The sequence below is a fragment of the Clostridium tunisiense TJ genome (genome assembly GCF_000300195.1).
Taxonomy (GTDB): domain Bacteria; phylum Bacillota; class Clostridia; order Clostridiales; family Clostridiaceae; genus Clostridium_J; species Clostridium_J tunisiense.
Window position 1 is genome coordinate 57,672 of record NZ_AMQH01000006.1, and the last position, 57,671, is coordinate 115,342.

At 30.2% G+C, this 57,671-nt stretch carries 55 protein-coding genes, 1 other RNA gene and 1 riboswitch (1 of these 57 only partly in view); of the genes, 16 read left to right on the plus strand and 40 right to left on the minus strand.

Annotated elements, in window-relative coordinates:
* Positions 1-237 precede the first annotated feature (237 nt).
* The 3 genes from C661_RS0105705 to C661_RS0105715 all read right to left on the minus strand — a co-directional run bounded on the left by C661_RS0105705 (position 238) and on the right by C661_RS0105715 (position 2,547).
* Positions 238-1,434, minus strand: coding sequence for a DUF4179 domain-containing protein (locus C661_RS0105705; RefSeq protein WP_017414351.1), 1,197 nt, complete (start codon positions 1,432-1,434; stop codon positions 238-240).
* A gap of 1 nt (position 1,435) precedes the next feature.
* Entirely contained in the window at positions 1,436-1,981 is a 546-nt protein-coding gene (locus C661_RS0105710) for an RNA polymerase sigma factor (protein WP_017414352.1), read from the minus strand.
* 290 nt (positions 1,982-2,271) lie between these two features.
* Positions 2,272-2,547: a hypothetical protein gene (locus tag C661_RS0105715; protein ID WP_017414353.1), complete on the minus strand. Its 276-nt coding sequence runs from the start codon at positions 2,545-2,547 to the stop codon at positions 2,272-2,274.
* Positions 2,548-2,840: 293 nt separating this feature from the next.
* Between C661_RS0105715 and C661_RS0105720 the strand changes: the two genes are divergently transcribed.
* Positions 2,841-3,272: a MarR family transcriptional regulator gene (locus C661_RS0105720; RefSeq protein ID WP_017414354.1), complete on the plus strand. Its 432-nt coding sequence runs from the start codon at positions 2,841-2,843 to the stop codon at positions 3,270-3,272.
* Positions 3,273-3,274: 2 nt separating this feature from the next.
* Positions 3,275-4,138 carry an NmrA family NAD(P)-binding protein gene (locus C661_RS0105725; RefSeq protein ID WP_017414355.1) on the plus strand — a complete coding sequence of 288 codons (864 nt, stop codon included), beginning with the start codon at positions 3,275-3,277 and terminating at the stop codon, positions 4,136-4,138.
* Positions 4,139-4,300: 162 nt separating this feature from the next.
* On the opposite strand, the gene catA is transcribed toward C661_RS0105725, so the two are convergent.
* Positions 4,301-4,960 (minus strand): type A chloramphenicol O-acetyltransferase, encoded by a 660-nt coding sequence (gene catA, locus C661_RS0105730; protein ID WP_017414356.1) that lies wholly within the window; start codon positions 4,958-4,960, stop codon positions 4,301-4,303.
* Positions 4,961-5,284: 324 nt separating this feature from the next.
* On the opposite strand from catA, the gene C661_RS0105735 reads away from it, so the two are divergent.
* Both C661_RS0105735 and C661_RS0105740 read left to right on the plus strand, forming a co-directional pair.
* The gene (locus tag C661_RS0105735; protein ID WP_017414357.1) at positions 5,285-6,040 is read left to right on the plus strand and encodes a DUF438 domain-containing protein; all 756 of its coding nucleotides are present in this window, start codon (positions 5,285-5,287) and stop codon (positions 6,038-6,040) included.
* A 201-nt stretch (positions 6,041-6,241) separates the two neighbouring features.
* Positions 6,242-6,475 carry a DUF2249 domain-containing protein gene (locus tag C661_RS0105740; protein ID WP_017414358.1) on the plus strand — a complete coding sequence of 78 codons (234 nt, stop codon included), beginning with the start codon at positions 6,242-6,244 and terminating at the stop codon, positions 6,473-6,475.
* A gap of 157 nt (positions 6,476-6,632) precedes the next feature.
* Here C661_RS0105740 and C661_RS0105745 read toward each other — a convergent pair whose 3' ends face one another.
* From C661_RS0105745 to C661_RS0105755, 3 genes are all read right to left on the minus strand, one after another.
* A complete protein-coding gene (locus C661_RS0105745; protein ID WP_202803535.1) occupies positions 6,633-7,505 on the minus strand; it encodes a YitT family protein in 873 nt (290 codons plus the stop codon).
* 250 nt (positions 7,506-7,755) lie between these two features.
* Entirely contained in the window at positions 7,756-7,998 is a 243-nt protein-coding gene (locus tag C661_RS0105750; protein ID WP_017414360.1) for a hypothetical protein, read from the minus strand.
* Positions 7,999-8,097: 99 nt separating this feature from the next.
* Entirely contained in the window at positions 8,098-8,463 is a 366-nt protein-coding gene (locus C661_RS0105755) for a DUF4180 domain-containing protein (RefSeq protein WP_017414361.1), read from the minus strand.
* Positions 8,464-8,976: 513 nt separating this feature from the next.
* Here C661_RS0105755 and C661_RS0105760 point away from each other — a divergent pair.
* Positions 8,977-9,411, plus strand: a complete 435-nt coding sequence (locus C661_RS0105760; protein ID WP_017414362.1) for an OsmC family protein — start codon at positions 8,977-8,979, stop codon at positions 9,409-9,411.
* Positions 9,412-9,901: 490 nt separating this feature from the next.
* Here C661_RS0105760 and C661_RS0105765 read toward each other — a convergent pair whose 3' ends face one another.
* On the minus strand, positions 9,902-11,077 hold the full coding sequence (locus tag C661_RS0105765; protein WP_017414363.1) for a phosphoribosylaminoimidazolecarboxamide formyltransferase: 1,176 nt from the start codon (positions 11,075-11,077) through the stop codon (positions 9,902-9,904).
* Between the two features lie 49 nt (positions 11,078-11,126).
* Positions 11,127-11,207: riboswitch (ZMP/ZTP riboswitch) on the minus strand.
* Positions 11,208-11,392: 185 nt separating this feature from the next.
* On the opposite strand from C661_RS0105765, the gene C661_RS0105770 reads away from it, so the two are divergent.
* Together C661_RS0105770 and C661_RS0105775 are read left to right on the plus strand one after the other, a co-directional pair.
* Positions 11,393-11,869: an RNA polymerase sigma factor gene (locus C661_RS0105770; protein ID WP_017414364.1), complete on the plus strand. Its 477-nt coding sequence runs from the start codon at positions 11,393-11,395 to the stop codon at positions 11,867-11,869.
* Positions 11,866-12,303, plus strand: coding sequence for a DUF3955 domain-containing protein (locus tag C661_RS0105775; RefSeq protein WP_017414365.1), 438 nt, complete (start codon positions 11,866-11,868; stop codon positions 12,301-12,303). Before C661_RS0105770 ends, C661_RS0105775 begins: the two co-directional genes overlap by 4 nt.
* Before the next feature lie 295 nt (positions 12,304-12,598).
* Here the strand turns inward: C661_RS0105775 and C661_RS0105780 are convergent, their stop codons facing one another.
* The 3 genes from C661_RS0105780 to C661_RS0105790 all read right to left on the minus strand — a co-directional run bounded on the left by C661_RS0105780 (position 12,599) and on the right by C661_RS0105790 (position 17,005).
* Positions 12,599-14,608: a methyl-accepting chemotaxis protein gene (locus C661_RS0105780; protein ID WP_017414366.1), complete on the minus strand. Its 2,010-nt coding sequence runs from the start codon at positions 14,606-14,608 to the stop codon at positions 12,599-12,601.
* 637 nt (positions 14,609-15,245) lie between these two features.
* A complete protein-coding gene (locus tag C661_RS0105785; RefSeq protein ID WP_017414367.1) occupies positions 15,246-16,451 on the minus strand; it encodes a DUF401 family protein in 1,206 nt (401 codons plus the stop codon).
* 173 nt (positions 16,452-16,624) lie between these two features.
* Complete coding sequence (locus C661_RS0105790; RefSeq protein WP_017414368.1) at positions 16,625-17,005, minus strand: winged helix-turn-helix transcriptional regulator; 381 nt, start codon at positions 17,003-17,005, stop codon at positions 16,625-16,627.
* 295 nt (positions 17,006-17,300) lie between these two features.
* Between C661_RS0105790 and C661_RS0105795 the strand changes: the two genes are divergently transcribed.
* The gene (locus tag C661_RS0105795; protein ID WP_050551819.1) at positions 17,301-19,070 is read left to right on the plus strand and encodes a stage V sporulation protein D; all 1,770 of its coding nucleotides are present in this window, start codon (positions 17,301-17,303) and stop codon (positions 19,068-19,070) included.
* Positions 19,071-19,164: 94 nt separating this feature from the next.
* Here the strand turns inward: C661_RS0105795 and C661_RS0105800 are convergent, their stop codons facing one another.
* Positions 19,165-19,449 (minus strand): hypothetical protein, encoded by a 285-nt coding sequence (locus C661_RS0105800; RefSeq protein ID WP_017414370.1) that lies wholly within the window; start codon positions 19,447-19,449, stop codon positions 19,165-19,167.
* Positions 19,450-19,827: 378 nt separating this feature from the next.
* Here C661_RS0105800 and C661_RS0105805 point away from each other — a divergent pair, with 378 nt between their 5' ends.
* A complete protein-coding gene (locus C661_RS0105805; protein WP_017414371.1) occupies positions 19,828-21,537 on the plus strand; it encodes a methyl-accepting chemotaxis protein in 1,710 nt (569 codons plus the stop codon).
* A gap of 248 nt (positions 21,538-21,785) precedes the next feature.
* Here C661_RS0105805 and C661_RS0105810 read toward each other — a convergent pair whose 3' ends face one another.
* Positions 21,786-22,229: a DUF134 domain-containing protein gene (locus tag C661_RS0105810; protein WP_017414372.1), complete on the minus strand. Its 444-nt coding sequence runs from the start codon at positions 22,227-22,229 to the stop codon at positions 21,786-21,788.
* A gap of 399 nt (positions 22,230-22,628) precedes the next feature.
* Between C661_RS0105810 and C661_RS0105815 the strand changes: the two genes are divergently transcribed.
* Both C661_RS0105815 and C661_RS0105820 read left to right on the plus strand, forming a co-directional pair.
* A complete protein-coding gene (locus C661_RS0105815) occupies positions 22,629-22,994 on the plus strand; it encodes a NifB/NifX family molybdenum-iron cluster-binding protein (protein WP_017414373.1) in 366 nt (121 codons plus the stop codon).
* A 124-nt stretch (positions 22,995-23,118) separates the two neighbouring features.
* The gene (locus C661_RS0105820) at positions 23,119-24,084 is read left to right on the plus strand and encodes a tRNA dihydrouridine synthase (protein ID WP_017414374.1); all 966 of its coding nucleotides are present in this window, start codon (positions 23,119-23,121) and stop codon (positions 24,082-24,084) included.
* Between the two features lie 274 nt (positions 24,085-24,358).
* Here the strand turns inward: C661_RS0105820 and C661_RS0105825 are convergent, their stop codons facing one another.
* Positions 24,359-24,646 (minus strand): putative quinol monooxygenase, encoded by a 288-nt coding sequence (locus C661_RS0105825; protein WP_017414375.1) that lies wholly within the window; start codon positions 24,644-24,646, stop codon positions 24,359-24,361.
* Between the two features lie 434 nt (positions 24,647-25,080).
* Between C661_RS0105825 and C661_RS0105830 the strand changes: the two genes are divergently transcribed.
* Complete coding sequence (locus C661_RS0105830; RefSeq protein WP_017414376.1) at positions 25,081-26,103, plus strand: cache domain-containing protein; 1,023 nt, start codon at positions 25,081-25,083, stop codon at positions 26,101-26,103.
* A gap of 16 nt (positions 26,104-26,119) precedes the next feature.
* Positions 26,120-27,064 (plus strand): cache domain-containing protein, encoded by a 945-nt coding sequence (locus C661_RS0105835; protein WP_017414377.1) that lies wholly within the window; start codon positions 26,120-26,122, stop codon positions 27,062-27,064.
* 309 nt (positions 27,065-27,373) lie between these two features.
* On the opposite strand, the gene C661_RS23585 is transcribed toward C661_RS0105835, so the two are convergent.
* The 5 genes from C661_RS23585 to C661_RS0105865 form a co-directional block, all read right to left on the minus strand.
* The gene (locus C661_RS23585; protein WP_017414378.1) at positions 27,374-27,529 is read right to left on the minus strand and encodes a hypothetical protein; all 156 of its coding nucleotides are present in this window, start codon (positions 27,527-27,529) and stop codon (positions 27,374-27,376) included.
* 506 nt (positions 27,530-28,035) lie between these two features.
* On the minus strand, positions 28,036-29,973 hold the full coding sequence (locus C661_RS21430; protein WP_017414380.1) for a S8 family peptidase: 1,938 nt from the start codon (positions 29,971-29,973) through the stop codon (positions 28,036-28,038).
* A gap of 234 nt (positions 29,974-30,207) precedes the next feature.
* Complete coding sequence (locus C661_RS0105855; protein WP_017414381.1) at positions 30,208-30,933, minus strand: permease; 726 nt, start codon at positions 30,931-30,933, stop codon at positions 30,208-30,210.
* Positions 30,930-31,412 (minus strand): permease, encoded by a 483-nt coding sequence (locus tag C661_RS0105860; RefSeq protein ID WP_017414382.1) that lies wholly within the window; start codon positions 31,410-31,412, stop codon positions 30,930-30,932. Before C661_RS0105860 ends, C661_RS0105855 begins: the two co-directional genes overlap by 4 nt.
* Positions 31,413-31,414: 2 nt before the next feature.
* On the minus strand, positions 31,415-31,741 hold the full coding sequence (locus tag C661_RS0105865) for a cupin domain-containing protein (RefSeq protein ID WP_017414383.1): 327 nt from the start codon (positions 31,739-31,741) through the stop codon (positions 31,415-31,417).
* A 99-nt stretch (positions 31,742-31,840) separates the two neighbouring features.
* Here C661_RS0105865 and C661_RS0105870 point away from each other — a divergent pair, with 99 nt between their 5' ends.
* Positions 31,841-32,512, plus strand: coding sequence for a Crp/Fnr family transcriptional regulator (locus C661_RS0105870; RefSeq protein ID WP_017414384.1), 672 nt, complete (start codon positions 31,841-31,843; stop codon positions 32,510-32,512).
* A 401-nt stretch (positions 32,513-32,913) separates the two neighbouring features.
* On the opposite strand, the gene hcp is transcribed toward C661_RS0105870, so the two are convergent.
* Together hcp and C661_RS24515 are read right to left on the minus strand one after the other, a co-directional pair.
* A complete protein-coding gene (gene hcp / locus C661_RS0105875; RefSeq protein WP_017414385.1) occupies positions 32,914-34,566 on the minus strand; it encodes a hydroxylamine reductase in 1,653 nt (550 codons plus the stop codon).
* A 908-nt stretch (positions 34,567-35,474) separates the two neighbouring features.
* Positions 35,475-35,834 (minus strand): DUF5658 family protein, encoded by a 360-nt coding sequence (locus tag C661_RS24515; protein ID WP_017414386.1) that lies wholly within the window; start codon positions 35,832-35,834, stop codon positions 35,475-35,477.
* 402 nt (positions 35,835-36,236) lie between these two features.
* Between C661_RS24515 and C661_RS21435 the strand changes: the two genes are divergently transcribed.
* The gene (locus tag C661_RS21435; RefSeq protein WP_017414387.1) at positions 36,237-37,064 is read left to right on the plus strand and encodes a putative ABC transporter permease; all 828 of its coding nucleotides are present in this window, start codon (positions 36,237-36,239) and stop codon (positions 37,062-37,064) included.
* A gap of 179 nt (positions 37,065-37,243) precedes the next feature.
* Here the strand turns inward: C661_RS21435 and C661_RS0105890 are convergent, their stop codons facing one another.
* From C661_RS0105890 to C661_RS0105920, 6 genes are all read right to left on the minus strand, one after another.
* Positions 37,244-37,777 (minus strand): rubrerythrin family protein, encoded by a 534-nt coding sequence (locus C661_RS0105890; protein ID WP_017414388.1) that lies wholly within the window; start codon positions 37,775-37,777, stop codon positions 37,244-37,246.
* A gap of 831 nt (positions 37,778-38,608) precedes the next feature.
* Positions 38,609-39,829: an MFS transporter gene (locus C661_RS0105900; protein WP_017414390.1), complete on the minus strand. Its 1,221-nt coding sequence runs from the start codon at positions 39,827-39,829 to the stop codon at positions 38,609-38,611.
* Position 39,830: 1 nt separating this feature from the next.
* Positions 39,831-40,619 (minus strand): ABC transporter ATP-binding protein, encoded by a 789-nt coding sequence (locus tag C661_RS0105905; protein ID WP_017414391.1) that lies wholly within the window; start codon positions 40,617-40,619, stop codon positions 39,831-39,833.
* Positions 40,620-41,627 (minus strand): FecCD family ABC transporter permease, encoded by a 1,008-nt coding sequence (locus tag C661_RS0105910; RefSeq protein ID WP_017414392.1) that lies wholly within the window; start codon positions 41,625-41,627, stop codon positions 40,620-40,622.
* Position 41,628: 1 nt separating this feature from the next.
* On the minus strand, positions 41,629-42,621 hold the full coding sequence (locus C661_RS0105915; protein WP_017414393.1) for a FecCD family ABC transporter permease: 993 nt from the start codon (positions 42,619-42,621) through the stop codon (positions 41,629-41,631).
* The gene (locus C661_RS0105920; protein WP_017414394.1) at positions 42,608-43,552 is read right to left on the minus strand and encodes an ABC transporter substrate-binding protein; all 945 of its coding nucleotides are present in this window, start codon (positions 43,550-43,552) and stop codon (positions 42,608-42,610) included. The genes C661_RS0105915 and C661_RS0105920 overlap by 14 nt, the downstream gene beginning before the upstream one ends.
* Before the next feature lie 476 nt (positions 43,553-44,028).
* On the opposite strand from C661_RS0105920, the gene C661_RS0105925 reads away from it, so the two are divergent.
* A complete protein-coding gene (locus C661_RS0105925; protein ID WP_017414395.1) occupies positions 44,029-45,030 on the plus strand; it encodes a helix-turn-helix transcriptional regulator in 1,002 nt (333 codons plus the stop codon).
* Positions 45,031-45,070: 40 nt separating this feature from the next.
* Here C661_RS0105925 and C661_RS0105930 read toward each other — a convergent pair whose 3' ends face one another.
* From C661_RS0105930 to rpoD, 13 genes are all read right to left on the minus strand, one after another.
* Positions 45,071-47,506, minus strand: a complete 2,436-nt coding sequence (locus C661_RS0105930) for a heavy metal translocating P-type ATPase (protein WP_439328871.1) — start codon at positions 47,504-47,506, stop codon at positions 45,071-45,073.
* Positions 47,507-47,603: 97 nt separating this feature from the next.
* Complete coding sequence (locus tag C661_RS0105935) at positions 47,604-47,972, minus strand: ArsR/SmtB family transcription factor (protein ID WP_017414397.1); 369 nt, start codon at positions 47,970-47,972, stop codon at positions 47,604-47,606.
* A gap of 578 nt (positions 47,973-48,550) precedes the next feature.
* Positions 48,551-48,727, minus strand: a complete 177-nt coding sequence (locus C661_RS23915) for a hypothetical protein (protein ID WP_017414398.1) — start codon at positions 48,725-48,727, stop codon at positions 48,551-48,553.
* Positions 48,728-48,824: 97 nt separating this feature from the next.
* Positions 48,825-48,947 (minus strand): hypothetical protein, encoded by a 123-nt coding sequence (locus C661_RS24400; RefSeq protein ID WP_017414399.1) that lies wholly within the window; start codon positions 48,945-48,947, stop codon positions 48,825-48,827.
* 69 nt (positions 48,948-49,016) lie between these two features.
* Positions 49,017-49,193: an H-type small acid-soluble spore protein gene (locus C661_RS23090; protein WP_017414400.1), complete on the minus strand. Its 177-nt coding sequence runs from the start codon at positions 49,191-49,193 to the stop codon at positions 49,017-49,019.
* Between the two features lie 785 nt (positions 49,194-49,978).
* Positions 49,979-51,679 (minus strand): UvrD-helicase domain-containing protein, encoded by a 1,701-nt coding sequence (locus C661_RS0105955; RefSeq protein ID WP_017414401.1) that lies wholly within the window; start codon positions 51,677-51,679, stop codon positions 49,979-49,981.
* On the minus strand, positions 51,664-53,736 hold the full coding sequence (locus tag C661_RS0105960) for an ATP-dependent nuclease (RefSeq protein ID WP_017414402.1): 2,073 nt from the start codon (positions 53,734-53,736) through the stop codon (positions 51,664-51,666). Before C661_RS0105960 ends, C661_RS0105955 begins: the two co-directional genes overlap by 16 nt.
* Before the next feature lie 424 nt (positions 53,737-54,160).
* The gene (locus C661_RS24520) at positions 54,161-54,277 is read right to left on the minus strand and encodes a recombinase family protein (protein ID WP_083861628.1); all 117 of its coding nucleotides are present in this window, start codon (positions 54,275-54,277) and stop codon (positions 54,161-54,163) included.
* A gap of 239 nt (positions 54,278-54,516) precedes the next feature.
* Positions 54,517-54,873: RNase P RNA component class A (rnpB, locus tag C661_RS22685), an RNA gene on the minus strand.
* Between the two features lie 45 nt (positions 54,874-54,918).
* A complete protein-coding gene (locus tag C661_RS0105970; RefSeq protein ID WP_017414404.1) occupies positions 54,919-55,728 on the minus strand; it encodes a Nif3-like dinuclear metal center hexameric protein in 810 nt (269 codons plus the stop codon).
* Positions 55,719-56,408, minus strand: coding sequence for a tRNA (adenine(22)-N(1))-methyltransferase (locus C661_RS0105975; RefSeq protein ID WP_026050959.1), 690 nt, complete (start codon positions 56,406-56,408; stop codon positions 55,719-55,721). The genes C661_RS0105970 and C661_RS0105975 overlap by 10 nt, the downstream gene beginning before the upstream one ends.
* A 103-nt stretch (positions 56,409-56,511) precedes the next feature.
* A complete protein-coding gene (locus C661_RS0105980) occupies positions 56,512-57,399 on the minus strand; it encodes a PH domain-containing protein (protein WP_017414406.1) in 888 nt (295 codons plus the stop codon).
* Between the two features lie 221 nt (positions 57,400-57,620).
* Positions 57,621-57,671, minus strand: partial view of an RNA polymerase sigma factor RpoD gene (gene rpoD, locus C661_RS0105985; protein WP_192812651.1) — the final stretch only. Its footprint extends 1,002 nt past the window's final position; 51 of the gene's 1,053 nt are visible here — the last part of the coding sequence; its start codon lies beyond the right edge, outside the window — the gene reads right to left on this strand; the stop codon is at positions 57,621-57,623.

Here is a 57,671-nt window from a genome sequence, read left to right on the forward strand (position 1 = left end):
GAAGATATAGTATTCGTAGAGGTTTATCAGGTTTTAGTAAAATTAATATTTTATTTCTCACTAAAACTCTCTTACTATTACATATATTTATATGACTAGAAAAGATTCCAACAAGGCTTTAGAAATAAATGAAATTTCTTCTGAAGATGAGATTGAGGAGGTTTCATACCTAAAAATAAAGAGACTATTTCCAAAGGGAGTTTCATAACCCCTTTAGGAATAGCCTCTTATAAATAACTATTTGTTTGTCTTTTTAACCAAGGTTATTTCTTTATTTTCGCCATTTAAATCTGTTAATAGCACTTTAAAGTTTCCGTCATAATCAAAGGATGTAATTTGAAACCCTCTTACTTGTGTTATTATTCCACTTTCGTCAAACCTTGAATATGCTTTTGATTTTGCTTTTTCAATATTGCTACCACTATCATTAACTAAAGTAGCTTCGAATATTTTATCGTGTATTTTTGTTTTATCCTCATCTTTAACATTAGAATTAAACTCAAAGGTTACGTACATACAAGTAGGTAATAGCTCGGCTTTAATTATTTTTATTGTTTCTCCATTGGTTCCTTCAGGTACATAGGTAATTTCCTTACCTGCTTTAAGTTTTTCATCTAAAGTTATACTAGATTGCCATTTGCCTTCAATAAGATTGTACAATCTCAACTTCCTCTGCTTATAGTTATATATTTCTAATTCTTCTAATTTACTTTCAGCCTTTGAAAAGGTGCTATCCTCAAGATTATTATCTAGAGAAGTCAATAATCTTACTGCTTTAACATCCAAGTTTACACTATTTATATCTGAAATTGGCTCCATAGAGTATAAAACTAAATTATATTTAACTTCACCTGTTTCTTTATTTATTATTTTATCAGTAGTAAATCCAGTTTTTAATCTCTGCACTTTCTTTTCCTGTTCTTTACTTAACTTCTCAGTATCACTTCTTAAAAGATATCTGCCATTATTATCTTTTAAATTCATATCAAGGTCCACTTCCTGTAAATTATTTAATAAAGTCTTATCCTCAAATTTTACATTTAAGGAAAGTGCTAATTTTGAGCTATCATAAACTATATCTGTTATTCCAATTTCAATTCCCTGATCCTTTACCATATTTTTTTCCCAAAGATTTTGAACTAACCCATTTTCTACTGCTTTCTGTGCCCCTTCATCTTTAAAAAATAAGTTTTTAACTGCTGCTATGGTCTTATTACCAATTGCTGCAAAGGTGTCTTGTACAGCAAAGGTTGAACCTACTATGCAAAGTGCAGCTACTACCGAAATAATTTTCCTCCTTTTTACAGTCCTATTTTTCTTTGCTATATTTCTTATATCGGCAAAAGCATTTTCCTTTTTATCTAGAATACTTTTAGGTATTTTTATATCCTCATTAAACATTTTATCTAGCTGATTATCAAAATTACTACTCATTCTAACACCCTCCCTTACTAAAACCATGATTTTCTGACTTCACATAATGGATCTTTAATTGTTGTCTTGCTCTGCTTAACCTTGATTTAATGGTACCTTCTTTTTCATTAAGAATTTCACTAATTTCCCTTGTATTAAACCCATTTACATAATAAAGTACAATAACTAGCTTATATTCTGGGCTCAAAACACTTAAAACCTCTTCAAAATCCAACTTACCTTCAACAATATCATCAGTACTTAAATCCGTATTACTATCAATAGCCACTTGAAAATCCTCTACATAAATAACCTTGTTGCTAGACATTACATTGTTGCAATTATTAATTAGAATTTTAATTAGCCAAGTTTTAAAAAAGCAAATATTTCTTAGTTTTTTAATATTTTTAAAACAAGCAAGAATTGTCTCTTGTATAACATCTCCAATATCAGCTTCATTTTTAAGTCTTGCTTTAGCTACTTTATACATCTGTGGCATGTATTGATTTATAACTTCAATAAAGGCCTCCTCGTCTCCCTTTTGTGCTTTTTTTATTAATAAATCCATATATTATCCTCCAAAAACTCATATACGTATATGCTTTGTACAATAATTAGACCATATAAAAACTAAAATAGTTGCATAAACTTTAATGGAATATTTCTGCTTATAATTTTGGCTAGGCTTTAATAAAATGTTGAAAAGTACAAAAAAATATTAGGTTGAATGAAAGTTCACCCTAATATTGCATTTACTATAAATTTACTGATAAGTATTGATTTATCTTTGGGCTAGATCTTCTGTTCATCCAATGGTTTTCTGCTCTTGTTGATGTATTGATAAACTTTGAATAGATGTTACAAAATCAACTTAATAATATCAGCGATTATGATGAATAAACCTAAAGTTATACATAATATTCCTACAGTCTTACTTCCCTTGCTGATACCTTCTGAACTTGTTTGTTTTGCAATCTTAATTTGATTTAAACCATTAAATAATTGAGTAAATCCCATAAATAACATGACTATATCAATACTTGCATAATTTGCAAAGAAAAGCACTCCTGAAATAATTGTTAATATGGCAAATATAATACCTATTATAGCGTATATTTTCCTATTAGCCTCCAAAATTAACACCCCTTACTTTATTATTCTTATACCCTTCATATTTCCTATAGTTCAATTTTACCATAAATTAACTTTAATTACAGAGAAATTCTTTTTTATAGTACCTATTTATAACTAACAACGGACTGATATGAAAGTTTTCTATACACTAATAAATTTCCCCATAACCTCACCATGAAAAGCTTCGTGTTGAACACCGACTTAATAATTATCTACTTAAAACTTCTTGACAAAGTTAATCTAATTAACTAAAATATAGTTAATCAGATTAATTATATTAAGGTGGTAAAATTATGGACAACTCAAATTTAAAGTTTCAAGGTGCTGAAGCTATCTCCATGTTTTGTAGATTAAATATTAATGCAAAAAGAAATCTTCCTGTTAGACCAGGTGAGATGGGGTTATTAATCCTAATTGTGAAAAATGAAAATCATATTACTCCAGTTATGGCAGCGGATTTTTTTAAAGTTAGTAAGCCAATGATAGCTACCATGGTAAAATCACTTTTAAAACAAGGTTATATTAAGAAGATCCCCTCTAAAGAGGATAAAAGAAGTTTTATAATATCTCCAGAGGAAAAAGCCGTTGAATTAGTTAATAGTACTTACGAAGAATATATTAGATTAATAGAAATGCTTCTAAAAGGTATGGGTGAAAAGAAATACATTAAGTTTATCAATTTAATGGAAGAAGCCAATGAAATATTAATGGAAGGAAAAATTTAATTATGGGAAAAATTATGGTTACAGGTGCCCTTGGAAATGTTGGAGGATATATTGCAAAATATCTTATTAGACTAGATGAAGATATTGTAGTGGCAGATATCAATAAAGAGGCTTTAGAAAATAAATTTGGCTCTAAAGTTAAGAGTGTTTACTTTGATTTCACTGACCCTTCAACCTTCAATGAGGCATTAGAAGATATAGATAGAGTTTTTATTATGCGCCCGCCGCATCTTGGAAAACCTCAAGATCTAAAACCTTTTATAGAAGCGTTAAAAAGAAAAGGTAATATTGAACTTGTAAGTTTTTTATCATTGATTGGTGTAGAGAATAACCCTGTGCCCCCACATCATAAAATTGAAAAGTATATTGAGGAGGTAGGTCTCCCCTATTGCCATATTCGACCAAGTTTTTTTATGCAGAATATTAGTGGAATACATGCTTTTGAAGTTAAATATTTTAATAGGATTGTTGTTCCTGTAGGAAGTGCTTTAACTAGCTTTATTGATGCAGAAGATATTGGAGAAATTACTGCAAAAATACTTTCTAATCCTAAAAGTCATATAAATAAGGCATATTCAATTACAGGGCCTGAAGCTATTGATTATTATGAAGTTGAAAAAATAATGACAGAAGAGCTAGGAAGAAAAATTGCCTACTCTAATCCTAAACCAAGCTTTGCATTAAAATACTGGACTAAAATTAGAGGTCTTGATGAAGAATATTCAAAGGTAATGAATATGTTGTATATGATGACAAGATTGGGCACAGCTAAAAAGGTTACTAGTGTTTTTAAAGAGGTTATGGGGAAAAACCCTCAAACATTTAGGCAGTTTGTGAGAAAAAATATTTCTGCCTGGGAAGAGTAATATTTCACACTATATAATTGTTTCTAGAGAAATTAAAGAAAAACTTTCTATTATTGAGAAATTGCTTAATAAATAGATTGCTATTCAAATTATTTACATATTAATTTTTAAGGGAAGTCATCTGACTTCCCTAATTTTGTTTTATAAAATATTGTAATGAACTTATTTATATGTTAACCAAATTTGAAAATCTGATGCTAATTCTTGTACCTCATTAATAAATCTACTGGTATGATACCCATCACAAACTGCATGGTGAACCTGAATGGATATAGGAATAAATGTTTTATTATTTTGTTCAAAATATTTACCAAGGGTAAATATAGGAGTTAAATAGGTTCCATCATCCTGTATATTAAGATTAAAGCCAGTAAAACTCACCCAAGGTATGCAAGATATAGGGAATGTATTGGTTGATTCATTGAGCTTCGGTTCAAAACTCATAATGTGCCCATAGGTTTTAATATCCTCAAGATATTTATTATAAAAACCTGAAAAACTTTCTTCATACTCTGTCCAGATACTTGAAAATGTTTTATTATCCTCATGAAAGATAGTGTAATTTGGACTCATACTATCCCAGTATCCTAAATTATTATTTTCATCAAAACAGATGCGGAATTCCTCATGGTTATTTACCACAGTTGCAATGATATAAATAAGTGTTGGGTACAGTTTAAGTTTTTTTAGTCTAATGTGATTCAGTAAATTTGTTATTTCTATATTTGCTGTCATGCTATAAGTGCATTTAACAGAATTGAAATAGTGTTCAAAATATGGTTTTCTATCCCAATGTTCAGTATCTATTAAATTAAATTTCATAATTTTAGCCTCCTAAAAATTTCGTTAACTTATTTTAGCAGGCTATCTTAATTGAGATAATCACTTTACGCCCTCCAAACCTATATATTTGTTTGTATTATAGCATATCTACTACATTGTATCAATTGCCAACCTTCACCTAAAATATAGTTTATAAATTATTTTGTAATTTGATTTCAATCACATTCAATTCCTAAAATTCTTTGTACAATTAATACATAGTCAAGCACAAAATTTAGTTCAATAGCCTTACTGGCTAAGACTTTATGAATTACAAAGAAGAATTTTTTTAGATAAATATTATGGTTGTGAGGAGGTATTATTATGAATGAAAAACGTATTGAAAAACTAACTCAAGTGCTTAAAAGGTTAAATACTGAAGGAGTTACTGAGGAGAGTAGAAAAGAAGCTCTTGATATTGTTGCTAATATAGATCCTATAGAGTTATCCATTGCAGAGCAAAGATTAATTGAAGAAGGAATGCACCCAGAGGATTTAAGACATTTGTGTGATATTCACATGGAGGTTTTAAGTGATGAGCTAGTGAAGCTTAGAAAGAAAATTCAACCTGGTCATATGCTAGATACCTTAATTGTGGAGCATGAGAAGATAAAGGAATTTTTAACTGAAGTGGAGGCTTTAAACTTTTTAATTCAAAAATTAAATAGCTATGAGGAAGGGCCAGAGTTATTTAGAGAAATGGCTGTCCTTGCAAATAATATTTTAGAGGCAGAAAAACATCATCAAAGAGAGGAAGATGTGCTATTCCCTGAACTTGAAAAAAGAAATATCACTGGCCCAACTAGAATAATGAGAATGGAACATGAAGACCTTAGAGCAAGAAAAAAGGTTCTTAGAGAAACCTCAGAATTAGCTCCTTCACTAGATTTTGCTCTATGTAAATCACTAATTGACGAAACCTCAAAGTACCTTGTGTTCCAGTTAAGAGATCATATTTATAAAGAAAATTATATTTTATATCCTACAGCTGTAGATGCAATAAAAGAAAAAGAAATCTGGAAGGAAATGAAGGAAAAGTGTGATGTTATTGGCTACTGCCCCTTCACTCCAGAAGTGTAAGCATTAAGCTAAGGATTAAAATATTAATATATAGGAAACCAAAATTAATCCAAACTTATACCTTCTTCTATCTCGGTTTCCTTAAGGCTTTTAGAAAAGAATAAATTAAAGTTTTCATAACAAAGCCTATAATAAGTTGTAACAAACACTGCCTAGGGCTACCTTTAGTCCATGGACAAAAAATATAAGGAGATGTTAACTATGTCACAATTTGCTGCACAAGTAGATGCAAGAAAATATGAACCCAAAGACAAACACGCTGTTATTTTTCAAACCTTTTTCGACTTAAAAAAAGGTGAATTTATGGAACTTATAAATGATCATGACCCAAGACCACTACACTATCAATTTTTAGCTGAACTAGATGGTCAGTTCAGTTGGGAATACCTAGAGCAAGGACCTGAGGTTTGGAGAGTTTCTATAGGTAAAATGTAATAAATTAAAGCTAAAGCTTCAACTTAAATATTATAGTGTCCTTTACAAAGGATACACTTTATATGTTGTAGCTTTAGCTTTTTCATATTTTCAATTCTTCTCTCTCCCCTTCTAAGTTATCCTTCCAAATGTCAATAAAATTTTAACTTAATCTTTTTTAGGCTAAGCTCTCAAATCCAAGGCCCTTCCCCCAAACTGAAGTAACAGGAAGCACATTTACAAAGGCGTTAGGATCTTCATTTGCTATAAACATTTTAATTAGCATTGATTCTCTAGGTGAGCATATAGTTACAATTTTTAATCTTACTAAATTCATATAGCCACCTTTTATTTCATAAGTGCTAATGCCTCTTTTTATATCACTTAGTATATAATTTGAAATGGCCTCATGATTTTCACTTATAATTTCAATTTTTACCTTCTTAGAGCTGAAACCATAAAGCACAACATCTGCTACTTTCATAAATATGAGTTGAGATATAATAGCATATAGAGCAATTTCCTTATTATATATTAATGCAGAGGATATAATTATAACTCCATCTATGCATAGTAATATTTCACTTAAACTTATAAAAGGAAATACCCTATTATGAAGTATCTTTGCTACAGTATCACTTCCACCTTGTGAAAATCCTCTTTTTAATATAAGAGCAGTTCCTATGCCACATATAATTCCAAAGTATATTGAAGCTAAAATCCTATCATTTTCTATGAAGGCAAAATTCATTTTTTCAAATGCTATTAAAATCATTGGAAAGGTAATAGATAGGGTTGCAATCTTCACAGCTTCACCTTTGCCTAGTGTGAAATATGCTGTTATTAATACAAGTATAGACAAGGAATAATAAATGTAGGAATAGCTAATCTTAATGATTTCCTCCATAATAATGGATATGCCTGTAATTCCACCAGAAATTAGCCCATTAGGCTTTAGTATTGAGGTAATTGAAAAAGCCACTAATATACAACCTATTGCAACAAAAATGAAGTCTAATACTTTGTTCTTTAAATTTAAATTCTTCATCATTACACCTTTCTTCTTTAAAATAATCACATTAACTATGATAGCTTACCAATGTATATTCTAAAAAAAATCCAGGTTAAATGTAGGTAAAAAGTGTGATGATTAAAATTCAATAAGACTCATAATAAAAAAAGTCTGTATAAACCTTAAGATTACTATAATAAATAGTTATCTTAAAGTCCCTACAGACTTTTATAATTTTGAGAAAAGTAGCATTATAAGTGGCGCCTTAGCTCTACTCTACTCCATAATACTACAATAATATTATTCTAATTCTATTATTATGTTCTTTAAATAATTGTATAGTGGAAGCTAAGTTTGAACTGTGAACTGAAGTTTGATAAATAATAATATCTGGATAATACTCTTCACATTTGCTAATGGCTTCTATGGAATTTTTAGCCACATAAACTAAGTTGATTTTCCCCTTAAACACTATACTAATTATTGAATTATAAATTATATCTAAATCTCCAATTAACATCACTCTATCCAAAGCATTCACCCGTATTTAATTGTAGCCTAAAACAAGTTTTTCTACAACACCACTGACCACAAAATCCTAGATGCCTAAGGACATAATTTATTATGAACCCTATACGGAACTTAATTTTTCAATTGCTTGGTCTTCGTCTGGTAAAAAGAATATATGCCTTCCTTTATTGCTCTCATAAATAAAGTCTCTCAAACTCTTGCTTGTATATACTGAAAAATCTCCTACAATGGCTAGTTTCACATTGTAATTAACAAACTTTTGAAGTATATCTCCTGCAAGCTTGGTACTTAAGTTAAAAAAGTCCTCGCATACTGCTGACTTATTTAAAACTACGCGATTGCAGCCAGTATCGTAAGTTGCTGTCATAATAAAGTCTAAGGCTGATTGAACATCTGATATCACTATCTCACAGCTATTTATAACTGCAATCTCAACATTTTTTTCTTTAGCTATATTTATCTTCATAAAAATCCTCCATTCACATAAATAAGTTTACTTTATAACAAAAAACAAGTGTTCCTACTATTATATCTTAATTGTAACCATAACTCCAATATGTTCAAAGGCATATATATTTTAAGGCATAGTTTTCATACTGAAAAGTAGCTAGTTTTTTTCCTTAAAGCTCTAATTACCTACTTAGATTCTTATAAGAAGTAAACATATAAAAATAATCCGCTGCATCTTTTCTTTCACTTTTATTTTCCAAAATCTCCTCCTCGAAACTCTCATCTTTTACCATATAAATAGTATAACAGACACCATTCGCAGCAGTAAACTCACCAAATAGTGGAATATACTGTTGTAAATAAAAACTATGTTTATTTATGATGTGTTATTTTCTATTGTAAAAATAGCAAAGTCATTAAGGTATTTAAAAATGCTTATCTGTATATATTCATCAATATATGATGTAAAATAGTAGTAAATCATCAACTATTCTTAAATAGTTTAAATAAAAGTTTAGGAGGTTTTATTGTGAGCAACAATTTAACGGTAACAGCAGATATGATAAATGACAAAGTGAAATTTTCTGGGGTATCACGTGATAATCATGAGATAATTATCGATTCTATTGATGGAGATGGGTATACACCACTTGAGTTATTCCTTATGAGTATGGCAACTTGCAGTGGAATGACATTGGCTTTATTACTTAGAAGGATGCATAAGGAAGTAGCTGAGTTTAAAGTAATTGCTTCTGGCGAAAGAAGGTCAACTCCTCCATCATACTTTAAAAGTATACATTTAATATTTGAGCTTGCATCAAAGGATTTACAGGCAAGTGAGATTGAAGAAACTATAAAACTCATGGAAGAATCTATGTGTCCTGTTTGGAACATGGTGAAAAATAATGTTGATATAAGCAGTGAGTATAGAATCACATGCAGAGAAAAAATAGAAAGCGTATAATTTTATAAATACTATCACCGAAATTCACCATTACTAAGAACCTTTAATAAATATTATTCCAGTTATAAATTACTTCTTTGAAAATTAAATAATACTGTAATAGCAATAGAAATTAGCTCAATGTTATAAATTTGAAATCAACATTATTAGTAGAAGTATAATTATGAAATTTAAAAAGATAAGTGCTAATAATCTTGAGTAAGTAAGAGCGTTACATATCTATAGTTATCCTATTTCATTAATGCCTAATATTAAAATTCAAGCTAAAAACCTAAGGACAGCCCCTAATCTAAAAAAGTGAATTCTTTTAAGATTAAGGGCTATGCTTAAGAAAATCAGTGTATAGAGCCAATTATTGTTCCGCTAAAATAGTAAATTTGTATTCTACTCATATATTTTATTCTCCAATTAACTTTTTACTATTATTTTTGAAGTATATACAAAGGCCCATTTTTCATTTTCCTTCATTAATATTATTTATTTTCTAATCTTAATGATGAAATAACCTTATATTTGAGAAAGCCATTGCTATATCATATTCATTACATGCCTCTATTACTATTTCATCTCTTAGAGAACCACCAGGTTGAGCAATATATTTTACACCACTTTTAACCGCTCTATCTATATTATCTCTAAATGGGAAAAATGCATCTGAACCTAAAGATACTCCAGATAAATTAGATAACCATTTGGCTCTTTCTTCCTTTGTTAATCTATTCGGTATGTCATTAAGTATTCCGCTCCAATTTTTCATTTCCTCAGCAGTAATATCTTCTCTAAGGTATTGATCTATAACATTATCCCTATCTAACTTCGAAATGCCTTCTTTGAAGGATAAGTTAAGGACATTAGGATGCTGTCTCAAATACCATACATCTGCTTTTGATGCAGCTAATCTTGTGCAATGTATTCGTGATTGTTGTCCCGCACCAACACCAATTACTTGACCATCTAAAGCAAAACAAACAGAATTAGACTGAGTATATTTTAATGTTATCATTGAAATAAGTAAGTCTCTTTTCCCATCAACTGTAATAGTTTTGTTATTTGTTACTATATTATTAAGTATGTCCTGGTTTAGTTGAATATTATTTCTCTTCTGCTCAAATGTTATACCGTAAATATCTCTCTTTTCTATCTCTTCAGGTTCATAGTTATAATCCATTTTTACAATACAGTAACTTCCTTTTTTCTTTTTCATTAGTAGCGCCAAGGCTTCATCTGTATATCCTGGAGCAATTATACCATCTGAAACAGATTTGCTTAAAATTACTGCAGTAGGCAAATCTACAATATCACTAATAGCCACCCAATCACCAAAAGATGACATTCTATCTGCACCCCTAGCTCTTGCATATGCAGAAGCCACAGGAGATAGTTCTATATCCTGCACAAAATATGCCTTTTTTAATACATCGCTTAAAGGCAGCCCTATTGCAGCACCTGCAGGACTTACATGTTTAAAAGATGCTGCTGCCGGTAATCCTAATGTTTGTTTTAATTCTTTAACCAACTGCCATGAATTAAAGGCATCCATAAAATTAATATAACCTGGATTGCCATTAAGCATTTCAAATGGTAATGCCTTATCTTTAATATAAACTCTTGCTGGTTTTTGATTAGGATTGCATCCATATTTTAATATAACCTCTGATTTTCTCATAAACCTAACCTCCAAAATAATTTAATATAAAAAACCGCCTGGATAAAATTATATTTACCCAGGCGGTCGATATTTTTCTAAATCATGCTCCCTATGGTAAACTCCATTTCCGCCAGTTACATGATTATATTATTTATTTTAGTTAAATTATAGAATATATTCATATTTATGTCAAACTCTATATTCAAATGAATTTTACGGTATTTTTTATATTTTAGTACAAAAACTGCCCATAAAAAAATTTTTCAATATTTTTATGAAAGGTTGTAACAAAATGCTATTATGATAGTCTTATATATGAAAGGCGGTGAAATTGTGACGGAATTTGAAGAAATATACTCCAGATATTTTAAGGATGTATATAGATATGTATTGTGTCTTTCAAAAAATGAAAGTATTGCAGAAGAAATAACTCAAGAAACATTTTTCAAAGCGTTAAAAAGTTTTAATAGTTTCAAGGGTGATTGTAAGATTAGTGTTTGGCTTTGTCAAATTGCTAAAAACTCATATTTCTCATATTTAAAGAAAGAAAAAACTAGTTGTGAAAGTGTTGAGGAACTAAATCAGGTTTTTGATACTGATCTTGAAAAAATATTTATTGGCGATGAAAATGCATTTGAAATTCATAAATTAATCCATAATTTAGAAGAACCATATAAAGAAGTGTTTACTTTGCGTTTTCTTGGAGATTTATCGTTTTTAAAAATTGCTGAATTATTTGGGAAAACAGAGAGTTGGGCAAGAGTCACTTATCATCGTGCAAGAACAAAATTAAAGGAGAAGTTGATATGAAGTTATCATGTGAGGTCATTAAAGATTTATTACCATTGTATTACGATAAAGTTTGCAGTAAAGAAAGCTCTTCCTTGATAGAAGAACATTTAGCTGAATGTCCACAATGCATGGATGAATTTGAAAAGCTTAAAATAAATTTAGAGAATCCAACTATTTCAGATGTGGAGGTAAAATTAATGAAGAATATTTCAACAAAATGGGAAAAGGATAAGAAATCATCATTTGCAAAAGGTTCCATGTTGGTGTCAGCATTGGCAGCTATAATTTGTTTTGTTGCCTATAATATTATTGGGGCAGAAGTATTACCAGATGGTACATTAGTTGAACCCTTCGCATTAATACCTATTGGATATATATTTCTTCTCATGTTTATTATTTCATTGATATGGAACTTTGTAATTTCAAAGAAGCACAAGATTCATACTAAGTAAAACAGTATATCCTGCATTTCTAATTACCATATAGCTTTTTATATAAAAGCTACATAAATAGGATATATACCCTTTCTGCAACTTCCTTGTATTATTTACCAATAACAAATTAAATTCAAAACCTATGCTAAATCGAAATTATAGCATAGGTTTTTTGGTTTCATATAAACATCACTTTATTACAAGAACCCACTTACCATTAAATATATAAGAATCCATAAAAGCCTACAAAAGCTTATTTTATATCAATATATTATAAAGGGGATGCATTATTAAAGAAAATAACCTTCTTATTCTATCTTGTTTTAAACTTACTTAGTTCCTCATTTAAAGTTTCTGATAAGTTTTGAAGTCCCATAACATAGTTATTAAATTCTTCCATAGTGGCATTTATTTCTTCAGTTGATGCTGATACTTCTTCTGAAGAAGCAGCTGTTTCTTCTGCTACAGAGGAGATATTTTGTATTTGACTTACGACTTCTTCTTTTTCAGTGTTAATATTTAAAACTTTTTCTTTTATGTTTTCAACTTTTTCAATTAACTTGCTTATAGAACCATAAATATCATTGAATATTACATTTGTATCTTCTACTGTTTTATCCTGTTCTATAACAATATTTTGAGCTAGTCCCATAGCTTCTACTGCGATGCTTGACTTATTTTGAATAGCTTCAACAATTCTCTTTATTTCTTCTGTAGAGTTCTTTGATTGCTCTGCTAGCTTTCTTATTTCATCAGCAACTATAGCAAAGCCTCTACCAGCTTCTCCTGCTCTTGCAGCCTCAATAGAAGCATTAAGAGATAATAGGTTTGTCTGTTCAGTTATTTGTGTAATAGTTTGTGAAATTTTACTAATCTCTTCAGTACTTTTGCTCATATCTTCAACTATTTCAGCTACAGACTGAGTTGTTTCTTTAGTTTCTTCAGATTTATCCATAAGTAGTTTAACCATTTTTAAACCCTTATTGCTTAAATCTTTAGTATTTAAAGATACTTCATCTATTTCCTTAGTTGAGGTTTCAATGCTACCTATTCCATCTACTAACTTGTCCATTTCATCCGATGCATCCTGTGTGCTTGAAGCCTGCTGAACTGATCCATGAGATATTTCCTCTATTGCTCTTGATACTTCTGCCACAGAAGCTGTAGTTTCTTCTGTCATTGCAGATAAGTTAGTTGCAGTATCCACAACTGTTTGTGAGGATTTTTCAACATTCCTTAAGATCTGTGATATATTTTCTATCATAAGATTAAAGTTTTTTGCTAAAACTCCAATTTCATCCTTTGATTTAACCTGAACAACTTCTGTTAAATCCCCCTTGGAAGCTTTAGTCATAACATCTTTTATCTTATTTAAACTTACAGTTATTGATCTGGTTACTAGAATTGATATACCTATTGCTATAATAGTAGTAATTATTAGTACTATTATAATAGTCATTAAGATTGTTTTTGCATCCTTATTTAATTCATGGGCATCCATAGTTCCTAGTACAGTCCATCCTGTAACAGGGCTATTTGTATATACAGCAAATTTATCTTCTCCACCCTCTTCGTAGGTGTTAAAGCCTTCTTTCTTTTCCGCAACTGTGTTCCAAATTTGAAGCTTAGAAAAGGTATCAGTACCAATTAACTTTTCATCGGGATGAGTTAAAAGCAACCCATTTTTATCAAGAAGTATGGCATAACCTTCTTCTCCAACCTTAATTTCTGCTATGCTTTTTGCTAGTGTAGTGAAGTTTATATCCATAGCAACTACACCAACTACTTCTCCATTTTTTTCTACTGCCTTTGAAATGGATACTGTAGTTTTTCCAGTGGTTGCATCTGTATAAGGGTCGCTAAACACAACTTTTCCCTTATTTTGAGCTGCATCCTTATACCAAGGTCTTGAAGTTGGATCATAGTCAGACCCCATATCGTCAGCAGGGTATAAATAAAAACTTTTCCCAACTGTCCCCATGTATATTGATTCTATATTTGAGTTAGTCTCTTGCATACCTTTAAGACTATCCATTAGATAGGGTGAAAACTCAGGATTGCTATGTATGTTAATAAAATTATAGTTATTTGCAAGCATGGTCACATTATTCCCCATGGAGATTAGCTCTTTATCAATTCCCCTATTTGCTTCCTTTAATAGTTGTGCACTTGAAGTCTCTAATTTTTCAACTATTATTGACTTGGACTCAAAATAAGCTACTGCTCCAAGAACAACCAGTGGAATAATGCATATACTTAATAAACTTACTAATAACTTTGTTTTGATACTTTTAAAATTAAAACCTACCTTTATTTTACTCATGTAAAACTATACCTCCTTTTGATTTCTTAATAAAATTAAATTAAATTCAAAATTATTAAAAATTATTTATTAATTTTACCTTTATTTATATTTTCGTTATTTTATTCTTTAACTTTATACCATTTTTATTTTATTTCGACATGTTTTTGATATTTTTTCACCACATTTCGACATTCAACTGTGAATTATATTTTGTTTATGTTATTTATGTTATTTTAATCTCACGTTTTTATCCATAATAATTTTATTTTGGATTTAGTTCACCAGTTTTCTATCTTTTTCTTTTACCTTTTCTAAGTTTAATTCCGTTGTTTTTGCATCAAATTCTAACCTCATTACTTTGCCTTAGTTATACATATATTACTCTGATATGACGAAAATTATTGACTTTTAAAGAAGCTTAATGAAGTAATTATTATAAAAAAAGGTTACCCTAATAAATTTAGGATAACCTGATGAATTTTATAATCTAATGGGTTTCACTTTAAAATTTCTTTCTACTTTAACAAGAAGTTCACTAGACATCGGTATTATTAGATAACTTTGTTAAGAAAGTTATCTAATAATTTTCCCCCTAGGTCTATATGCAATCCAGAAGGTGTGAGACTCCTCTTAACTTACCTCTTTCCATAAAAATTTATAGAACTAGATATAATAAGTAACTATAAATAGAGCTAATCACAATGAAGGTCAGTAATATTGGTATAGTCTTTTTTATTAAATCTATAAATGAGGTGCCATAGTGCTCTACTACTATTGCTAAACAAATGTGAGTCGGTGAAATCTGCATAGCAATATAGGTTGTACACATGATTAGTATCATTAATGCTAGTCCACCATTTGGGATAGTAGCATATGCTAAAGGTACAGCAATAGCTATCATACCTTGACCACCTGCCACTAAAGTGCCAAAGAAAAATAAAAGCATAAAAATAATTACTGGTGGAATTGGTAGTGATGAAAAGTACCCAGGTAATCTTTGAATAACTCCTGTAAATGTCAAAATTTCTTTAAACATCATTATTACAATAGTAGTTAATATTAGTTTACATTCTATTGCCGACTCAAATATTGGCTTTATCTCTTCAAAGCTAAATTTATTTAGAAGAAATGAAAGTATTATAATAGGTACAACTGCATAATGAACAGGAGTTTTAAACACTAAGATAATTGCAATGGTGAGCACAATTGGCCATAAGCTAATTATTAGGTTTTTCATATCTTTACCTTTGTTAGTTGATTCTTTCAGTTCAATATCTTTGGGAATTTTTTTAACATACATAAAATACCCTAATAAAAATAATACAACCACCATAGGTAGCATTGCTATTACGAAAGCTGTCATATCTACGCCCGAAAGATTTAATGCTAATAATATGGTGGAATAGGTGGGTAAAAAGGCTTCTGAAATATGCCTAAAATAGCTAGTAATAAAAGTTTTTTCCTCCTTGCTTATATAGTCTCCACCAGCATTGTCAACTATAGGAGAAGCTATTAGCACTGCACCAGCAGATGGTAATAAGCCAATTATAAATGGAGCAACCATTGCATTTATTCGTCTGTTGTTAAATAAATTGCTTAAGGATTTTTCTGCTAGCAATAAATGATTTCTTTTTTCCATCATTCTTTGAAGAAAGGTAATTGTATAAAAGGCCAAAACCAGATTAATTGTATCTAAGCTAAAAGCTCCATGTTTCATCAGTTTAATAGCTTGTAACGGATTTATTCCATATAAGAAAATTGTACCTAATATACCAGCAGATATTGATATATATAGAGGTTTTTTTAGCTTTATTACTATAACTATACAAGAGAATATTAATATTAGTTTGATAATGTCCACAGTAGTCCTCCTTTAAATTTCTAAAGTCATTATTGAGCTATATTTTTAACTAAGCTACTAACTCTTTTATCCACAGAACACCATTAGTATTTTACCTATTTAAAAGATGAAATTTATGTAAAGTTATTATTTCCAAGGCTGAAAATTTATTGTTAAAACTATTATAGGTAGTGTTATTCATTGTTATAATCACACTTCTGGCATTGAGTCATTATATGCTCACTGTCATTTTTATGATAAGCTCCAGACCATTTACAAATACTTTGTAAAATTGGCACAACAGATTTCCCTTTCTTCGTTAATGAATACTCTACCTTAGGAGGAATTTCATCATATTGTTCCCTTCTTACTATGTTATCTGAAATTAACTTCTTTAAAGTGGCTGCTAATACTGCATCTGTTATATCTGTCATTTCATTGCGAATTTCGCTATAGCGCAAAATTTGTTTTTCAGCTAGCACACATATAATACGTGAATTCCACTTGCCGCCAAATATATCCAATCCATACTCTAAAGGACATCTAATTTCTTTTTCTAATTTTGGCTTATACATCTGACATTCCTCCAATACTCCTGATACATAAATTATAACCTTTGTTACTATCCATGAACAAGTTACTATGAAATTTATTAGTTACTCATTAATTTTACCTATATCTTGTTGATAGCTCCACATATGAAGCTAACAGAAGGTCCTCCTAATTGAAAAAACAAATTAGCATTCTTAATTTTTTCTAGCATTTATCTTATCTTAAGAATATTATTAAGATATGTATTAAGAATATTTTATTTAAACGATATAATAAAATGTAAATACATATAAATTTAGATATTGGAGGGTGAATCATTTGAAAAAGGCTCGGAAAATTACATCACAAGGTAAGCTTAGACTAATTTCTGTCTTTTGCCTACTCACTCTTATTTTTACTATACTTTTGTCTAGATTATTTTATATAATGATAAATAAATCTAAAACCTATAAAGCTATGGCACAATCACAGTGGACAAACCAAATGAAGATATCTCCTCGAAGGGGTAATATCTTGGATAGAAATGGTAACAAACTTGCAGTAACAGTTGATGAATACAGAATAGATCTAGATCTTGTTACCTTAAATCAGACTCTTAAAGATAAGAACATTACAATAAGTGAATTAGCTTCAACACTTTCAAACATCTTAGGTATGAAACCAGAAGATATTAGTGGAATATTTGATAAAAAACTTGATAACGGTGACCCTATTACCTCGGCAATTTTAAAACGAAGTGTAGAAAAATCCCATGCTGATGAAATTAAATCACTTGATTTAAGAGGCATCATAATATCTCCAGAACTTGAAAGATACTACCCCAACAATAATTTATTATCTCAAGTTATAGGTCATACTGATTATGATGGGAAGGGTATTACTGGGGTTGAATTTAACTATGGTAAAGAACTTGAGGGCATCTCAGGCCTTAAGGGCTTTGAGGCAGATATTGCTGGAAATCAACTGCCCTATGATTCTTTTAATGTAAATGCAATTCATGGTGAGGATATTATTCTGACAATTGATCAAAACATACAACTAATGGCTGAAAAAGCTGCTGAAAAAGCACTTAAGGATAATAAAGCTAAATCAGTTTCTATAACAATAATGGACCCTAACAATGGAGAAGTGCTAGCCATGACAAATAAACCAGATTATAATTTAAATTCCCCTTGGGAGGTTGGCACTACTTCAGAGGAAATTCAAAATGCTTGGAAAAACAATGCAATACAAAGTGCCTTTGAACCTGGCTCCATCTTTAAAGCAATAACTGCTGCTGCCGCATTAGAAAACAACTTAGTTGATGAAAATTATAGATTTACTTGTAATGGAAGTCTTAAAGTTGGAGACAAAACAATATATTGCTGGCAAAGAAATGGACATGGTGAAGAAAACCTGGTTGATATTTTAAAGAATTCCTGTAATGTTGGCTTTATGGAGCTTGGTGAAAAAATAGGTAAAGAAAAATTGCTAGACTTTGTAAAAAAAATGGGGTTTGGTGTAAAGACAGGCATTGACTTACCTGGTGAATCTACTGGAATTCTTTCGCAAAGTAGTTCTATAGGACCTGTGGAACTTGCTACCATGTCTTTCGGACAAGGAGTAGCTGTTACTCAAGTTCAATATTTAGCCGCTTTTAATGCCATTGCAAATGGTGGGACCTTGATAACTCCTCATATAATGAAAGATGTTGTACATTATGAAGGCGACACAAAAGTGATAGATAAGAAATTTGATCAGTCTAATGAAAAAAAGGTTATAAGCGATAATACCTCCACTAAATTAAGATTCGCCCTTGAAAAAGTTGTAACTGATGGAGTAGGAAAACCTGCTTTTGTTGAAGGGCTTCGTATTGGTGGAAAGACCGGTACAGCTCAAAAATCCAATTCATCTACAGGTCAGTATGAATCCGAAAAGTATATAACCTCTTTCGCTGGCATGGCTCCTGTGGATAATCCTAAAATAACAATGCTAATAACTATAAATGAACCTGATCCATCAAAATACTATGCTGCACAAACAGCAGCACCTGTCGGTAAAACTTTATTTACCGACATTATGAATTATTTAAACACTAAGGCCCCATAGTATATGGAAACCACTTCAACTTCAGAAACCTTCTTAGAAACACAAAAAGGATTACCATAAACTTGGTAATCCTTTTATTATAATTAATTACTTCCTACTGAAATTCTACTGACCCGCCTGCTTGTTTAATAGCACTTACTATGCCCGCTAAATTTAAACCATTATTTCCACCTAATAAAGGAATTCTTACTATTAGACATATTCCACCTGGGGATGTTACTTCTAAAAGATTTAATAAGTTAATTGTAGTTCCTGCTGGAATATTAATTCTTAATATTGTCCCTGGTAATTGTGGGCAATTATTTTGTGGATATTTATCTTCATGATTCTTATTACAATTCTTATTATAAGTGTTAGGAGTTATATAATCCTCAAACATTTAAATCACCTCGTATTATTTTCTGTATTATATCCTATTCATAAACATGGACAAGTGTTACAGTTTTTTATATAATTTTCTTACCTTGGCCATTGTCACTATGAATCCTAGAGATGAATAATGCAATATTAGGGCTTAATATTCCTTGTATATTCCTTAATAACTTAATATTATATTATAAAGATTTTATAAATTTAATCGATATTATAATTTGATTATCTCACAAAAATGCTTTCTTAAAAGCCACCGAAAATTATTTGTGCTACTTACATTAATAAAGGCCCTTCAAATTACATAGTGGAATTTAGGTGTGTTTTATTGTGACTTAATCATAATTTATATTATTCATAAGCAAGATTTTAAGAAAGAAGGGATTAAATGATTAAAAATTTAAGAATGCGTCTCAAAATATTAACATTATCAGTAACAGCCCTAATTATAATTTTAGTGGTTGCTGGCGTAGGCTTCCTAAATATTCAGGATACCAATAGTGACTTAGCTTCCCTGTATGATAATAATCTATTACCTGTGCAATATCTTAATGATAATAGAAACCAGGCCAGAGCCATTGAAGCTGATATTTATGCCACAATTTTAAATGTTGGTAATAAAGATAAGCAGCAAGAAAAAGTAAATGATATAGAAAAAAGAAGTAAAAGTTTCGATGATAATTTTAGTAAATACAAAAAACTAGATCTAGATAAATTCGAAACTGATTTAATTCCAGTACTTGAGGAAAACTTAAAAAAGTATAGAGAAGGTAGAGATGAAGTTATAAAACTAGCTTTAGAGGGAAAACAAAGTGAATCAGCTACGAAGTTCGCTTCCACTCAAATTCACCTTGATGCCTTTCAAAAGAACTTAAAAGATTTAGCAGATTATAACATAAGTGATGCTGAAAAAGTAAAAATTCACAATGATGAAGGTGCCAAAGCACTTACGAGATTTTACATAATTTTAATACTACTTTCAACAATTATAGGAGTTGTTATGTCACGTATTGTTTCAACCAGTATTGTAAAGCCCCTACTGACTATAAAAGACTTTGCAAACAGACTTAAAAACTCTGACTTTACAACTCCTATTGACCTAGCAAGAAAAGATGAGCTTGGGCAAATTGCAGCGGCTCTTAATGAAGCCCAAAGTCAAATTGGTTCCCTTATAGGTGAAGTTCAAGCTTCTGTTAATGATTTAAGCTCCGAAAGTGAAGAACTCTCCGCGACAGTAGAAGAGATTACCGCAAAACTTGAGGAAATAAATATAACCACAGAACAAATTGCCTCCTCAGCACAAGATGCTAGTGCTGGAGCTGAAGAAATCGCAGCTTCTACAGAAGAGGTGGATGCAAGTATTCAAGAACTTTCCTCTCAAGCACTAGAAGGAAGTAATAAGGCAGATAGTATTAAACGTAATGCTACTACAGTGAAAAAAGAAAGCAATGATGCCTTTGAAAAAATGCAAGCAATTCAATTAGAAAAGGAAAAAAACATTCGTGAAGCTCTTAAAAAAGCTGAAGTGGTAGAAAACATAAAGATGATGGCAGATGCAATTTCTAGCATTTCAGAACAAACTAATCTTCTTGCACTAAATGCAGCTATTGAAGCAGCAAGGGCTGGGGAGCAAGGAAGAGGCTTTGCAGTGGTGGCTGAAGAAGTTAGAAAGCTTGCAGAACAATCCTCTCAAGCTGTAGTTAAAATTCAGGAAACAATAACTGAAGTAAGAGAAGCCTTTTCTGATTTAAAAGAAAACAGTAATGAAATCTTAGGCTTTTTAAATAAAGATATTTCAGAGCAATTTAAAAAGTTCCTTGAAGTGAGCAAGGACTATTATGATAGCGCAGATTTCTACGCTAAGATTTCAGAAAACATAGCTTCCATGTCTGAAGAAATCACAGCAACTGTTGATCAAGTTAATGGTGCTATACAAGACATGGCCTTACAAGCTCAAAATACTAGTGAGAGTTCTGAAGGTATAAAAGATGGAGTTAACGAGACTGCTATGGGCATGAATCAAGTTTCTGTGGCCGCTCAACATCAAGCTGCAATGGCAGAAAAACTAAGCGAATTAGTTTCAACCTTTAAAATATAATCTTATAATCATAAAAAACACATATTTATATCACCTTATATTGATATAAATATGCGTTGGTACAAATAGATATAGATATAAATAAGTATTGATATCTATATCTATTTTTTTATTCTTATCTTCTTAAGAAGATATAGTGTTTAAGCCACTTTCAGAGTTTTTCCGAAAAAACTCACCTGAAAACTCTATAAAGAATGATCCTAAAATCCATCTTTGGATACTAGTCATTTGAAAACCTAAGTTAAAAGTTACTTGCCCTTTTTATGACACCACTGCCCACAAAACTCTGCTTTTTTACTACATAATACTTCAGTTGAACTACATTTGGGGCAAAGTTCCTTGTCTTGCTGAAAGTTAATATCATATACCTCACCACAATCCATGCACTTAAACTTACAGTGATTTGTAGTGTAGTTTCCGCCTTCAATTCTTATAGCTTTTCCTTCTGTTAAGGCTATAGCTACCTTTTTTCTGGCACTATCAATTATATTTTGAAAGGTTTGTCGTGATACTTGCATTCTTTCTGCGCACTCTTCTTGGTTTAATTCTTCTATATCCTTAAGCCTCATAGCTTCTAATTCTTCAACTTTTAGCATAACTTCTTCAATTTCACATTTTGGTTTTCCAAAAGGTACAAAGTAGTTACTTTCTGGGAAAAACTCTACTCTTCTAAACTTCACTGGTCTTGCCATTATTATCCTCCCAACATTTTCTTAATGACTATATGAATACTGTAGGGCATTGATTTATACGTTACCTATATTACTAACTTCAATGCTTTATTGTGAAGAATAAAATATTCTTTCACCTTAGAACCCTATTTCTATAGTTCAAAGTCATTTTTAAAATTTATCTTTATTATACTACCAAACTAAATATATTTGTACGTCTACTACTAAGTTTTCTTCTATCTTCCTCTTCATAATAGATAATGGATATATTATTTTATATCTACTACCCTGATTATCTATAAATAAAAAAATAATTGCATATTTGACATACTTTTAAAAGAGGTTTATTATAATTATATTAGGCATATGCCAATAACTTTTTTTGTATTTTGGTTTATTAATTTTATTGGAGGTTATATTATGAAAATTGCATTACCATCTCGTAATAATTCTATTGATAGTCACTTTGGACATTGTGAGTATTTCACAGTTTTTACCGTTGACACTAATACTAAAGAAATCCTTTCTTCTGAACAAGTAGCTTCTCCAGCAGGCTGTGGCTGTAAGTCAAATATCGCTTCAGTTCTTGTTGATATGGGAGTTAAGGTTATGCTTGCGGGAAACATGGGAGACGGAGCTGTAAGAGTACTTAATAATGTAGGAATTCAGGTATTACGTGGCTGCTCAGGAGATGTAAAGGCTGTAGCTTCTAACTGGCTTCAAGGTGCTGTTGTAGATTCAGGAGACTCTTGTCATGCCCACGACCACGAATGTCATAACCATTAAAAATAATACTAATTATTTTAACTAAACAAAACCACTATATGAATTTTAGATAATTATATAGTGGTTTCTATTTTTTTTGAAGGCTGATATAATGTGTTTAGAATATTTATAAAGGAGTTATTATATGCGATTTTATTTAGCACCCTTGGAAGGAATTACAGGCTTCATATATAGAAATTCTTACAAAAAGATTTTTAACAATATTGATAAATACTTTACGCCTTTTATTGTACCTAATACTAGTAAGAATCTTAAAACTAGAGAATTAAGGGATATATTACCTGAAAATAATAAAGAGATTAACATAGTACCTCAAATACTAACCAATAATTCGGAAGGTTTTATTACTACTGCTAGAAAATTAAAGGAGTTAGGTTATAGTGAAGTTAATTTAAATTTAGGTTGTCCTTCTGGCACAGTAGTTGCCAAAAATAGAGGTTCAGGGTTTCTAGCAAAGCCAGAAGAGCTTGATATGTTTTTAGAGGAAATATTTAAAATGGAGGATATGAAGATTTCTATAAAAACTAGAATAGGAAAAGATAGTCCTGAGGAATTTTATGAACTTATAAAAATTTATAACAAATATCCTATGGAAGAATTAATTATCCATCCTAGAACCCGACAAGATTTTTATGGAAACAAACCTAATTTAGAAGTCTTTAAAGATGCCTTAGCTTTAAGTACTAACCCCATATGTTATAACGGTGATATTTTTACTGCTGATGACTATGATAAATTAACAAGTGCTTTTCCTGAATTAAATACAGTAATGTTAGGAAGAGGTATCCTAGCTAATCCTGGATTAATTGATTTAATAAAAACCAACACTAAATTAGACAAAAAAGTATTAAAAGACTTTCATGATGAGGTTTTAAATAGTTACGTAGCATTGTTTAAGGATGATAATATTGCCATCCTTAGGATGAAAGAACTATGGAGTTATTTGATTTACATATTTTCTGATAACAAGAAGTATGGTAAGAAAATTAAGAAGTCTCAAAACTTGAATGATTATAAAGCAGCTGTGTTTACTTTGTTTTCAGAGCAAGAAATCATTGAAGGAGCTGGATTATTTCATAGTGAACTTTAAGGCAAGCTACCTTTACAATTAAGTATTAAACTAAATTTTGATATACCCAAGTCCCGTTTTGTATCTAGATTCCATATTGGACTAAAACACAAGGACCCACTCTAAAGAATAATTATAAACCTGGTACTTACGAATTAATAATGTAATTCAAAAGAATTTTGAGTTTTAGGTACTTCACATTTTTTAGATAACTAAAGGACTCATATGAAATTAACAAAAAACAGCTTACTTATTACAAAGAATAAGTAAGCTGTTTAAATCTTTTTGTGCCTTATTATATTATTTTATTATAGATATTAACTTCTTTATCTCTCGCCAAAAGCTTTCCTATCCTAGGCACAATTCTTGTAAAATGTTCTGTTTTAAAGTGCTTCTCTAAAAAATCTCTATCTTCCCACTCTTCAATCATTGTAAGAATTGTAGGGTTTTGTGTATCTTGACACAATTCATACTTAATACAACCTTCTTCTTTTCTAGTTTTTTCTACTAGCTCTTTGTATAATTCAATAGCCTCATTAATTTTATCCTCTTGAATAAAATTTTTCGCAACGACTTTTACCATTTGTATCCCACCCTTTTTTGTTATTCTTTCACAATTATCATTTATTTTCTAAATTTCAATAGAACTATCCCACTATTAGAGTTCACCTCTAAGGGCTAATAACCCTTTGTTACTGAACTCACCTTAGCAGAGCTTATATAAAATAATTATAAATATTACCTTAATTAATAGCAAGTACGCACTATTTTGTATTGTAGTATATAAAAATATACTATTCAAATTAGGAGCTTCCAAAGTGAAATTGCATTTTTTTAACTTCCAAAGTGATATGTATTTAAATCATTACTAAATATCCTATGGAAAATAGGAGTAATTTATAAGTTAAGTGTGGTCTTCAGTTTCCCCTAGATAATAAATCTATACATTTTTGAATTAGTTGTCCCTTTTTCTGTGCTAGGAATAGAATATATTAAGAAAGCTTAGAGGTGAATCCAGTGAAAAAGAAGAAAGAGATTTCCTTATTTTTAAAGAAGACAGTAATGACTTTAGTGGTTACCCTTTCAATTTCTATTATTGGTTATACAATACAATATTATAGGGATATAAGTTTAAGTAAAAATAATATTATTAACAGTTTATATACAGATGGTAAAAAACTAAAAGATACTATTGAGAAGGATTTTATAAATAGACTTTTTTATGAATTGAAAATATATTCCAGTTTTGATGGACTAAAGGAACTGGATAAAGATAAAATAAGCAAATTTTTAACCTTCGTTAATGCTAATAATGAAAGATATGTAAATATGGCTGTAATATCCACAAGTAGAGAAATTGTTTATGGCTATTTGCCACAGGAAAAACAAAAAACTATTTACTCCATTATAGATAATGTGGTAGCAAATGGCATGCAATCTATCAATTTAAGTAAAAGTACAGATAAGTATCATTTAGATGTATTTATTCCCATAGAAAATGGAAGTAACACTGTAGGGATAATGTTCTTTGAGATAAGTACCCAAGAAATAGATGAAATTACTGCCAGTATAAGAGATAAAGACGGAGTTGAAGCTTATGTAGTCGATAAAAATGGTGTTTTTATAACCTCTTCTAGATTTTCACAGGATGTAATTGCAAAAGAAAAAATCGATATTAAGAGAGTTAAACTTAACATTGATTATGCAAAGGACATCCCTTATAAAGACTATAGAGGTGAAAAAGTTTATGGAAGATATTTTCCGCTTAACTTTGATGGGTGTACTTTAATTATAGAGGCTGACGAATCCCCAACAGTAATAAACTCTGTGGCTAAAAAGACCTTACCCCAAATAATAGTTGTACTTCAGGGAACTGGGATAGTTTTGTTACAGCTACTTTTTAAAAATAAGTTCGGCATCGAAGTAGAAGGTACTTCCATGGAAGAAATATTAGTGAAGTTTAAAAAAGGTGAAGTACCTTTGGAAGATATTAATAAAATGATTGATAAAATTAATAAAAACAATAATCCTCAAAGTTAATGAGGAGGTGAATTAAATGACATGTTTTAAAAAGTTCTTTAAGAGAAAATTCAAGAAAAATACTTTGTTATTTACTGTGGTAACCTTAACAAATATATTATTATTTACAATAATTTATATTATTAGTAATGGACCCATGGTGGCTTCAGCAGTAAGAAATTTATCCTTACGCACAAGTCAGCAAGCAAACTATGTTAATTATTTGAATTCAAACTTACTCCATGATTTAAAGCTTTATACTAGAAGTGATGCAATGAAAAATCTTGATTTCCATGGAATAACAGAGCTTTCAACCCTTATATTGTCTGATAGTGAAGTTTTCAATAGTTTAATAGTGATAGATGATAAGAATACAATTGTCTATGGATATACAGATAATTTTAAAGAATTAGTTAACGGAGAGGCTGTAAGACTTGCCCAACAAGGTGTTGTTGGGGCCTCAGATATGATCAAAGATGGAAACAACCATTTTATAGATATTGCGGCACCTATTTATGATGATAATAAAAATATAAGAGGAGTTCTGGTCCTTAGATTACTTCGAGATAACGTGAAAGTATTCTTAAATGGAGATAGGCTAGATGAGGATATGGAAGCTTTTATTGTTGATGAAGAAGGTGTTATGTTAACTCCTTCTAAATATATCAGTGATGCTGTTGGAAAAACTAAAGTTAACATGGAAAAAATGAAGCTAAGTATTGATTATAATGCTGAAATCACCTATTTCAATTATCGTAATCAAGAAGTCTATGGCTCCTATTATGAGATACCTGATACGGGGTGGACCATATTTTTAGAGAAAGAAGCTAAAAGTGCAAATGAACTGAAGAATAAAATAATAAATTTATTTTTTATAAATATGATTGTAGAAATTTTTGTGATAGTTATAGTTGAAAAACTCTATTTATCTTATTCAACTTGGTATGACAACAAGGAAACCCGTAAGAAAAAAAGATGTTAAAATAGTGTCTATAGGAAACTAAGGTCACTTGTATTTTCTCCCTACTTTTGTTCCCTTAAAACTCTTAGGTGATGAATTTCATTAATCATGAATATAATAAGATTTCCACCTAGTAACCCTATAGTTAATAGGGTTACTTTAGCTTTAATCAACTCTTTTAGCAGTAAGTTGATTATTGTCTTTTGTTACCTCCAAGGTTCCAAGAAGGCTTTTATAATTGCTATTAACAACAAATTTCACCCCTTGTGTTTCTACAACTAAATCATTTTCTTTTTGTTCATCCAGAACAACTGCAAACTTGCTACCACTTCAACACATACCTGCTACTACAAATCTTACAGCAGTTTTGTTTAGCTTTTTTAAAAGCTTTGTAATATCCTCAAGGACAGTTGGAGATACTACCACATTAAAATTAGATCTTATCTCTTGTTCTAATTCTTTATTTTTCTTTAAAAATGAAAACATCCCTATAACTTACCTCCTACTTCGATGAAATTTATATTATGTATTTCTATAGTGAAACTCTTATTAAATAATCTTAGAGCTTATTTAAGATCAATGAAGTTCATCTTGAATTAGTTAAATTTTCACCACCAAAGCCTGTATTAACTTTATAGTTAAAAATTCAACTAATTTTACTTTCATTATAATAAAGTAATATGAAGATTTTATGTAATATAAATCCTTCTCTTTAGACATATTTATTAGAATTATACTAACTTTGTCCAATATAAGGAAGCTATTTCTTAGAAACACTAGTTAAAATGCTAAAGTGATTTTTCTTTAGGCCTCCAAAGTTATGTACCCTACACTTTACTCCTCGCTTAATTCTCTTAAGGCTTTTTTAATAAATATATATATATATATGGTTACTGGAGGATCAGTAAAATGCAAAATTTAAAAACACTAGATTTTAGTAAAGCTCTCCCCCTTTGAGAATTCTTTTTAAACCCAGTGTTTTTAAAATACCTCTACCTATAATTTATTCTTTTCAGTATTTCCTTGGGTATACTAACAAACACCCCCGTGTCTGACTCCTTACTAGAATTATCTATAGCTTTTTCACAGGAAGCTTCCTTACCGCAAGCAACTACTTTGTTTTTATTAGGTATATTAAACTTAATTTTTTTTAGATTTTCAAATATCTTAGGTATGTTTAACTTTCCATATCCGCTTTCAGGATTAGGATAACTTACTCCTTCATCCTTCGAAGTTGCACCTATGATATAATTTCTGATGCTTTGAGCATAAAGGTTTGGATTATTACCATCCACTATCCCCCACTGAAGCATTAAAGCTACTGTGCCAGCCAATATAGCCCCTGCTACACCTGATCCACATCCTACTATAAGCTTATTTTCAAGGCCTGTAGTAAGAATTCTATAGGATGCAGTAATTACATCTGGTTTTATTCGCCCATCTCTGGTGAAGCCTTTTCCTGATTCTTCTATTAACTCTCCTGTATCTTGATTATAAAAACCAGTACTTATCATATTTCTAGCGGTAGAAGGTGTAACTACAGTAATAAAGGGATCTGGTCTTAAAAACCTAGTTTCCTTCTGCAAAAGGTTCTTTTGAGTCATCCAGGCATCATATCTACCATTAAGAAGTTGATCAGCCTTAAGAGTTATTTTCCATACGCCTGGTGTTAATCCCCTAATTAAAAATTCCAAATTATTATCAGGAACTACCTTCTCTTCTGAATAGTTTTGAATGGTTATAGTTGAGGAACTAAGGTTAAAAGTAATGCTTCCTCCTTGATTAGCAGGTGTTTCAATTTTTTCTACTGTACTTCCATCTGGAGCTATTATTCCAACTGAAACTTTATCTGGTTGAATTGTATATAAGGATATTATAATATTTCTTTCTCCCTCAGCTATATTTATATCTATGGTGTCTTGCCCTCCAGTTTCGAAAAGATTACCGCTAGTGTGGGTATCTCCTGTACCTTGAACTCCTACAGTTGCTACTGTAACAAAACCTCTCCTTTCAGTAAGAAAATCCATATATCTCTCAAGTACTGTACCTCCATCATGTCCCCCAAGATTACTCCCTAGTGGAATATAAACTACCATAGGTTTATTTAATACTTGTTGTAAAGTTGAAAGATAATCCATTGCTTCAGCTATATCTATTCCTTCATAAACTCCAGCTTCAGACTCATCTATGGCATTTACCGCTAATATATTTCTTTTTGCCTTTTTTAATTTTACTATAGCAAAGTCGCAATTGGGTGCTACACTTGAAAAAGCTTCAGTTTGGTTTAATTTTCTCCCCCCAATAATACCTGCCATTGCTGTACCATATCCTGTTTCATCCCTATGCTCCACTTTATCATAAGGATTTTGTCCAAGACCATTAAGCTTTATAGCTTCATCTATATCCAACCTTGTAAATTCTTTTCCATAAATAATACTATGATGTCTTTTTCCCATATCAATTGTTTGATCCCAAATACTTATTATTCTGGTGGTTCCATCTTCCTTCATGAACCTTGGGTTGAGATAATCTATACCTGTACTTATGATTCCCACCACTACACCCTCTCCATTGTAGGGTACGTTCCCCTTTTCTATACCCTTAGGACTGGAGGTTCCTTCTTCTAATACTGTTGGTGTTAGTGTATAGGGAAAATTTTTGTGCAAGATTGTTATTTCAGGAACACTTTGTAATAAAGTATTAAGCATACCTTGTTTAACAAAAAGAGTTCCAAAAAACTTTTCTGTATAATACATCTTAGCATAATCAATATTTTTCAATCTTTCCTGAATATCTCCTGTGAACTCCACAAAATAAGCATCATATTCTTCATTTAAAAAGAGCTCTTTAAAATTTACTTCTTCAAGCTCTTTGCCATCCTTAGTAGTTGTATTTGCCTCCCTGCCATTGCTAAACCTTTCCCCTTTCATTTGCTCCCCTCCTATAGATTAAGTGCTTAATACAAGCTTATATCTGCCTAATAAACTTCTTCATTATATGTTAGGATAATTCTAAGTTTAATTACCTACCTTTAATTACATTATATTAGCTTTTATCCATATAGTTCTTCAAAATGAAATAGGTCTTATTTATTCTTTACTAAATTGCTCCAGTAATCTGTCTAATAGATTCCACAATATCACTGTGGTAATATATACTTAGCTTCATATAAAACTAATAGCTTTTACTGGGCATTTATCAATAACTTTTCGCAACTCTTCCAACTCATCTTCTTTGACTTTAATATATTTTAATTTAGCTTTTTTATCTACAATTTCAAAGTGATTTGGTGAAAACCTTTCACATAATCCACAGCCAACACAATAATGAGTTTTTATACTTAAGCATTCTCCCTCATTATTGTTTATTGAATTTTCTAGAGGAATATCCTGTTTATTTATTATCTTTGAAGTGATGTAAGCCATAATGAATATTGAGATTACAGTAAGTACCCATCTTATGCCCATAAATTTAGCACCTAAAAATTTTGCTTCATTTGCTAACATAGGTACTTTTATAACAGCCCAAGAACTTAAAATAATAAAGATATTTCCAACACTAGCGCCTTTACTTAGTAACATTTTACAGATTGGAAAAGCAGCATAAATTGGCCCTGCGGAAATGCTACCTAGCAATAAAGAAAATAAACCACCTTTAAAACCAGAATTGTCTCCAAAATTTTTTAGTATAACCTCCTTTGGAATAAGAGCTTCAATAACTGCGGTAAGAATAAAGATTACTGGCATAATGGATAACATTTCTTTAACATAATACATACTGTTTCCCATAGCCGTTTTTGCATAATTAGGAGCTGTTATAAAAAGCCCTAGGTATATGATTGCTACTAAAGCTAATAGTTTATTATTTTTAACAAGATTTAATATCTTCATATTAGTACCCCCATAACAAGAGCAATTAGAATAGCAAAGATGAAACTTAGTACATTTCTAGTTACTGCAAACTTCAACCCAAATTCTTGTTTTTCTAAAGGAATAGTCACAACTCCTACCATGGTTAAGGTAGTTAAAAAGGCTACTGAAGGAATAATACTTACCCCCATATCCACAAAGGACCCTACCAGTGGGAAGGCCACAAAGGGTGGAATTAAGGTTATCCCCCCAACTACAGCAGCTATAACTGTTGATACAAAGGTGTTTGAACTTCCTAATACACCCTTTATGGTTTCTGGTGGAATAAAGGTGAGTAATAAACCTATGAGAAATAATATAGCTACTATTTCGCCAATCATATTTTTCATCATGCCCTTTGCCATCTGCATAGAATGAAGAGTTTTGCTCTTATTCTTCTTCATTGAATATATAAAGAGAATAATAGTTGTTATCCATAGAGCTATAGTAAAAACATCCATATTTATTCCCCTTTATAATCTTTAGGATTTGGTGTTTTAAACACAAAGAATTCTAGCACTTCCTCATGAAAATTATTGACATTCATTTTTGTGTTAAAGGGAATATTAAGAATATCTCCTACAGTATATTCATTAACTTCTCCGTCATTAAATTTAGTTGTCATAGTACCTCTTACAATTACCATATAAACATTAGAGTTTGAGTAATGCTCAGGTAGTCCTGTGCCTTTGACAAGTACCATGTGGTTTAAGTGAATATTTTCGTCATCTACTATTTTTTCAATTATCTTCTCATTTGTTACCATATACTTATAATTTTTCTCCATCATTGATAAAACCTCCTATTGAATATGTTATGATACTATTTTATAATTTTAACAATAGTAAATCAGTTACCATGGTAACTGATTTTAAAAAAGAGGTATTCTATGATTAAAAATAAGTTTCTAAATATATTAAAGATAAATAAGTTATTTAAAAATATATCAAGTGATACCATTGTAAATTACTACAATAGAAATGAACTGATCTTTTGTGAGTATAGGAAAAACTCAGTGATTCATTTTGAAAGTGAAGTTTGTAAGTATGTGGATGTAATAATTGAAGGGGAAGTTACTGTTCAAAAGATTGATGAGAAAGGAAACGTACTCACCATTGCGGAATTTTCTGAGGGAGAAAACTTTGGAGAAAACCTTTTATTTTCTAATCACCCAGTATACCCTATGAGTATAATTGCTAAAATGGATACCATCTTACTCCAAGTTAGCAAAGAATTAATTCTTGAGTTTTGCCAAGATAATAAGGATTTTTTACTTCAATTTTTAAACTGTATTTCTGTGAAAACAAATATACTAACAAGTAAAATTCAAAGCATTTCATTGAAATCAATAAGAGAATCCATAGTTGATTTTCTTAACTATGAGTATCGCATACAAAACAACTATAGGATAACCCTTCAAATGTCTAAAAAAGAGTTAGCTGAACGATTGGGGATACAACGAACTTCTCTTTCTAGGGAACTAAATAAAATGAGGCAAGATGGATTAGTAGACTTTGACGCACACTCAATTTTTATAAAAGATTTAGAATTAATAAAGTAATATTTTTATATTTTTTCTGCATGATATAACACTTCTTGGAAAGATATTTTAATGTTGAAGTGGTTTCTCTATAGGATTTGAAGGTTAGTATTTATTTTATTCATGATGAACTTCATTCATGATGAACTTCATCCATCTTCAAAAATTCTTAAGGAACCAATGTAGGTTCCCATCATTAGTTAAGTATTGACTTTGATTCCCATACAAAGAAAAACCATAGGCAAATAGAGCTGTAGCACCTCTATTTATCTATGGTTTTATTGATATTAATTAAATATTAGTCTTGCCTGAATTCCGGCTCAGTTCATTTAATAAATTACTCAACTAATTTATTAAGGCTATGTGCTAACTTTCCTTGGTTCGGGGTTCACTTGCCTCTACTTAATTAACTTTAACTCTTATTAATTTCTTTGTCTAAGGGAACTTTTTAAGTCCTCGTCAGCTGTACTTATTGGCATAATTCCAAAGGTATCTACTAGATATTGCAATACATTTGGAGATATAAAGGCTGGTAAACTTGGTCCTAAGTACATATTCTTAATTCCAAGAGATAATAGTGCTAAAAGATCTGCCACTGCCTTTTGCTCATACCAAGAAAGTACTATAGTAAGTGGTAATGAGTTAACATCTGTTTCAAAAGCATCAGCAAGAGCTGTTGCGATTCTCACTGCTGAATAGGCATCATTACATTGACCTACATCTAATAGTCTAGGAAGCCCAGCTACTGTTCCAAAATCTAGTTTGTTAAATCTATATTTCCCACAAGCCAAAGTTAAAATCACACAATCCTCTGGTACTTTCTCAGCAAATTCAGTGTAATAGTTTCTTCCTGGTCTTGCCCCATCACAACCACCAATTAAGAAGAAGTGTCTTATCTTTCCTTCTTTAACTGCATTTACTATAGTTTCAGCATGAGATAAAGTAGCATGATGTCCAAAGCCTACTAAAATTTCCTTTTCTTCTTCATCCTCTTTAAAGCCACCAAGTTCTAGTGCTTTATTAATTATTTCGCTAAAGTCCTTAGTTCCATCTTCTTTAACTTTTATGTTTTTAACTCCATCCCAACCCACAACATTGGTGGTGAAGATTCTATCTTTATATGTTTCTCTTGGTCTCATTAAACAGTTAGTAGTCATTAATATACATCCTGGAATTCCATCGAACTCTTTTTGTTGATTTTGCCAAGCTGATCCAAAGTTTCCTACTAAATGTTTATATTTTTTAAGAGATGGATATCCGTGAGCTGGTAACATTTCACCATGGGTATAAATATTAATTCCAGTTCCTTCTGTTTGCTCAAGTAACATTACTAAATCTTTTAAATCGTGACCAGATATAATAATGAATGGACCTTTTTTAATATTAACATTAACCTTATGAGGTGAAGGATTCTTAAACTCTGTAGTGTTTGCATCATCAAGTGTTTTCATCACTAATACACTCATATCCCCTGTTCTCATAGTCATACGTATTAACTCTTCAACAGATAAGTTATCGTTTGTAGTAGCTTCTAAGCCTAAGAAATAGAAATTATCTACTTGGTCATTATTATAATTTAAGAATCTTGCTTGATGTCCATAAGCACTAATTCCTTTTAACCCATAAAGAATTGTAGACCTTAAGGAGCGAACATCTGCATCTAAGTCTTGATCGTACATTATACCTGCTTTAACTGCATCTTTAAGCATTTCCTCTTTTGTTTCACTTAAATTATAGGTTGCAAAGTCTGGATACTGGCCTTCTGGTGCTTGATCTCTTAAATTTTCTTTTATTTTTTGAGATTTCTTTAATAGCTCTACATGAATCTGAGCATCAAAGTTTACATTTGTTAAGGTAGTAAACAAGCAATCTTCCATAAAGGCTACAATTTCTTTATCCATTGTTTCACCTTTTTCAATTAAAGGTTTAGCATAACAAGAAATACCTTTTAATTGATATATTAATAAGTCTTGTAGATTGGCTATTTCTGGAGTTTTTCCACAAACCCCACTTTTAGTACAGCCTTTTCCTCCCATAGTTTGTTCACATTGGTAACAAAACATCGCATTATCCATATTAATTCGCCTCCTAAATTCTTATACTAATTCTCTTATATACTTACCTAATACTAGAAAAATAATTCTTCATATAGATAAATATGTAAAAGCTATATTCAGTATATTACCATAATTTTCTGCAAATTAATATGATTTTTTCTATTTTATTAATAATTATTGTCCAATAAAAAGGATTATATCATAATACATAAAACTCCAATTTGAGAAGTAATTGTGTTTTTATCTATAAATTTCTATGTATTCTTTATTAAATATTAATTATACTATTATTATAAGGTCTTTTTTTCCTCAGTTTTAGGGCATGATGATATGGCTGTCTATTCATGCTCTTTTTTATTTTCAAATTGACTTCTATACTACTTGCTTTTTAAACTTACAGTAATGTGCTTAAAATAACTATAAGATAATTTGTATCTTATTGTGCTTACTGGTTGTAAGTGTATTAACTCTATTGTGAAGTTCTTACAAAATCATTATAAAAGTTCCTATAGAAATAGTAGTGATGTTTTTTAACACCACTACTATGAATGTTACTCTTATCTTATTCTTATTTTCCTACTATTTAACAGCAGCTTCAACTTCACTAACCATTTTATTAGTAGAGTTGAAGACTCCTTCATCTACATACCAAGTTGCAGGGTCAAGGTATAGAAAAATGAGTTTCTTCAGAGGTTCATTTTTCTATACTTATAGGTATTTTTTTAAACATCTCAATAATTTACCTTTAAAAATCATACAGTAATTTGAAGCATTGAACTCTTATTGTCGTGCTTATATTTGTCTTTTTATTATATAGAAGCCATAGTCAGTACTCAGCTTATACATGAAACTTACCTTCTTTTCCTTAAGACTATAGATAAATGAATAAGCTAAACTTTCTTATGAAAGCCTATCGCTCTTTCATTCTAAATTAAAAAGTATAATATAGTCCATAAAATATGGGACAGGTTTATTAAGGTGTATGCTAACAAAATTGTTGTAATAATGATGTTAGCCTTATACAACTGTGGTTCTGATGCTACTTTTATTCTAAATCCTATAAACATTAGTAATATTAATGGAATAACTACCTTTATAAACACACTAAATACCTGATTTCTACTTATTACATAATTCATTAGACTATTAAATTCATAGCACATTCCAGTATTTATAAGAAAAAGTGAAAATAAAATATCGCTTACATTTAATAGATAAAGCCCTAGGAGTTTCTTGTTTATTGATTTTAAACCCTTGTTTCTATACAGCGTAATAATTAAAGACATTCTTTTCACCTCTATGTATGATTATTGACATGTCTTATAATTATAAACTCAATCTTCCACCTTATTACCGAGGTTAATAATTTCCTTATCATCTTCAGTATTCTTTCTATTTAACTTAATATATAATTAAGCTTATTATTATATGGAACTAATTCAAGACTTACCTTATACCTGAAACCTACATTGGTTCCCATGAGTCTTTTTGAAAATCAGTGATATTCATCAGGAGTAAATTAAACTCCGCCTAAAGAAGCCTATACATTAAGACAAATTATACCTAGTCCTAATATTATATTATGAAAAATTTAATTATTAGTTCTGATTTAGCTATACCCTAGGTTTATTGACATTTTTTGGTTGGTTGCGTTATAATCCTTTTAATAATGTATGGGGGTTTTACAGATGTACAGTTTTACAGAGTACTTATGGTTTTTTATTATTTATGCTTTTATTGGTTGGTGCATAGAAGTTATATATCATGTTGTAAAGTCTGGAGAGTTTGTTAATAGAGGGTTCCTAAATGGTTCTGTATGCCCAATCTATGGTTTAGGAATGGTTATTATTATTTATTTATTAACGCCTTTAAAAAGTAATCTTTTCTTATTGTTTATTGGCTCTTTTTTACTTACATCATTTTTAGAATTTCTTACAGGGTTTATCCTTGAAAAAATTTTTCATAATAAGTGGTGGGATTACTCTAACCTGCCCTTTAATATTAAAGGATATATCTGTCTCGATTTTTCAATAAAATGGGGACTCGGTGGGGTGTTTATTATAAATATAGTTCACTCACCCATATCTAAAATTGTATCCCTTTTAGATAATGTAATTGGACATACTATATTATTACTTCTAATTTGCTGCCTCCTATCAGATTTTATTATAACTATTTTTGGTATCATGAAAATTAAAAGACACATATATATCCTTGATGAAATTGCTAAAAAGCTAAGATACTACTCTGATGATATTGGAGAAAATATTTATAGAAGAACAACTCTTGCCCTTAAGACTAAAGAAAGTGTAAAATGCAAATTTGATGAACAAAAATCAGAAATTAATTCAATGTTAAAAGAAAAGAATGTAAATCTTGAGGATTTAAAAATAAAATACGAAAAGGCAATAAAAGAGAAAAACTTTGTTCATAAGCGATTGGAAAAAGCTTTTCCAACTATTAGAGAAAAGCTTCATAAATCTAACTCCAATAATACAAATAGCCATAAAGAATAGTGTATTAAATAAATTCATCCTATTAATCATACTGTTAGTTTTATCTAATGATACACCTTACAGCTATTAACAGATCTTTGTCAATTAAGTAGTAAATATGTACCTTGAAAAGTAAAGTTTGTAATAACAAAAACTATTGGCATTTTACCAATAGTTCAATTATAATTAATTATTTTATATTAAAAGCTAGGACACAGAGGCTTGTACCACCCTTGGGGATAATTGTCTACTGGACAAATAAAAGGTGCTTCTTTCCCTTCATGTAAATAACCACAATTTAAGCACTGCCATATTTCAACAGTATTACGATTATATAAAGTTCCATTTAAAACATGATTATAGAGTTCTTCAAACTGCCTTCTATGCAAATCTAATACAACTCTAGCCTCTCTGTAAAAAATAGCAATATCCTTAAACCCCTCTTCAGTGGCTTGTTTTTCATAATCTAAGAAACGCTCTAAGCTTTTAGCTTCAGTTAACATAGAATATTGAAGATTTCCCTGCAGTGACTTAATTTGTCCTAAAAATCTTCCATAGACTTGTCTAGAGAGCCCAAGCTGGTGTTCTGCAAACTCCTCATAAATTCTTGCAATAAATTCAAATCCTTCACTTCTTGCATGTTCTGCAAATAGTTGATATTGAGTTACGGTTCTTGAGTCTAGGGCAAAAGTTCTTTTTAAGTTTTCTTCAGTAATAGATCCAGAAAGTTCCATAATATTCCTCCTAAAACACTTTTTATATCTTGCTTACTTGGTATAATATATTATTATACCTATGTTATTATTACTAAGTCGTTTCAGTAGGCTTTAATCTATAATAATACTACTCTGGCAGTATTATTTTAATTCAGAACCCTTGATTATTTCTATCCTTTTATACAACTTCTTCAAAAATCATAAAGAGGTAGAATATAGATTTACAAGTTTTATATTCTACAAGAATTTAAAGTAGCCTTCTAATCCTGGTGTAACATTAACACTACAGACTAATGTTAGATAAGTTATTATATATAAGTTGCAACAGTTTCCTACATTACTTAATAAATTAAAAGCAACTTATATAAAAAATAATGCAAAAGCAGGTTTATTATTAGTGTAGTTTCCTTATTTCATTCTATATAACCACATATTATGAATAATATAAAAAGACAATCCCTATTGAATCTAAGATTATCTTCTTAATTCAATAGGGTATTACTTTTTATTTTCTTCTTCTTTATTATTTTTTCTTTGTAAAATAAAGTTATAATAAATAAATCCTCCAATAACTATTCCCATAATTATGAATACAACTAAGTTGCTATAATCCATTATATTCCCTCCTTAATAATTAACTGTAAATTTAAACCTTCATAAACAAAAAAGTGGGAAACTCAAAAATGAGTTTCCCACCCTAGAAACAAAAAAGTTACTCGGACAAAATCTTAGTTGTCCAACCGTAAAGTCCATATAAATTATTTAAATAAAGTATAACATAAAACATATTTAAATTCAAATTTCTTATAACTTTTTTTAAATGCAGTTCAACAGTACTAGAAAGTAATTTTATATTTTCCTCACATTCCATTTTACAAATCTCACTACTCCAACACTTACAATAATAGATAAGGCTAGGATAATGTGTAGGCTTAAATTAATGTGTATAAGTTGTCCATATATTAGCTGACCAGGTGCCACACTTGCTGTTGCAACCGCCGTAGATAAAGCACTTACCTTTCCAAGCATGTGTCCTTTTACTTCCTGTTGAACATAGGTTAAGGATACAATGTTAGATAAAGCAAGAGATAACATTATTCCAAGACCTCCTATAGAATAAAGTCCTAAAACAAATATTTTGTTTGACTTAGTTAGGTAAGTAGCAATTCCCATAACCATTATAGCTATTACCATAGGATACATAGTTTTATGTAGGTTTTTCATTTTGAAAAACTTTGGTTTAAAGGTTATTAACAAACCTCCTAGTATCATGCCTAAAACAAATACTGCTTCTACAAAACCATAAATAGATGCAGACATGTTAAGTTTCAGTTTAATAAAATAAGGAGATACAACCGTTAAAATTGGTACTACAAAGATATTAGTTAATCCGTAGGATACTATGACTCCAAGTACTATTTTCTTCTTTTCTTTTAAATATATAAAGCTCTTTTTCATCTCCTTAAGAGATTGTAAAACAGGATTCTTAAATTTCTCTTTTACTTCTAAATCTGGAATATGTAAAAATAGCTCTAAAATAGCTGAAAAGAAAAAGCTTAGAGCATTTATTATTACTATTACTTTTATTCCAACAAAACTATATAATAATCCAGCAACTATTGGCCCGATTAAGTTAACTATTGATCCAACTTGTTGAATTACTCCATTTGCTGAAGCTAATTTTTCTTTTTCAACAATTTGAGGGATGGAAGCTGTAACAGAAGGACTATATAAAGTATAAATAATAGATAGGATAAACATGACACATCCCACTATTATGGTGTTATCCTTTCCGCTAAATAGTATTAGTGAATACATCCCTAGTAGAGCAGCACTGAAAAAATCTAAGTAAACCATTATCTTTTTTCTATTTACTGTATCTGCTAATAGTCCAGCAATTGGAGCAAATAATATATAGGGAATAGTTGAAATTGCAAGTATAGTTGAAAAAGTAGCAGCACTACCCGTTAAGTCTAATATATACAAAGACATACAAAATCTTTGAATTGCATTTCCAAGTAAAGATATTATTTGCCCAATAACTACTATTATGAAGTTTTTATTTTTCATTTTATCCCCTTATAAGCTCATAATCTATGCAAATTGGGTAGGTTTTATTTTCGCTCAACTGCAGTTTACCATCAATTCCATAAATCTCTTTTAAGTTTTCTTTAGTAATAGCCTCCTTTGGAGGGCCTTGACAAATAATTTTACCTTTTTTAAGTCCAATAATATTACTTGCAAACCTACAAGCATTGTTCAGTTCATGTAATACCATGACTATAGTAATATTTTTTTCTTTATTTAATTTCTCTAACACTTGTAATACTTCAAGTTGATAGGACATATCTAAATAAGTAGTTGGCTCATCTAACATAATTATGTCTGTTTCTTGTGCAAGAGTCATGGCAATCCAAGCTCTTTGACGTTGCCCTCCAGATAAGTTTTCAATCTCCCTATGTGCAAAGTCTTTAAGCCCTGTTTCCTCTATTGACCAATCAATAATTTCCTTGTCATGAGCCTTAAGTCCCCCTATAAGCTTTTGATGAGGAAATCTTCCAAAAGCAACTAATTCTTTTACAGTAATTCCACTAGGACAGACAGGTCCTTGAGGTAAAAAGGCCACTTGGGTTGCTAGATGCTTTTCTTTTTGGATTTTTATATTTTTCTCATTTATAAAAATATCTCCACCTATAGGCTTTATTACTCTTGCTATGGTTTTTAGAAGAGTTGATTTTCCACACCCATTTGCTCCGATAATGATGTTTATCTTACCCTTAGGAATGGAAAGATCCATATTATCTATTATGAGATTATCTTCATAGGCTACTGATAAATTTTTTACACTAATAGCTTCCATCTATTTCTCCTTCATCATTAAGTATATAAAATATGGTACTCCAAGAATAGAAATTGTAATTCCCACTGGTATTTCAATTGGAGAAAATAAGTTTCTTGAAACTGCATCTGCAAATAACACTATAATTATACTTATAACTGCAGATACTGTTAAAAATTTTTTATGATAGGGTCCAACTAATTTTCTTGCTATATGAGGACATATTAATCCAACAAACCCAATATTTCCCGCAAAAGCTGTAGCGCCACCAGCAAGAATAACGGCATAGAATAAAAACTTCTTTCTTTCCTTATTTAAATCTAATCCAAGAGAAATTGCGTGCTCATCAGATAAATTAAGAATATCCAATTTTTTATAGTTTAATAGTACAATGATAAACATTAATAGAGCTAATGGAATTATTATTCTTGCGTAGTTCCAACCTGCTCCCCAAAGACTACCTGAGGTCCAAATTAATACTCTATTATAGTCTCCAACTCCACTTCTAAAGGTGAAGAAAGTAATAAAAGCATTTAGTCCTGCGTTTAGTCCAAGGCCAATAAGGAGCAACCTCTTTGGTTTAACTCCATTTCTACTTGATAGAAAGTAAATTATAAGTGCTGAACCCCCAGCACCCACAATAGCAATAAAAGGTAATACATAAACAGATAAGGTTCCAAGGGCTGTATAATAATTCACAGTTTTTAAGGAAATAAATATGACTGCTGCTACTGCTGCTCCAGCATTAATTCCAATTATTCCTGAATCTGCAAGCTCATTTTTTGTAATGGTCTGCAAAAGAGCTCCTGCTGTAGATAAGGCTATGGCCACAGAAATTCCAACTAACATCCTTGGAAGTCTTAAGTTTAAAATTGCTGCATTTTGAAGCTTTGTACCTTGTCCAAGTAGAGTTTTTATACTATCTAAAGGTGATATTTTATATGTTCCCCAGGATAAATAGGTAATTACAGATACTAATACCAAAATAGCTAATACTATTGCTGTTGTCTTAAGTCTTTTTCCCTTCATACTAGCCTCTCTCCCTTCTTGCTACAGCTATAAAGAACGGAACTCCTATTAAAGCAGTAAATATTCCAATTGGAGTTTCATAAGGCGCATAAACCATTCTTGCCGCTATATCGGAATAGGTTAGAAGTACTGCACCTAATAAAAATGAGAAAGGTATATTCTTTCTATAATCTTCTCCAAAAATCTTTCTTACTATTTGCGGAACTATAAGTCCAACAAAACCTATATTTTTTCCAACAGCTACAGCTGCCGCACACATTGGTATCATCACAAGAAAAGTTATTAACCTTATTCTCTCTGGCTTTTCTCCAAGGCTGATTGCTACATCATCTCCTAGACTTAGAATATTTATTTTCTTAGATAAGAAAATAGCAATTATTAAGCCCAGGCTTCCAACTAGAGCAACTAGTTTAAAATCCTCCCAAGTCGCACTTCTGAAACCTCCAGAAACCCAAAAGGCAATAAATTGAGATTGATTTGATAAGAGTCCTATGATAGTTGTTAAGGAAATAAAGAAGGTGCTCATAGCGGTACCTGCTAAAAGTATTTTTGTTATAGACCTATTATTTGACTTTCTTGAGGTAAAGCCCATTACTATAAAGCCACTAAAGATTGCTCCAATTAATGAAGCTACCATAACGTTTGTAGTATTTATAGTAATTCCAACAGCATAAAATATAGCTATAACTAAAGTAGCTCCTTGACTCACTCCAAGCAAAGAAGGTTCAGCTATTGGATTCCTTGTAACTCCTTGAATCATTGCTCCCGTAACCCCTAAAATTCCTCCTGTAAAAAGTACGCTGAGAGCTCTAGGAATGCGTACATCTCTAATTAGCATAAGTTCCAAAGTTTCACTATAATTAAAAATACTATCAAAGATTTCTGAAATCCCAATATGGGTTACTCCTAGGCTTATAGCTAGGAATAACCCAATTATTAGAACAAAAATACTACAAACTATAAAAGTTATTGTATTTCTATTATTTTGTTTCATTTAACATCTCCATAATTTCGTCTAAAAGCACTTGTCTTCCAATTGAACTATATCCTTGTGTAAAATATGGTGAAGATTTTAGTTTAATAACTTTACCTTCTTTTACTGCAGGTAGACTATTCCATATAGCATTACCTTCAAGTGCTTTTAAATCTTCATCTGTTGCAATTACAAATATATAATCTGATTTTACTGAAGCAAGTCCTTCATAAGTTACCACTGGTAAACTTATATCACTTTGTGCTGGCATTCCCTCTGGTTTTTTTAGCCCCATGTCTTGATATAAAACACTACCAAAACCAGCTCCATCAAATACGTAGAACTGACCGCCACTAGCTAAGAAGGATAAATAAGTTGTGTCATTACCTTTAGCTTTTTTAACTTTATCTCCAACTTCTTTTGCTTTTTTATCATAGTCTGTAAGCCATTTATTTGCTGTTTCTTCTTTATTAAACACTTTTGCTAGTGCCTTAACATCTTCTTTCCAGTTTAAAGCCTCTAATTTAACCATTACTGTTGGAGCAATTTCTTTCAATTGATCATACATTTTTTCTTGTACCGTTGATATGACAATTAAGTCAGGGTTTAAATTCATTATAGCTTCAATATCCATAGTGTCCTGCATGCTGTATCCTAATATTGTTGCACCTTTTAGTGTGTCTTCTAAATATGTAGGGAATTTTGTGTAATCATAAGCATCACTATTAGCGGTTCCTGATACCTTATATCCTAAAATTGATAAAATATCACTATTTCCACTTAAGTCAACAATTTTTTTAGGACTCGCAGGAATTTCCACTTGCCCTCTAACATCTGTTACTGTAACAGTTTTGCCTTCCTCCTTTACTGCACCAGGGTTTGCGCAACCAACAAAAAGCATTGAAGCCATACAAGTAGCTATTATTGTTTTTAATATTCCTCTTTTTCTCATTATTTATCTTCCTTTCAAACTTAAATTCTATGTATATAGAGAAACCACTTCACTTTTAAAGCACTTTCCCAAGAAGTTGTTTCTCCAAAGAGATAGTCAACTTTTTTACAAACAATTGATACTGATTATCAATATCCCTCAACGAAACTAATTGTATATGATATTCATTATCATTTCAATACCTGCACCTAAGTTAATTATTTTTACATCTAAATTAATTATTCACCTTGAATAATTACAAATTTATATATATAGTATGCTTATCTAAAAAAAACTAAATAATCTTAGTAATAATTTCTTTAATGTAAAATATAAAGCACTCTATTGGCACTCCTATTATCTATAGGATGCTTTTCACTCTGCTACTTGCATAACTTGAATACCTCTACTCACAATACAATTGTCCCTAGGTAGTAACATAACTTTTAGATAATGAATAAGTTCTTTTTGTTCAAGGACTTTGGAAGGAGATTTTTATGATAGTAAGATCTAGTGAAGAGTTTAAAGCAGTAGTTTTAAAAAAATTAGGTTTTAATAAATTTCAATGCCCGAATTATACTTTATTTACAAATAAAAATAACCCAGAACTTGGTCACTTAATTAGTTACTCAAGAGAGGGTTATTATAATTTAGGCATTGGGGACTATACAATCTCTGAGGATTTTCACCTATCCTTTGATAATCCAGAGCATTTAGTGCGTTTTGGAATTGTCTATAAAGGTGTTACAGAGTTTAAAATTGAAAATGACCCTGTATCTTCCTTCACTCCCGCCTCTTTTTTTGTTATTGAAAAGGATTTAAAGGGTGAACAGCATTGGAAAAAAGGTCAGCACTTCCATGGAACGGAAGTAACAATATATGAAGGTTATTTTAATGAAATAATAAAACCTAACTTTCCAAATATAATGGATTTTGATTCTTTTATTAAAAATTATACTTATACTTATCTTCCCTTAGAGATTGTAGAAGTTATTCAGCAATTACAAAGTTTAACTAATGAAGATGCTTTAAATAGCATCTATCTAGAAAGCAAAATTTTAGAATGCATTGCTATTTTAATAAATGAGGTTACTAAATCCTCTGAAAATGCTTTTACCAATCAAATTAACTATGGAAATATAAATATTGGGGCTAATAGGATAATTAAATTAACTTCTTCGGATATTCATGCTATTCAAAAAGCTCACGATATTTTGGAGAAAAATTATAATAATCCACCTAATATTGAGGCGTTAAGCAAAATGGTATTTTTAAATGAACAAAAGTTGAAGGCAGGATTTTCAAAACACTATCATATGTCCATTGGAGAATATACTAATCACATTAAAATGACCATGGCTGCTAATCTTTTATCCACCACAGATTTAAGTATTGAAGAAATATCTCAAAGGGTTGGTTACAATTACTCTGCTAACTTTTCTAAAATGTTTAAAAAAACTTATGGAAAAACTCCATTAAAATTTAGAAAAACACGATAAAAAATTATGCAGCCATAGATTATGACTGCATAACTTTTTATTATTTTTCTGTTTTCATTGCTCTCATAGAATTTAATACTGCAATTAGTGTAACACCAACATCACCAAATACAGCTTCCCACATGGTCCCCACTCCAAAAGCTACAAGAACTAATATTATTGCTTTAATTCCTAAGGCAAAGATTATATTTTGCATTACTATTGTTCTTGTTTTCTTAGCTATTTTTATAGCAGTTGCAATTTTAGAAGGTTCATCAGTCATAATAACTACGTCAGCAGCCTCAATTGCAGCATCTGAACCAACACCACCCATTGCAATACCTATATCAGCTCTAGCTAAAACTGGAGCATCATTTATTCCATCACCTACAAATATTAACTTGCCTTTAGAAGACTTTTCTTTATCTAAAAGTTCTACTTTCTCAACTTTTTGGTCTGGTAATAATTCTGAATAAACCTGATCTAGCCCTAATTCTTTGGCAACTTTAGTTCCAACAGTTTTATTATCCCCAGTTAGCATAACAGTTTTTCTAACTCCACTTGCCTTTAAGGCTTTTATAGCTTCTGCTGAATCTTCTTTAACTTCATCAGATATTACAATATACCCAGCATATTCTTTATTGATAGCTATATGAACTACTGTGCCTATAGTTTCTATCTGTGCATATTTTATATTTTCTCTAATCATCAGTTTGTGATTACCTGCAAAGATTTCTTTTCCTAAAACAGAAACTTTTACACCATGGCCAGATATTTCTTCATAATTCTCAATTGATTCTTTAGCTATATCCATACCATATGCTTTTAAAATCGAAGTTGCTATTGGATGGTTAGAATAACTTTCTGCATAAGCTGCATAAGTTAGAAGCTCATCCTTTGTAACATTTCCTTGTGGCTGTATATCAGTTACCTTAAATACTCCTTTTGTAAGGGTTCCTGTTTTGTCAAATACAACTACCTCAACGTTGTTTAAAGCTTCAAGATAGTTACCACCTTTAACTAGAATACCATTTTTTGAAGCTCCACCTATACCTCCAAAGAAACCAAGTGGAATAGATACAACTAAAGCACAAGGACAAGATACAACTAGGAAGGCTAAGGCTCTATATATCCATTCAGAAAAAGTTGCTCCACTTATAAAAAGTGGTGGAAGTACTGCTAATGCTAAAGCAGAGAAAACTACAACTGGTGTATAATATCTAGCAAACTTAGTTATAAAGTTTTCTGTAGGAGCTTTTTTACTACTTGCATTTTGAACTAAATCAAGGATTTTAGCAATAGTAGAATCTCCAAACTCTTTTTCTACTTCTATAGTTAAAAGACCATTTTTATTAATAACTCCGCCTAATACATTATCTCCTATGCCTACTTCTCTTGGAACTGATTCACCAGTTAAAGCAGAAGTGTCTACCATAGAATTACCTTCAATTACCTTACCATCTAGGGGAACTTTTTCTCCTGGTTTTACAACTATTATATCCCCTACATTAACTTCTTCTGGGGATACCCTTTTAATATCCTCACCAACTTTTAAGTTAGCAAAATCAGGTCTTATATCCATCAATGCTGCAATAGACTTTCTAGAACGATTAACAGCCATACCTTGGAATATTTCACCTAGTTGATAGAAGAGCATAACAGCTACACCTTCTGGGAACTCACCAATTGCAAAAGCTCCAATGGTTGCTATACTCATTAGGAAGTTTTCGTCAAAGACTTGACCACCCCTAATATTCTTAAGAGCTCTAAGCACAACTTCTCCACCAACAAGTAAATAACTTATTAAATAAAGTATTAGCTCTGTATAAAAACTAAAGTTAAATATTGAAGCAACTGCAAAGATTGAAGCTCCAACTCCAAGTTTTATAAATTCACTTTTACTACTTTCATGGTTATGGTCATGGTCATGTCCATGTTCATGATCATCTGAGCCTTTATGATTTTTATTTCTATTTCCTTCTAAAACATATACCTTTACATCAGGTTCAATTTTTTTAACATATTTTTTAACTTCTTCTACAATACTATCTTTATCTGCATTGCTCTCAATTTCCATAATAAGTTTTTGAGCAACAAAATCAACTACTGCACTGTTAACACCCTGAAGGTTTCCAGCTTCCTTTTCAATTTTAGCTGCACAGTTTGCACAACATAAGCCTTCTAACATTATCACTAATTTATTTGATTTTCCCGAAGTTTTTTCTTTCACAACTACATGGGATTCAATTTTATTTATTGTTTCAATAGATGCAGCAACTAGTTCATTAACCCTACTTATTTCTTCTAGTTCCATAGTCAAAGTCTTAGTTACAAAATTAACTGAAGCACTAGCAATTCCATCCATACTATTTAGTTTAGTTTCTATTTTTGATGCGCAGTTGGCACAATCTAATCCTTCTAAGATGAATTGCTTCTTAATCTTGGTAACTGGCTTCTTTTGTACCGTATTTAACTGCATTATTGTCTTTGGCTTCATAGTGTTTGACTCTAGTTTTATTTGTGCTGGTTTATTTTCTTTTACATTAGGCTTTGAAATCTTATTATTACTCATTCCTTACTCCCCCCAAATCTATTTACTTCTCCTTTAAATGAGCTAACCCTTGATTAAATATACCTTTAACATGATCATCATCTAAGGAATAATAAACAACCTTTCCTTCTTTTCTATACTTAACTAACCTAGCTTGTTTAAGAACCCTCAATTGATGAGATATAGCTGATTGATTCATGCCAAGCAAAGCAGCTATGTCACATACGCACATTTCCGCTTGGAATAATGCACATATAATTTTTATTCTTGTACTATCTCCAAAAGTTTTAAAAAAATCTGCTAAATCATATAGTATTTCCTCTTCTGGAATAGCTTCTTTAACCCTTTTTACAACGTCTTCGTGAATAACATTACAATTACAGGTATCAATTATTTCTTTATTATTTTCCATCCACTATCACCTCAACTGAATATATGTATATATGTTTACTTGTTCATATGTTTATATATTCAGTATATGCTACTTGCTTATATTTGTCAAAACTTTTTATATAAATTTTCATAAAAAAATCATATAAATAACTATTGTATATTAATACATTGAAAACTTTAATTGAAAATTTTCTCCAAATTAAGTGAGTTTAGACTTTATAAAAAAATTAAATAAGCTACTGAAAAAAGTGCCTCAGGGCTTAATATTAATGAAATTTATAACATTGACAGTAAAGCGTATTTTTATATAACTGTAGTGGAATAAGAGAGTAGTTAGCACAGAAATATTGTGTAATAAAGTCAACATACTGATAATTTTTATCTGGCTTTGTTTTAAATAATGAAACTTATCTGCAGAAAAGTTCTGCAGATAAGTCTTTTTTGTGTTAATACTTTAGATTATAAGAGGGAGTAATGAAAAAGATTGACTTGTAAAAATTTGATATTGTGAACTTATATTTTGGCGCATTAGCTATTTAAACATTCTGTATGATTTTTTATTATCTCTCAGTCTTGTAAATTATTTAGGTATAGCTACTAATAAGTTTCTTTAAAAAAGTATTTAAAGTCTTCTTCTCCATGATTATCATTTTTCAAACTTTTAGAACTAGAATTATTGCCCTCGTTGTGTAGACTTTGAAAACTTGTACTATTTCCCATATTACTTATAGCTTCATTTTGTTTTTTATTTTTGTCTCTCTTATTTCTATTCATATTATCTTCCCCTTTCTTCTCACCTTTTTTTACATTTCTACTATTACTTACAAATAAATTATAAAGTATTAAATTTTACATTGAATGTAATTTTAATTTAGTTTGCATTAACTCTAGATTTGCTATGATTTTGCTTTTCTTGATGTTCTGCATTTGGAGTTATTTTAGTTCCCCCATTTACTTGACGACCATTTATATTACCTTTCTTTCCTTTTGCCATAGTTATTACCTCCTAAAAATACATTTATAATATTATTGTTTATTATATAGCTGCATCATAAATTAACTTTTACTCTTCCTTTAAATCTGTTACGTGAACTTCTATGATTTCATCAGTTGTTAAAACTTTTACTTGAGCTCTATTCTCCTCAGTTTCAATATGCTCAATCCATACTGGCTTGGAATTATAGCTTACATTTATTACTCCATAAGAATCATATATTTCTTTAGCTCTTTCTAGCTTCATAATACACCTCCTTATTTAATATTATCTATTAAGCACATAGGTTTTATCCTTCTAAAAGTTTGCTTTAAAAGTTAAACTTTAGTCACTTTTTAATTCATTTCCTTATTAAATAATGAACAATTTCACTTTGTAGATTTTGTGTACTTTGCATGCTTTAACATCTTTTACCACTTTTAAAATTTAAAAGTTATTTTGCAATTAAAGCATAATAACTCCGTGATTCTATACTACTAAAAACCAAAAATCATATCATAATCACAGGCGGAACACTGCTAACTAAAATCCTAAGGTAAGCCACCAAACCTGAGTTATGAAAATTAATAATAACCTAGCACTCTCTACAAGTATTGAAAGTAAGGATATGTATATAACCATATGGAACTGGTTTAATGGCAAAATAAAAAACACCAGGTTCTAAAACCTAGTGTTTTTAATGGATCGAGTAAGTCTGTAAGCCGAGTTCTGTATTTGACAATCATCTATCTAGGCTTTTAGCCGTTCGAACTCGTCTTATTGTGTTTTTTCGATTATGTCTTTTATCTTTAATATAGACTTATTCCCTATGTCAATTTTATTTAACTATACTTAATTTTTGTTCACATCATATACGTGCAGTGGTTTGGACTATAAATATAGGGGTGTCCGCCGTTGGATTGGGTAAACTATATACTTAAGTAGGTTATTAAGTACTTACAAATGATTGAATACTTCTCTCCCTTATCCATTGGTAATAATTTATAGCACAGTTAAGAGAGCTAATCGTACTAAAGATAAATGTTTTTTATTTAACCATTACTTAAATCAACAAAATTACTTTCTCCAAACAAATATTTCGCTCTTTTTATAGCTTCATCAGTAAGAATTGATAAAAAAACTATTGCGAGATTATATTTTGCTCTTGAACATATTACATAAAATAAATGCTCTGTTCTATCGTATCTTGAGGTCTCAAAATCACTTTTATCAAGATATTTATTTACATTATATTTATTCCAGTCATTATCATTTATAACGCATACGACATTATCATATTCCGCACCTTTTGTTCCGTGATTAGTTGAAAAGGGTGACGATTCTTTAACTGTATTATATAATCTTCTGAATTGACTATATTTCAAATTAATTATTTCATTAAAAAATTCATCTTGCAGTTCACTTTTGTTAAAATAGCTTATCAATTTATCAGACATTACTTGTATTTGATTATCATTAACAAATTTAAAAACATCTCCTATTGTTTCATGTTCCATTTTTATAATTAATTGTTCTAAACTTTCTCTCATTTTTGTCTTATCGTTAAAATTATTAATTGAACGTGGTACTTTTTTAAGCATACTTTGTATTCTCTTTTCATTATATAAAACAATAATCTCTTCAATATCAAACAAATAATTGGCAAAAGGGCAATCTCTATTATCCTTATTTTTTAGTAACTGATCCTTGTTCTTAAAGTCAGTTTTTTCATATAAATCATGTAATTCCACATATCCGTTTTTAATAGCAATCGATTTTGTGGTTAAATATAATTTTTTAATATTAGAATCACCTATGCTTAAGTCTAGCTTAACTCTATTTTGTATAAAATCTTCTGTATTTAAATCTTCATTATTAAGATAGTAGAATAAACATTTTCCATGTTTTTCAATTCCACTTTGACTTTGCGTTATATCTGATCTTATTTTATTTAAAATATTAATTACTTCAGTAGAAGATCTATAATTTTCTGTTTTTACAATCAGCTCCAAATCGTATTGGGCTCCATCAATTCTACCAATACTGCTATCATATATTTGTTGTATATAATCTCCAAAAAATCCAAGTAATATAGATGTATTAGGTTTTAAATAATCCAGCAATATCTCCTTAACTTTAGGGCTTGTATCTTGATATTCATCTACAAATATTATCGGATACACGTCATTGATAATCTTATGTATGTTATGGTATTTTTTAATTATTGAATTAGCTATATCCAATAATTCATCATGAGATATTTCTCCCTTTCTCCATTTAGGCTTATCACAATAGTTAATATTACCTTTATATTCTTCAAAAGATTTTAATGAAATTACATACCGTTCTACTGTTTCTTGTAACCCAATATATTTTTTTGTATTATGATTTTTTATGCTACTAAGTTCTTTCTGTTTTAACTCAATTTTTTCACAAATATAATTCTTTAATTCTATCCTTAATTCATGCTGGAATGGTTTTATTATATCCCATAAAAACTCATGTATTGTACTTACTTTAACTAATTTACTCGATTGTATTCTACTTGAAATTTCATTCTTTGCAACATTTGTATACGTAATACACGCAACTTGCTGCATATTATTCTTGAACGCCTCTCCTTTTGTCTTAATTATATACAGTAGGCTTTGTATTAGAGTCCAAGTTTTCCCACTTCCTGCTCCAGCTTCTATCTTAAAACTTCTATTTTTATCTATACAGTTAAAAACTTTTTCTTCTATTTGGCTAGCCATAACAATCCCTCCTTAATATACATTGGAATAACCCAACTTTCATTATTTATGTACATCAAGTCAAAAGCAAACTCAGATTTTTTCTTATTATTATCAATATATTTATAAATCCCGTAAGAATTTTCTAGAATACCAGCAGATTGTCCAAAACTTTTAATATGATTCTTAATACTACTTAAATTATCTTTATTGCTAAAAATATACTCACTATTTTCGATTATAAATTCTTCTTCAAAAGTTCTTCCACATTTAAAATCTTGTCTTGTATCATTATTTCTTTGATAGCTTACTGCAAAAGGTTCAGAAATAAGTTCATCAAATTTTTTATATACTAAATCTTTTATGTTTTTCTCACTAGGCATCCACTCAATAATACATTGATTAGTAGTTACCAAATCATTAATTTCATCTATAGCTATTTCGCTTGCTACCTCATAAGTGCATTGAACTCCATTTTTATTTTCTTTTACTATTCTTTTACAACAATCAATATCAGTAATCATCAAAGTTTTTACATTTAAAAACTCTAAGAAGTCTTTAAACTTATTCATATATGCTCCTCCGATTTCAATTACTGAAATATACTGCTCTGATAGAAGCCTTTTTTTATTCTCTTCATCAATATTGATTTTTTTTAATTCATCATCTACCTTTTTTATGAATAAGGGCATTAAAAGTCTTTCACAAACCCCTTCGATTAAAATAATTTTATCTGCAAAAAACATGTCACATTTTACTAAGGATATATATTGTTTTAGAAACTTTATTATTTCATTATTCTTAGTTCCATCTAAATTTATAGGATTAAACTTCATTAAGTCTTTAACTTTAGTAGAATGTACTTCTTTGCTAAAATACCTTATACTTTCAAAATCAGCACTAGCCACAATATGAGATGAATGTGTGGTTACAATAACCTGTGCTTTTATACCATTCTCCTCTAGAAATTCGTTCAATTTTGTTATAAATGTACTCTGCAATTGAGGGTGCATATGAGCTTCAGGTTCTTCAATAAATATTAAATTTAAATCCGTATGACTTTCTAGTAACTTACTCTTAAAGTGGAGAATTTCAGAAATAATGTATATTAAGTTACTATATCCTAAACCATTATATTTTTCTGGCAATAAATATTCTTTATCCTTATAAAACATATTTATACTGCTAAATATATTTGTAGGGGTAACATTAGACTTAAGTATTATATTTGCTCCATCTATATTAGGGTATCCAAATTTTGAAAAAGATTTTGTAAAACCCTCAAAAAAACTCATTAACTTTTCATCTACCTTATCATTTGCAATCACTAACGCACCATTTAGTTCTTCAAACTCTTTTTCTTCTACTATAAGTGTTTTATTCTTACTCTCAACTTCCTTATATTGCTTTTGAAAAATATTAGATAATTTAGAATTTGATTTACCATTGCTGTCATCAACGCTTCTTTGTGCTGAAATAAAGCAACTGCCAATTATCTTATTTACATCTGACAACCTTATTAATTCCTGACTTTCATATGGAGAAAATGATTTTATTTTTACACTAAAATGTTTTTCATATATTTTTTTTATACAATCAACTATTCCTTCAGCACTTTTCTTTCTATCATAATATAGTTTTAAATCTTGTAGGAATAACTGTTTGTTCTCTACTGAATATTCAAAATTAATTTTTATAATGTTATTTTCATCTAAGGTAGTCAATAATGGCCTTATGTTACTCCAATTATCATTTTCATCATATTCTACAATTATTCTTAGTTCTATTGAAGGAATATTAAGCCCTTCGAAAAAATTTTCTTGAACCTCTTGATCAGCTGGTAAACCTATATACTCTTGAAAAATCTCTTCAAATTTCTTATAACAATCAATAGAAAAGTCCTCAAAATAAAATGAGTGATTATTAAAAAAAGTATCAAAAATATATGAAAAAGAAGTTTTTCCAGAATTATTCTTTCCAACTAAAATTGTTGTTCCTTCTTTAATTTCAACACTATTCTCATCTTCTATAGACTCCAATAATCTATAATTCTTAATTTCAACTTTTTTAAGTTTCAAAATAACTCCCCCTAATGTCCATTTTTTTATCTTTTATGATAACATTCCACAAAATATAATAATTTCCTCTTTTATAACAAATTTTCATAATATGAAAAAAATAGAATATCGAGCTTCTTTCATACTTTTCTAGCTTTTTACAGTTTATCTGTATATATTAAATTTTGTATTCTATATACTCATCCAATGAAATTATTATAAATTATAGCGTTTTCTATTATTGTAGGAGAGTCTGCATTTTTTAAATAAGATTTACGTCTTAATATTCAGCATTTTCATATTTTATTGCTTTGCTGATTTTCAAATTCCTTGACTAATTTATGATATGTATTCCTTTTTAAATGTAACTTTTGCATTGCTTCATTACCATTTATTTCTCTATTCTTCCATTTACCATAAATATCATCCCAATTATCTGGATACCCTATTTTTTTCGACCTTTATATTTACCACGGTCTTTTGCAATAGCTATCCCATCAAGCTGTCTCTCTAAGATATTCGCCCTTTCAAATTCATATATTGCTCCCATCATCGTCAACATTAATTTTCCATTGCTTCTTGAATATCTTCCTTTAAACTTACTGTTATCTTCTTTTTTCTTTGTGTTCTAATTTTTCTACCGTCTACTTTTGTGGTTAAATCCTCCTTTTAGAATTAGGCGTATGAAAAAAAGGTCATACACCCATTATCATTTCTGATAAAAGATGTATAACCTTTTCGCACCTACAAAGAAGTTAAATACATGCTTTACACCACTTTATATAACTTTCTTTATTAAATGGATCGAGTAAGTCTGTAAGCCGAGTTCTGTATTTGACAATCATCTATCTAGGCCCATTGTTACCAAGTGGGCTCAAGCGATACACCCGGAGACGGGACGGGCAGCCCCTATATGTCTCCCTATTGATCTTGCTCCAGATGGGGTTTACATAGCCGCAAAGTCGCCAGTGCGCTGGTGAGCTCTTACCTCGCCTTTCCACCCTTACCAGTACATGATAAATCATGCCTTTGGCGGTATCTCTCTGTTGCACTTTCCTTAGAGTCGCCTCCACTGGGAGTTACCCAGCACCCTGCCCTATGGAGCTCGGACTTTCCTCTCCTGAAGTTTCCTTCAGCAGCGATTGTCTGGCTTACTCGCAAAAACTATATTATCACATATGCTTTTAAAATGCAAATAGTATTTTATGCTAAGTTATAGGGGTCAAAGGTACTTGTTGAAATTATTACCTTATTATTGTGCCCCATATCCTTTAAGATATTGTTTAACTTTTTACCAATGACCTTCATTGGTGGCCATTCTGTAATAAAATGTCCTGCATCGATAATTGCAATATCCTCTTCTCTCATATCACTAACATGATGATACCTAGTATCCCCTGTGATAATGCAGTCACAAGCTTTTTTTCTTACAAGGCTAAAATAATCCTCACCACTGCCATTGACTACTGCAATTGTGTTGATTTCCTTGTTGCCATCACCTACGAATCTTACAAAAGGAGCATTGTATTTTTCTTTAACTCTATTACATAGTTCTAAAAGAGTAATAGGAGTGTTAACCTTCACTATTCTTCCAACACCGTTATTGTTGTTATCAAAGGCTTTGTTTACATCTAATACTCTAAAGTTATCGTACCCTAGTAGCTCAGTTGCTATATGATTTAACCCTTCATCAGCGGAATCTAAGTTAGTGTGGCTAGAGTATACATTTATTTTATTTTCTATAAGCTTAATAAGTTTTCTTCCAAGCAAAGTGTCTGTTGTTATATTTTTAGGCTTTATAAACAATATTGGATGATGAGTTAGTATAAGATTACAGCCCTTTTCTATAGCTTCTTCTATGACTTCAAAGGTTACATCTAGTGCCACTAATATTCTATTTATTTCTGCATTTCTATCTCCCACCATTAAGCCTACGTTGTCATAGCTCTCTGCTAAGATTGGTGGTGCCATAGTTTCCATTACTTTAATTACATCCTCTACCTTTAAAAACACTGCAAAAACTCCTTTAACCTGCTTATTAATGTTTCTAATTCCTCTTTGCGCTTTCTTGCTAGTTCTGTTTCTTCTGTTAAATTTTCATAGACTCTAATATATTTTCCTAGTTTAAACTGAAGATACTCCTTAAATAGAGGCTGTCTTTTGTTGAGAAGTAGTTCACTTACTTCGTAATATATAGGGTCTATTTCTTTTTTATTATTATCATATTTTATTTTCATTATCTCATAATACTTTTCTTCATCTTTTACAATGATTTCATCAATAATAGTATACCCACTATTATAAACATATTCTCTTAATACCTCTGGGTTTTGTACTGGTTGAACAACAACATAATTTAAGGCTTTAAAAACTCTCTTACTGTCCTCTAGAATGTCCCTAATTAAATTTCCACCCATACCTGCAATCACTGCTGCTTCAACTTCCTTAGGCTTAACTGTAGTTAACCCTCCCCCTAGTCTAGCAACAATTTTATTTCCCAGATTATAATTTTCAATATTCTTTTTCGCCTTTTCCACAGGGCCTTTATTTATATCACTGGCTACAGCAAAGTCTATAATGTTGTTTTTAACTAAGTATATTGGAATATATCCATGATCTGTTCCCACATCAACTATACTATTTACATTATTTATTAACTCACTTATAGCTTTTAATCTTTCGCTTAAAACCATATCTCTCACTTTATTTATGTACTCCTTATAAATTTAAACTAGCCCTAATAGTTAAATTAGGGCAGGTCAATATTTTATTTAATTTACTTTTAATTTCTTCACTTTAAATTGCACTTGTAATAATTTTAATTTGTAGAATTAAAAATATCACCGATACTAACAATGCAATGTATAGATACCTATAGGCAGTCTTTCTGTCATATTTTGCACAAAAATATGCTGCATAATACATACAAAATAATATTGCTGCATTTAATGCTCCATAAATCATTTGTATAGAAACAAACTGTTTATCTGTTCCCATTGTGATTGGTTTAAAGGTTGCATCAAAAGTTAATGGCATTATATTTGGCAATCTATGAGTTAGATAATTAACTAATGGATTTAAAGTCATTACTATTATCACTGCACTTGTTAAAAATAATAGCTTTTTAAACTTTTTATCCTTATATAATTTATTGGGTTTATTAAACTTTACTTCCCACTGTATTTTAAAAATGTTATGTTTGTTTAATAGTTCTTCAAAAACTTCTGCTTCCTTAGGTGATATGGCATAGTTTATCTCTTCTGTTCTTAAGTAAATCACCGATGTGTTATTGGTTACAAACATTCTTGTTGTACCTAAAGTCTTAACCACACTACGACCTAGGGCAAATTTATTTGATGCAATTCCTGAAAGTTTAATTCCTTTAATTTTCCCTGATATTATAGTGTATCCCTTTATATCTGAAAGGGGTATTATTACTTTCTTTAAATTTCCTATTCCTGTTATTTGTAGTTCATCTTCCGTAATTACATATTTAACAGTAGCCCATAAAAAAATGTGGTATAAGTAAAAAACATTACACGCAATTAATAGTGCTCTAAGTAAGTTTAGCACTGTATAAGACCCTGTGTTGTACATTAAAAGCAATAGCAAAATATTATACATTACTGCTAATAAAGCTGAATTTACTATTTCAAAGCTTTTTATACCTTTAAATACTCTCATGCTTTCACCACCTTATGGAAATTATAGCACAAAAGCTCTTCTGGGTAAATTGTTAAATTGATATAAAGCTTGTTTATCTTAATTTTATTAACTTTATTAACTAAAATTTTAATTTTAAGCTTAATAATGCCTATAAAAAATTAAACACCCCAATATTTTTTAATATAGGGGTGTTTAATTTATTTATATTTACATCTATATTGATATTTAGTTAAGTTTTATTAATCTAAATAATCCTTTAATTTCTTACTTCTGCTTGGGTGTCTTAATTT

Bases quoted from the DNA above. Each gene is read 5' to 3' on its own strand.
- C661_RS0105855 (WP_017414381.1), bottom strand. From the start codon at position 30,933: ATGAAGATATTAAATCTTGTTAAAAATAATAAACTATTAGCTTTAGTA.
- C661_RS0105720 (WP_017414354.1), top strand. From the start codon at position 2,841: ATGGACAACTCAAATTTAAAGTTTCAAGGTGCTGAAGCTATCTCCATG.
- C661_RS0105905 (WP_017414391.1), bottom strand. From the start codon at position 40,619: ATGGAAGCTATTAGTGTAAAAAATTTATCAGTAGCCTATGAAGATAAT.
- C661_RS24400 (WP_017414399.1), bottom strand. From the start codon at position 48,947: ATGGCAAAAGGAAAGAAAGGTAATATAAATGGTCGTCAAGTAAATGGG.
- C661_RS23585 (WP_017414378.1), bottom strand. From the start codon at position 27,529: ATGTTTTCATTTTTAAAGAAAAATAAAGAATTAGAACAAGAGATAAGA.
- C661_RS0105810 (WP_017414372.1), bottom strand. From the start codon at position 22,229: ATGGCAAGACCAGTGAAGTTTAGAAGAGTAGAGTTTTTCCCAGAAAGT.
- C661_RS0105800 (WP_017414370.1), bottom strand. From the start codon at position 19,449: ATGTTTGAGGATTATATAACTCCTAACACTTATAATAAGAATTGTAAT.
- C661_RS0105890 (WP_017414388.1), bottom strand. From the start codon at position 37,777: ATGGAACTTTCTGGATCTATTACTGAAGAAAACTTAAAAAGAACTTTT.
- catA (WP_017414356.1), bottom strand. From the start codon at position 4,960: ATGAAATTTAATTTAATAGATACTGAACATTGGGATAGAAAACCATAT.
- C661_RS21430 (WP_017414380.1), bottom strand. From the start codon at position 29,973: ATGAAAGGGGAAAGGTTTAGCAATGGCAGGGAGGCAAATACAACTACT.
- C661_RS0105780 (WP_017414366.1), bottom strand. From the start codon at position 14,608: ATGAGTAAAATAAAGGTAGGTTTTAATTTTAAAAGTATCAAAACAAAG.
- C661_RS0105735 (WP_017414357.1), top strand. From the start codon at position 5,285: ATGAATGAAAAACGTATTGAAAAACTAACTCAAGTGCTTAAAAGGTTA.
- C661_RS0105910 (WP_017414392.1), bottom strand. From the start codon at position 41,627: ATGAAGGGAAAAAGACTTAAGACAACAGCAATAGTATTAGCTATTTTG.
- C661_RS21435 (WP_017414387.1), top strand. From the start codon at position 36,237: ATGTACAGTTTTACAGAGTACTTATGGTTTTTTATTATTTATGCTTTT.
- C661_RS0105820 (WP_017414374.1), top strand. From the start codon at position 23,119: ATGCGATTTTATTTAGCACCCTTGGAAGGAATTACAGGCTTCATATAT.
- C661_RS0105740 (WP_017414358.1), top strand. From the start codon at position 6,242: ATGTCACAATTTGCTGCACAAGTAGATGCAAGAAAATATGAACCCAAA.
- C661_RS0105725 (WP_017414355.1), top strand. From the start codon at position 3,275: ATGGGAAAAATTATGGTTACAGGTGCCCTTGGAAATGTTGGAGGATAT.
- C661_RS0105705 (WP_017414351.1), bottom strand. From the start codon at position 1,434: ATGAGTAGTAATTTTGATAATCAGCTAGATAAAATGTTTAATGAGGAT.
- C661_RS23915 (WP_017414398.1), bottom strand. From the start codon at position 48,727: ATGAATAGAAATAAGAGAGACAAAAATAAAAAACAAAATGAAGCTATA.
- C661_RS23090 (WP_017414400.1), bottom strand. From the start codon at position 49,193: ATGAAGCTAGAAAGAGCTAAAGAAATATATGATTCTTATGGAGTAATA.
- hcp (WP_017414385.1), bottom strand. From the start codon at position 34,566: ATGGATAATGCGATGTTTTGTTACCAATGTGAACAAACTATGGGAGGA.
- C661_RS0105815 (WP_017414373.1), top strand. From the start codon at position 22,629: ATGAAAATTGCATTACCATCTCGTAATAATTCTATTGATAGTCACTTT.
- C661_RS0105915 (WP_017414393.1), bottom strand. From the start codon at position 42,621: ATGAAACAAAATAATAGAAATACAATAACTTTTATAGTTTGTAGTATT.
- C661_RS0105920 (WP_017414394.1), bottom strand. From the start codon at position 43,552: ATGAGAAAAAGAGGAATATTAAAAACAATAATAGCTACTTGTATGGCT.
- C661_RS0105900 (WP_017414390.1), bottom strand. From the start codon at position 39,829: ATGAAAAATAAAAACTTCATAATAGTAGTTATTGGGCAAATAATATCT.
- C661_RS0105980 (WP_017414406.1), bottom strand. From the start codon at position 57,399: ATGAGAGTATTTAAAGGTATAAAAAGCTTTGAAATAGTAAATTCAGCT.
- C661_RS0105865 (WP_017414383.1), bottom strand. From the start codon at position 31,741: ATGATGGAGAAAAATTATAAGTATATGGTAACAAATGAGAAGATAATT.
- C661_RS0105975 (WP_026050959.1), bottom strand. From the start codon at position 56,408: ATGGTTTTAAGCGAAAGATTAAAAGCTATAAGTGAGTTAATAAATAAT.
- C661_RS24515 (WP_017414386.1), bottom strand. From the start codon at position 35,834: ATGTCTTTAATTATTACGCTGTATAGAAACAAGGGTTTAAAATCAATA.
- C661_RS0105935 (WP_017414397.1), bottom strand. From the start codon at position 47,972: ATGGAAAATAATAAAGAAATAATTGATACCTGTAATTGTAATGTTATT.
- C661_RS0105955 (WP_017414401.1), bottom strand. From the start codon at position 51,679: ATGGCTAGCCAAATAGAAGAAAAAGTTTTTAACTGTATAGATAAAAAT.
- C661_RS0105765 (WP_017414363.1), bottom strand. From the start codon at position 11,077: ATGAGAAAATCAGAGGTTATATTAAAATATGGATGCAATCCTAATCAA.
- C661_RS0105755 (WP_017414361.1), bottom strand. From the start codon at position 8,463: ATGAAGATAAATATAGCTAAAGAAAAAAATGTTGAGATTGCAGTTATA.
- C661_RS0105925 (WP_017414395.1), top strand. From the start codon at position 44,029: ATGATAGTAAGATCTAGTGAAGAGTTTAAAGCAGTAGTTTTAAAAAAA.
- C661_RS0105745 (WP_202803535.1), bottom strand. From the start codon at position 7,505: ATGATGAAGAATTTAAATTTAAAGAACAAAGTATTAGACTTCATTTTT.
- C661_RS0105710 (WP_017414352.1), bottom strand. From the start codon at position 1,981: ATGGATTTATTAATAAAAAAAGCACAAAAGGGAGACGAGGAGGCCTTT.
- C661_RS0105790 (WP_017414368.1), bottom strand. From the start codon at position 17,005: ATGTATAAGCCAAAATTAGAAAAAGAAATTAGATGTCCTTTAGAGTAT.
- C661_RS0105870 (WP_017414384.1), top strand. From the start codon at position 31,841: ATGATTAAAAATAAGTTTCTAAATATATTAAAGATAAATAAGTTATTT.
- C661_RS0105930 (WP_439328871.1), bottom strand. From the start codon at position 47,506: ATGAAGCCAAAGACAATAATGCAGTTAAATACGGTACAAAAGAAGCCA.
- C661_RS0105775 (WP_017414365.1), top strand. From the start codon at position 11,866: ATGAAGTTATCATGTGAGGTCATTAAAGATTTATTACCATTGTATTAC.
- C661_RS24520 (WP_083861628.1), bottom strand. From the start codon at position 54,277: ATGTTGACGATGATGGGAGCAATATATGAATTTGAAAGGGCGAATATC.
- C661_RS0105860 (WP_017414382.1), bottom strand. From the start codon at position 31,412: ATGGATGTTTTTACTATAGCTCTATGGATAACAACTATTATTCTCTTT.
- C661_RS0105805 (WP_017414371.1), top strand. From the start codon at position 19,828: ATGATTAAAAATTTAAGAATGCGTCTCAAAATATTAACATTATCAGTA.
- C661_RS0105825 (WP_017414375.1), bottom strand. From the start codon at position 24,646: ATGGTAAAAGTCGTTGCGAAAAATTTTATTCAAGAGGATAAAATTAAT.
- C661_RS0105835 (WP_017414377.1), top strand. From the start codon at position 26,120: ATGACATGTTTTAAAAAGTTCTTTAAGAGAAAATTCAAGAAAAATACT.